The organism is Chryseobacterium sp. KCF3-3 (assembly GCF_045865955.1).
Taxonomy (GTDB): domain Bacteria; phylum Bacteroidota; class Bacteroidia; order Flavobacteriales; family Weeksellaceae; genus Chryseobacterium.
In genome coordinates this window covers 1,497,479-1,555,149 of record NZ_AP035792.1, presented here as the reverse complement: position 1 = coordinate 1,555,149, position 57,671 = coordinate 1,497,479, and the positions used below count along the sequence as shown (strand labels likewise).

57 protein-coding genes and 2 tRNA genes (1 of these 59 cut by a window edge) are annotated in these 57,671 nt (G+C 34.0%); 24 read left to right on the top strand and 35 right to left on the bottom strand.

Annotated elements, in window-relative coordinates; translation table 11 throughout:
- Positions 1-3: 3 nt before the first annotated feature.
- Positions 4-2,031 (bottom strand): hypothetical protein, encoded by a 2,028-nt coding sequence (locus tag ACKTTZ_RS06975; protein WP_407848005.1) that lies wholly within the window; start codon positions 2,029-2,031, stop codon positions 4-6.
- 179 nt (positions 2,032-2,210) lie between these two features.
- On the opposite strand from ACKTTZ_RS06975, the gene ACKTTZ_RS06970 reads away from it, so the two are divergent.
- On the top strand, positions 2,211-2,591 hold the full coding sequence (locus ACKTTZ_RS06970) for a hypothetical protein (RefSeq protein WP_407848003.1): 381 nt from the start codon (positions 2,211-2,213) through the stop codon (positions 2,589-2,591).
- Position 2,592: 1 nt separating this feature from the next.
- Positions 2,593-3,591, top strand: a complete 999-nt coding sequence (locus ACKTTZ_RS06965) for a restriction endonuclease (protein ID WP_407848001.1) — start codon at positions 2,593-2,595, stop codon at positions 3,589-3,591.
- 693 nt (positions 3,592-4,284) lie between these two features.
- Here ACKTTZ_RS06965 and ACKTTZ_RS06960 read toward each other — a convergent pair.
- The 11 genes from ACKTTZ_RS06960 to ssb form a co-directional block, all read right to left on the bottom strand.
- Complete coding sequence (locus ACKTTZ_RS06960) at positions 4,285-6,966, bottom strand: DEAD/DEAH box helicase (protein ID WP_407847999.1); 2,682 nt, start codon at positions 6,964-6,966, stop codon at positions 4,285-4,287.
- 74 nt (positions 6,967-7,040) lie between these two features.
- Positions 7,041-8,678 carry a site-specific DNA-methyltransferase gene (locus tag ACKTTZ_RS06955; protein WP_407847997.1) on the bottom strand — a complete coding sequence of 546 codons (1,638 nt, stop codon included), beginning with the start codon at positions 8,676-8,678 and terminating at the stop codon, positions 7,041-7,043.
- A 344-nt stretch (positions 8,679-9,022) separates the two neighbouring features.
- Positions 9,023-9,829 carry a PRTRC system ThiF family protein gene (locus ACKTTZ_RS06950; protein WP_407847995.1) on the bottom strand — a complete coding sequence of 269 codons (807 nt, stop codon included), beginning with the start codon at positions 9,827-9,829 and terminating at the stop codon, positions 9,023-9,025.
- Complete coding sequence (locus ACKTTZ_RS06945) at positions 9,826-10,536, bottom strand: PRTRC system protein B (RefSeq protein WP_407847993.1); 711 nt, start codon at positions 10,534-10,536, stop codon at positions 9,826-9,828. Before ACKTTZ_RS06945 ends, ACKTTZ_RS06950 begins: the two co-directional genes overlap by 4 nt.
- Positions 10,537-10,540: 4 nt before the next feature.
- Positions 10,541-11,716 carry a hypothetical protein gene (locus tag ACKTTZ_RS06940; protein ID WP_407847991.1) on the bottom strand — a complete coding sequence of 392 codons (1,176 nt, stop codon included), beginning with the start codon at positions 11,714-11,716 and terminating at the stop codon, positions 10,541-10,543.
- Between the two features lie 76 nt (positions 11,717-11,792).
- A complete protein-coding gene (locus ACKTTZ_RS06935) occupies positions 11,793-12,011 on the bottom strand; it encodes a PRTRC system protein C (RefSeq protein WP_024568776.1) in 219 nt (72 codons plus the stop codon).
- 201 nt (positions 12,012-12,212) lie between these two features.
- Positions 12,213-12,767, bottom strand: a complete 555-nt coding sequence (locus ACKTTZ_RS06930) for a PRTRC system protein E (RefSeq protein ID WP_407847989.1) — start codon at positions 12,765-12,767, stop codon at positions 12,213-12,215.
- Positions 12,768-12,778: 11 nt separating this feature from the next.
- Entirely contained in the window at positions 12,779-13,243 is a 465-nt protein-coding gene (locus tag ACKTTZ_RS06925) for a hypothetical protein (protein ID WP_407847987.1), read from the bottom strand.
- Positions 13,244-13,260: 17 nt separating this feature from the next.
- Positions 13,261-13,467 (bottom strand): DNA-binding protein, encoded by a 207-nt coding sequence (locus ACKTTZ_RS06920; RefSeq protein WP_407847985.1) that lies wholly within the window; start codon positions 13,465-13,467, stop codon positions 13,261-13,263.
- Between the two features lie 2 nt (positions 13,468-13,469).
- On the bottom strand, positions 13,470-13,679 hold the full coding sequence (locus ACKTTZ_RS06915; protein ID WP_034870074.1) for a hypothetical protein: 210 nt from the start codon (positions 13,677-13,679) through the stop codon (positions 13,470-13,472).
- Between the two features lie 31 nt (positions 13,680-13,710).
- On the bottom strand, positions 13,711-14,109 hold the full coding sequence (gene ssb / locus ACKTTZ_RS06910; protein WP_407847983.1) for a single-stranded DNA-binding protein: 399 nt from the start codon (positions 14,107-14,109) through the stop codon (positions 13,711-13,713).
- 585 nt (positions 14,110-14,694) lie between these two features.
- Between ssb and ACKTTZ_RS06905 the strand changes: the two genes are divergently transcribed.
- Complete coding sequence (locus ACKTTZ_RS06905) at positions 14,695-15,498, top strand: Cthe_2314 family HEPN domain-containing protein (RefSeq protein ID WP_407847981.1); 804 nt, start codon at positions 14,695-14,697, stop codon at positions 15,496-15,498.
- A 48-nt stretch (positions 15,499-15,546) separates the two neighbouring features.
- On the top strand, positions 15,547-16,164 hold the full coding sequence (locus ACKTTZ_RS06900; RefSeq protein WP_407847979.1) for a hypothetical protein: 618 nt from the start codon (positions 15,547-15,549) through the stop codon (positions 16,162-16,164).
- Positions 16,165-16,172: 8 nt separating this feature from the next.
- On the opposite strand, the gene ACKTTZ_RS06895 is transcribed toward ACKTTZ_RS06900, so the two are convergent.
- The 4 genes from ACKTTZ_RS06895 to ACKTTZ_RS06880 form a co-directional block, all read right to left on the bottom strand.
- Positions 16,173-16,622 carry a hypothetical protein gene (locus ACKTTZ_RS06895; RefSeq protein WP_407847977.1) on the bottom strand — a complete coding sequence of 150 codons (450 nt, stop codon included), beginning with the start codon at positions 16,620-16,622 and terminating at the stop codon, positions 16,173-16,175.
- Positions 16,588-17,763: an SMODS domain-containing nucleotidyltransferase gene (locus ACKTTZ_RS06890; protein WP_407847975.1), complete on the bottom strand. Its 1,176-nt coding sequence runs from the start codon at positions 17,761-17,763 to the stop codon at positions 16,588-16,590. Before ACKTTZ_RS06890 ends, ACKTTZ_RS06895 begins: the two co-directional genes overlap by 35 nt.
- Position 17,764: 1 nt before the next feature.
- On the bottom strand, positions 17,765-18,529 hold the full coding sequence (locus tag ACKTTZ_RS06885; protein WP_407847973.1) for a hypothetical protein: 765 nt from the start codon (positions 18,527-18,529) through the stop codon (positions 17,765-17,767).
- 73 nt (positions 18,530-18,602) lie between these two features.
- Positions 18,603-18,779, bottom strand: a complete 177-nt coding sequence (locus ACKTTZ_RS06880; RefSeq protein WP_407847971.1) for a hypothetical protein — start codon at positions 18,777-18,779, stop codon at positions 18,603-18,605.
- Between the two features lie 143 nt (positions 18,780-18,922).
- Between ACKTTZ_RS06880 and ACKTTZ_RS06875 the strand changes: the two genes are divergently transcribed.
- The 4 genes from ACKTTZ_RS06875 to ACKTTZ_RS06860 all read left to right on the top strand — a co-directional run bounded on the left by ACKTTZ_RS06875 (position 18,923) and on the right by ACKTTZ_RS06860 (position 21,027).
- Positions 18,923-19,573 carry a sigma-70 family RNA polymerase sigma factor gene (locus ACKTTZ_RS06875; RefSeq protein WP_407847969.1) on the top strand — a complete coding sequence of 217 codons (651 nt, stop codon included), beginning with the start codon at positions 18,923-18,925 and terminating at the stop codon, positions 19,571-19,573.
- Entirely contained in the window at positions 19,563-19,868 is a 306-nt protein-coding gene (locus tag ACKTTZ_RS06870) for a hypothetical protein (RefSeq protein ID WP_407847967.1), read from the top strand. Before ACKTTZ_RS06875 ends, ACKTTZ_RS06870 begins: the two co-directional genes overlap by 11 nt.
- On the top strand, positions 19,858-20,655 hold the full coding sequence (locus tag ACKTTZ_RS06865; RefSeq protein ID WP_407847965.1) for an ImmA/IrrE family metallo-endopeptidase: 798 nt from the start codon (positions 19,858-19,860) through the stop codon (positions 20,653-20,655). Before ACKTTZ_RS06870 ends, ACKTTZ_RS06865 begins: the two co-directional genes overlap by 11 nt.
- 195 nt (positions 20,656-20,850) lie before the next feature.
- Entirely contained in the window at positions 20,851-21,027 is a 177-nt protein-coding gene (locus ACKTTZ_RS06860; RefSeq protein WP_407847963.1) for a histone H1, read from the top strand.
- A 185-nt stretch (positions 21,028-21,212) separates the two neighbouring features.
- Here the strand turns inward: ACKTTZ_RS06860 and ACKTTZ_RS06855 are convergent, their stop codons facing one another.
- The 5 genes from ACKTTZ_RS06855 to ACKTTZ_RS06835 all read right to left on the bottom strand — a co-directional run bounded on the left by ACKTTZ_RS06855 (position 21,213) and on the right by ACKTTZ_RS06835 (position 25,862).
- On the bottom strand, positions 21,213-22,244 hold the full coding sequence (locus ACKTTZ_RS06855; RefSeq protein ID WP_407847961.1) for an IS110 family transposase: 1,032 nt from the start codon (positions 22,242-22,244) through the stop codon (positions 21,213-21,215).
- 309 nt (positions 22,245-22,553) lie between these two features.
- Positions 22,554-23,393: a toprim domain-containing protein gene (locus tag ACKTTZ_RS06850; RefSeq protein WP_407847959.1), complete on the bottom strand. Its 840-nt coding sequence runs from the start codon at positions 23,391-23,393 to the stop codon at positions 22,554-22,556.
- Positions 23,394-23,802: 409 nt separating this feature from the next.
- A complete protein-coding gene (locus ACKTTZ_RS06845; protein ID WP_407847957.1) occupies positions 23,803-24,894 on the bottom strand; it encodes a hypothetical protein in 1,092 nt (363 codons plus the stop codon).
- A gap of 78 nt (positions 24,895-24,972) precedes the next feature.
- Positions 24,973-25,266, bottom strand: coding sequence for a helix-turn-helix domain-containing protein (locus ACKTTZ_RS06840; RefSeq protein WP_407847955.1), 294 nt, complete (start codon positions 25,264-25,266; stop codon positions 24,973-24,975).
- A gap of 80 nt (positions 25,267-25,346) precedes the next feature.
- On the bottom strand, positions 25,347-25,862 hold the full coding sequence (locus tag ACKTTZ_RS06835; protein ID WP_407847953.1) for a hypothetical protein: 516 nt from the start codon (positions 25,860-25,862) through the stop codon (positions 25,347-25,349).
- Positions 25,863-26,397: 535 nt separating this feature from the next.
- Between ACKTTZ_RS06835 and ACKTTZ_RS06830 the strand changes: the two genes are divergently transcribed.
- On the top strand, positions 26,398-26,784 hold the full coding sequence (locus tag ACKTTZ_RS06830; protein ID WP_407847951.1) for a hypothetical protein: 387 nt from the start codon (positions 26,398-26,400) through the stop codon (positions 26,782-26,784).
- A 176-nt stretch (positions 26,785-26,960) separates the two neighbouring features.
- Here the strand turns inward: ACKTTZ_RS06830 and ACKTTZ_RS06825 are convergent, their stop codons facing one another.
- The 7 genes from ACKTTZ_RS06825 to ACKTTZ_RS06795 form a co-directional block, all read right to left on the bottom strand.
- Positions 26,961-27,521 carry a DUF6705 family protein gene (locus ACKTTZ_RS06825; RefSeq protein WP_034692755.1) on the bottom strand — a complete coding sequence of 187 codons (561 nt, stop codon included), beginning with the start codon at positions 27,519-27,521 and terminating at the stop codon, positions 26,961-26,963.
- Positions 27,522-27,532: 11 nt separating this feature from the next.
- Entirely contained in the window at positions 27,533-29,038 is a 1,506-nt protein-coding gene (locus tag ACKTTZ_RS06820; protein ID WP_407847949.1) for a hypothetical protein, read from the bottom strand.
- A gap of 584 nt (positions 29,039-29,622) precedes the next feature.
- Positions 29,623-29,699: transfer RNA gene (locus ACKTTZ_RS06815), tRNA-Asn, on the bottom strand.
- Positions 29,700-29,993: 294 nt separating this feature from the next.
- A complete protein-coding gene (locus ACKTTZ_RS06810; RefSeq protein WP_407847947.1) occupies positions 29,994-33,185 on the bottom strand; it encodes a S41 family peptidase in 3,192 nt (1,063 codons plus the stop codon).
- 287 nt (positions 33,186-33,472) lie between these two features.
- Positions 33,473-33,546: transfer RNA gene (locus ACKTTZ_RS06805), tRNA-Asn, on the bottom strand.
- 80 nt (positions 33,547-33,626) lie between these two features.
- Positions 33,627-35,117 carry an RIP metalloprotease RseP gene (gene rseP / locus ACKTTZ_RS06800; protein WP_034692751.1) on the bottom strand — a complete coding sequence of 497 codons (1,491 nt, stop codon included), beginning with the start codon at positions 35,115-35,117 and terminating at the stop codon, positions 33,627-33,629.
- A gap of 114 nt (positions 35,118-35,231) precedes the next feature.
- The gene (locus ACKTTZ_RS06795; RefSeq protein WP_034692749.1) at positions 35,232-35,672 is read right to left on the bottom strand and encodes a DUF6646 family protein; all 441 of its coding nucleotides are present in this window, start codon (positions 35,670-35,672) and stop codon (positions 35,232-35,234) included.
- A 221-nt stretch (positions 35,673-35,893) separates the two neighbouring features.
- Between ACKTTZ_RS06795 and ACKTTZ_RS06790 the strand changes: the two genes are divergently transcribed.
- Positions 35,894-36,646, top strand: a complete 753-nt coding sequence (locus ACKTTZ_RS06790; protein WP_034692747.1) for a nitrilase family protein — start codon at positions 35,894-35,896, stop codon at positions 36,644-36,646.
- Between the two features lie 135 nt (positions 36,647-36,781).
- Here the strand turns inward: ACKTTZ_RS06790 and ACKTTZ_RS06785 are convergent, their stop codons facing one another.
- The 3 genes from ACKTTZ_RS06785 to ACKTTZ_RS06775 are packed head-to-tail and all read right to left on the bottom strand — an operon-like array spanning position 36,782 to position 38,885.
- The gene (locus ACKTTZ_RS06785) at positions 36,782-37,081 is read right to left on the bottom strand and encodes a thioredoxin family protein (protein WP_407847944.1); all 300 of its coding nucleotides are present in this window, start codon (positions 37,079-37,081) and stop codon (positions 36,782-36,784) included.
- A gap of 13 nt (positions 37,082-37,094) precedes the next feature.
- On the bottom strand, positions 37,095-37,472 hold the full coding sequence (locus ACKTTZ_RS06780) for a rhodanese-like domain-containing protein (RefSeq protein ID WP_051934222.1): 378 nt from the start codon (positions 37,470-37,472) through the stop codon (positions 37,095-37,097).
- Between the two features lie 3 nt (positions 37,473-37,475).
- On the bottom strand, positions 37,476-38,885 hold the full coding sequence (locus tag ACKTTZ_RS06775) for a rhodanese-like domain-containing protein (RefSeq protein ID WP_034692745.1): 1,410 nt from the start codon (positions 38,883-38,885) through the stop codon (positions 37,476-37,478).
- A 342-nt stretch (positions 38,886-39,227) separates the two neighbouring features.
- On the opposite strand from ACKTTZ_RS06775, the gene ACKTTZ_RS06770 reads away from it, so the two are divergent.
- The 13 genes from ACKTTZ_RS06770 (at position 39,228) to ACKTTZ_RS06710 (ending at position 54,666) form a co-directional block, all read left to right on the top strand.
- A complete protein-coding gene (locus ACKTTZ_RS06770; protein WP_407847941.1) occupies positions 39,228-40,754 on the top strand; it encodes a helicase HerA-like domain-containing protein in 1,527 nt (508 codons plus the stop codon).
- Between the two features lie 152 nt (positions 40,755-40,906).
- On the top strand, positions 40,907-42,130 hold the full coding sequence (locus ACKTTZ_RS06765; protein WP_407847939.1) for a PolC-type DNA polymerase III: 1,224 nt from the start codon (positions 40,907-40,909) through the stop codon (positions 42,128-42,130).
- A gap of 259 nt (positions 42,131-42,389) precedes the next feature.
- On the top strand, positions 42,390-43,592 hold the full coding sequence (gene lysA / locus ACKTTZ_RS06760; RefSeq protein ID WP_174774481.1) for a diaminopimelate decarboxylase: 1,203 nt from the start codon (positions 42,390-42,392) through the stop codon (positions 43,590-43,592).
- Positions 43,593-43,846: 254 nt separating this feature from the next.
- A complete protein-coding gene (locus ACKTTZ_RS06755) occupies positions 43,847-45,580 on the top strand; it encodes a thiamine pyrophosphate-dependent enzyme (RefSeq protein ID WP_034692737.1) in 1,734 nt (577 codons plus the stop codon).
- A gap of 136 nt (positions 45,581-45,716) precedes the next feature.
- Complete coding sequence (locus tag ACKTTZ_RS06750) at positions 45,717-46,199, top strand: hypothetical protein (RefSeq protein ID WP_253316614.1); 483 nt, start codon at positions 45,717-45,719, stop codon at positions 46,197-46,199.
- Positions 46,200-46,369: 170 nt separating this feature from the next.
- Positions 46,370-47,149, top strand: coding sequence for a hypothetical protein (locus ACKTTZ_RS06745; protein ID WP_407847936.1), 780 nt, complete (start codon positions 46,370-46,372; stop codon positions 47,147-47,149).
- Positions 47,150-47,234: 85 nt separating this feature from the next.
- The gene (miaB, locus tag ACKTTZ_RS06740; protein ID WP_034692733.1) at positions 47,235-48,677 is read left to right on the top strand and encodes a tRNA (N6-isopentenyl adenosine(37)-C2)-methylthiotransferase MiaB; all 1,443 of its coding nucleotides are present in this window, start codon (positions 47,235-47,237) and stop codon (positions 48,675-48,677) included.
- Positions 48,678-48,680: 3 nt separating this feature from the next.
- Positions 48,681-49,199 carry a hypothetical protein gene (locus ACKTTZ_RS06735; RefSeq protein ID WP_156106377.1) on the top strand — a complete coding sequence of 173 codons (519 nt, stop codon included), beginning with the start codon at positions 48,681-48,683 and terminating at the stop codon, positions 49,197-49,199.
- Positions 49,171-49,968 (top strand): tetratricopeptide repeat protein, encoded by a 798-nt coding sequence (locus ACKTTZ_RS06730; protein WP_034692731.1) that lies wholly within the window; start codon positions 49,171-49,173, stop codon positions 49,966-49,968. Before ACKTTZ_RS06735 ends, ACKTTZ_RS06730 begins: the two co-directional genes overlap by 29 nt.
- Before the next feature lie 36 nt (positions 49,969-50,004).
- On the top strand, positions 50,005-51,291 hold the full coding sequence (locus ACKTTZ_RS06725; RefSeq protein WP_407847933.1) for a sigma-54 interaction domain-containing protein: 1,287 nt from the start codon (positions 50,005-50,007) through the stop codon (positions 51,289-51,291).
- 13 nt (positions 51,292-51,304) lie between these two features.
- Positions 51,305-52,009: a hypothetical protein gene (locus tag ACKTTZ_RS06720; RefSeq protein WP_407847931.1), complete on the top strand. Its 705-nt coding sequence runs from the start codon at positions 51,305-51,307 to the stop codon at positions 52,007-52,009.
- The gene (locus tag ACKTTZ_RS06715) at positions 51,999-52,550 is read left to right on the top strand and encodes an LptE family protein (RefSeq protein WP_051934227.1); all 552 of its coding nucleotides are present in this window, start codon (positions 51,999-52,001) and stop codon (positions 52,548-52,550) included. The genes ACKTTZ_RS06720 and ACKTTZ_RS06715 overlap by 11 nt, the downstream gene beginning before the upstream one ends.
- Before the next feature lies 1 nt (position 52,551).
- Complete coding sequence (locus ACKTTZ_RS06710) at positions 52,552-54,666, top strand: hypothetical protein (protein ID WP_407847929.1); 2,115 nt, start codon at positions 52,552-52,554, stop codon at positions 54,664-54,666.
- 40 nt (positions 54,667-54,706) lie between these two features.
- Here the strand turns inward: ACKTTZ_RS06710 and ACKTTZ_RS06705 are convergent, their stop codons facing one another.
- The 4 genes from ACKTTZ_RS06705 to ACKTTZ_RS06690 form a co-directional block, all read right to left on the bottom strand.
- Positions 54,707-55,315, bottom strand: coding sequence for a DUF4126 domain-containing protein (locus tag ACKTTZ_RS06705; protein ID WP_253316612.1), 609 nt, complete (start codon positions 55,313-55,315; stop codon positions 54,707-54,709).
- Between the two features lie 240 nt (positions 55,316-55,555).
- Positions 55,556-55,927: a ribonuclease P protein component gene (gene rnpA / locus ACKTTZ_RS06700; protein WP_034692725.1), complete on the bottom strand. Its 372-nt coding sequence runs from the start codon at positions 55,925-55,927 to the stop codon at positions 55,556-55,558.
- Positions 55,928-56,028: 101 nt separating this feature from the next.
- Positions 56,029-56,754: a ThiF family adenylyltransferase gene (locus ACKTTZ_RS06695; protein WP_034692724.1), complete on the bottom strand. Its 726-nt coding sequence runs from the start codon at positions 56,752-56,754 to the stop codon at positions 56,029-56,031.
- Positions 56,747-57,373 (bottom strand): TatD family hydrolase, encoded by a 627-nt coding sequence (locus ACKTTZ_RS06690; protein WP_407847926.1) that lies wholly within the window; start codon positions 57,371-57,373, stop codon positions 56,747-56,749. Before ACKTTZ_RS06690 ends, ACKTTZ_RS06695 begins: the two co-directional genes overlap by 8 nt.
- A 96-nt stretch (positions 57,374-57,469) precedes the next feature.
- Here ACKTTZ_RS06690 and ACKTTZ_RS06685 point away from each other — a divergent pair, with 96 nt between their 5' ends.
- On the top strand, positions 57,470-57,671 hold the start of the coding sequence (locus tag ACKTTZ_RS06685) for a TetR/AcrR family transcriptional regulator (RefSeq protein ID WP_034692722.1). It continues 428 nt past the right edge of the window; 202 of the gene's 630 nt are visible here — the first part of the coding sequence; its start codon is at positions 57,470-57,472; the stop codon falls past the right edge of the window.

Here is a 57,671-nt window from a genome sequence, read left to right as displayed (position 1 = left end):
TTTTTACTTTGAGAATAATCTGTCAAAAAAGGGATTGTGTCTATTTTTAGAAGAATCAAGAAGCTGTCTGAATGTCATAACCTCTAAATGTAGATTAAGATTTGCTTCGATTTTAAAAAAAGTGCCAAATGGTGTGAGATTCCAGCCTTTGTTCCTATTATATCTAGCCAGCATATCAGGGATCATATCTAGCACAATATAACCAAATTTTGGAGTGGTTTCTTTTATTAGTACTTGATTTCCTTTGTAGTTTTTCTTGATTGGATTGTACAGAAATTCATCAAAATAGGGTTCAACTAATTCTGAAAATTCCCATCTGTAATTAGTTTTGCTTTTTTGATGTGCAACATCTCCAGGTCTTTTAAATTCGAATATAACCATTGAATTTACTTCGCCGCTATTTTTATCTCCAAAGCTAATAGGATTATTAAACATTGTAGGATTATCGACCATAACCAGGTCTAATTCCTTCCGACTGTTGACTTGTGAATACGAAGTAATGGATTTATCTGATGCGATAAATTTATAGGTAACAAAGCGCTCATCTAGAAGCCAAAGATTATGGTTTTCATATGGCAAATCATTATTTGTAAATCCTAATGGAAATATTAAATTATGAATATCTTCTTCCAATTTATAGCGACCACTTTCGTCAGCATCCAGGAATTTATCAAACAATCTAATAATTGCTTTTCTTCTCATCATGTAATCTGCTAGATTATCTACATCATAAGCAGTTTTTGCTTTAATGTCGTCTATGATCTGCGTGATTGCTTCCTCACTGATATCTTTTGATTGTATAAATTTATCAATGTTCTGCTCAACATTTTTTCTAGCATTATAAGAAACTTTATACAAATATTCTTCTAATTTATCTTCCGATAAATTGGGTGGAATTGAATTTAATACACTTTCACTCTTTAAAAAACTGTTGAATCTTGGTGCTTTTTCTTTTATATATTTCTGAGTATTCTCAATACTTTTTTGCTTCGCATTTTTTACAAACTCTTCATATTCTTTTTCAATAATAATTGAAATCTGTTCTTCAATATCTTGAAATGAAATAGTATGTTGGTCGTTAAATAGTTGATTTTCCTTTTCTTTTGGAATGTTAAATCCATTACGAGTTCTAAATACTTTCTTATTTAAAAATTCCGAAACTAAATAAATATCAAAAAAGAAGTATGAATTTTCAAGCAATATCGGATATGAAAATAATGAATTTACATTCTTAAGATTACGTGCGTTGCTTACAGCTCTATTGTTCGCACAGTAGTATAAATAATTATTTTTTCTATTACCTTCTTTTGGTGTTTTAGTAATATAAAATTTAAAATCTTCGCCCTTCAAAGTGAAGTCTCTCTCCTTCTCTTTCGAAACTTTCTCAAAGAGTTCGTTAATTACTTCGACTTCATTTGTTTCAAAATCTACTACTTCTATTCTAGGTAAGGCATTGTTTAAATAGAAAATAAAGCAATGCTCCATTATTTTTTCGGCTATAGTTTTTAGACTTAAAGCCGAATTTTCAAGTATTGTATCATTATAACAATTACTTATTGTTACAATTGTTTTCCTGAAGTTTTCAGATGATTCACCTTCTTCAATCGGTTGAATTTCATTTTCTGTCGAAAAATTAAAGACTCTTTTAAACCATTTCCCATTTTCAAAATAATTACTATACACATTATAATCCTGAAATGCGGCTAAAACAGTAAACCTGCCGATTCCTTTACAGCCATAATCCTTATTAACTTGTGAAAACGGCGTATTAAAGGATTTATAGTTGTCAATGTTAAAACCTATTCCATTATCTATAACTTTATAGCCCGCAATAGTTCTAACATTGTCGAAGTTTAAAGTTTTGGGTTGTTCACCACGAATGATCTGAACCTGAATTTTCTTTTCTTCCTTTTGATCGTCCAGTTTTTGTAAACTTATTACCGAATTTACGATAGACTCCAACATCGGAAGTAAGATATCATCAATGGTCAGATCTACGGTATCAACAAGATATTTTACAGGAACTTCCATTATTTTGATTAGTTTTTTTATTATAGGAACCATGTAAATATCTTAAATAATATTAATTTAAACAATTTTTATTTTACACAATTTGGTTTAGTAATGCTCAAATAATTTGTAATTCTATTTAAAGGAAAAAAAATACTTCCATATACATTGGAAATTATTTATATTTAAATAAAAAACTTATGCATAACTTAGAAAAAGGTCAAATTTTTTGGGCTAAGGATCATAAAAATCACAAACATCCGATTGTTTTTTTAAAAGCAGAAGATGATGAGAAATTTTTAGCTTGTATATTGAGTACAAAAAATATCAACGGGAATATTCCAATGTCTTCGGATCATTTTTTTGATAAAAAAGACGACGGAAGTAATTATTCTATTAAGTTTAAGACCTCCCATCTTATACCTTCCAGAGTTTTTATAAAAGAATATGCTTGGCTTAAAAGTCTCGATCCTAATGGAAGGCTTACTGAATCAGGTGTTAATTTTATTGAGGATAATATAGGAGATGCAGTACCGGAATTTCTTTCTATTAATATAAAAGCAGAATTAGAATCAAAATAGGATGGGTGCTATTATTTGGTCACTTCAAAATTGTATTAATTCAATTTTGGATGTTGTGATAATAAAAACTGGTTTGGTGATAACAGAAGAATATCTAATTGAATTACTGAAAGAAGAATTTCCGAATTCACATTTTGATCGATACGAAGAATCTGCTGATGTGGGAATACGTGTCAGATCGGAAGATTTTGATATGTACTGCCGGGAAATCAGGAAGAAATTAGGGGAGTTGGAAAACACCATCCCTTTATTTGTTCAAGATGTGGAAAAATGTGTTGAATGGATGGAACAAGAGATTGATTATATGGGATGTGTTCGACAAATTATGAGCTTAGCTGCTGAAAAGTATAATCCTGATGATCCACAACTCATTGATACTACATTCATATTTGAAAAATTGATTGAGGATGGTAAATATCCTCTTGAAGTTATCGAACAAGCATTTAAAGATATAATACATCAGCAGCAAATGTCAAATAATATTACTCCTACTGAGGAAATTCTGTGGGATGGTGGTGTAAGTTTGGAAGATCTTTTTAAAAAAGAGCATATCCCAATTAATGAAAATGAATTTATAGATCAAAAATTCATCAACTTCTTGCAGGCTAATCCAAAGGAATTGGAAGCGATGCATTGGAGAAACTTTGAAAGGCTGACCGCAGAATTTTTTAATCGACAAGGTTACGAAATTGAGTTAGGACCGGGAACCAATGATGGAGGTGTTGATGTCAGAGTTTTTAATAAAGAGGATAAAACAAAACCTTATATTATTATACAATGTAAAAGACATAAAGAAAGTAACGAAGTTAAAATTGAAACTGTAAAGTCTTTTTATACTGATGTTGCTTTTGAAGAAGCAGGAAGGGGACTTATTGCAACAACCTCAAAAATAGCTGCGGGTGGTAAAAAAGTGGTGTCCATTAGAAAATATCCTCTACAATTTGCTGAAAATAAGGAAATAATAGATTGGGTAGACAGGATGTGCAAGAGAATTGTCTAATTGAGAGTGAGATTTTTAAGTTTTATCGATGAGTACAGCATTTAAAATTAATTGGGATATTTTTAAAACAAAGAACGAAAACCCAACAAAATCTTTTGAAGATTTATGCTATTATTTATTCTGTAGACGTCATCATTTTATGAAAGTATTCGCGCAGATTTTAATCAAGCTGGACTAGGATTTCAGGCTAAGTTCTTTGAAAATGACAGGAATTATTATCCACAGATAAAAAGTTAAGTTACTAAGGCAATAAAAATTTCTTGTAAGAATACCAAAGACATTGTGGCTATTGCTGTCAAAAGTGGGGTGAAAGTTAATTGGTTTACTATATATCAATTCAAATGTTACTATGACAGCAATTGACTTAACTGTTAATTTGATAGCTTTAGAAAATGAGTTGTAAATTTTACTCCTCTTTTCCGAAGTTCTTCTGCTATCACTTCCGCTCGCATCCTTTTTTCAAAAACATACCCTGCTAAAATGCGGCAATGTTTTAGAAATGGGGTGCACCGCTTTCTGCAAAAATGCGTTTCCGACCAACAGGAGAAAATGCATTTTTGCTGTTCGAACTTTCTCAGGTGGCAGAAATTATGCAAGTGTCTTATCGGTTGAGAATGAAACTTTTTAGATTAAATGAAATGAAGCCCCTCTATTCTTGTTTAATCCATCATACATTCATGGGAAATTGTATTCTCATAGTCCTTTTAAAACATCAATTACACTACTTGCTGTATAGGTATTTTGAACTTTTTTGGTTTGAAATACCATGAAGTATTTATAATTACTGCCAGCCAATTTTTCCCAAGTTTTTCCTAAAGTATTTTTATCTCTGCTGTCATCATTGTCTCTGTCATCTCCTTTCGTTTCCAAGAGAATTTTATTCCCTTTATGAGTATAAATTATAAAATCAGGATAATGGTTGGAACTAAAACCATTTAAAGCAAATCCTTTTCCTCTCTCCAAGTTTCTGTGCCAGAATTTTACATTTTCTAAAGAAGCAATTTCCAGTATCATGCTTTGTTCAAAATTGTTCATAGATGCTTCTTTTTCATATAGAGATTTTGAAATAGGGGTACTAGTATTTAATGGAGTAATGGTATCAGAAAATAAGAAATTCCCTTGTACTATTATGTTGTTGCTATCTATCAGTTTAAAGAATTTCTCTTTAGCATATTCATTAGATAACTCATTGATTTTGTCTTTTATTCTTTTGACATAAATAAAATCATTGTCTATAATATCTCTAATCTGATCAGAAGTCAGATTTTCAAAAACTCTACTTACATATTTTTGCAATTCTTGTTCAGAAATTGGAGTCATATCTCCTAATTTTTTGACAACAATTCCTGTAATTTGTCTGATTTGAGAGCCTTTGGGTTTAGAAAGAATAGAATCAACCAAGAGAGCTTTAGCTTTTGAATTAAGCTTCTTGATGCTGGCCGTACCTTTACTTTCATCAAAATCCACAGCAATAATATCTTTGGAAATTTCTTCGAAAGTAATTTGTGTACTGTAATTGGATAAGATAAAACCATCCAGCAAACTGTTTTTATGCAGAAACTCCCATTTTTCATTCAGTTCTGGAAATAAAGCACTTGTTAAATCATCTTTTTTCTCTATGAAAAATTGTGGAAGTTCAATTTCTTTTGCGAAGTCTTTAAATTCTTTGGCTATTGGAAATTGTTTAGGTTGAGTTTTCATAACTTCTGTAAATAAGGAAGTACTATCATCTATCTCTAATTCATTAACTTTTTGCTCAAATTCAGCTCCTTGTTGTTCAGCTCTTTGGGTAAGTTGAGTAAGAATAGGATTACTTGTTTTTATTTGTTCTAATGTAGTTTCTTCATTGGGATTGAATTCTATTTGGGAAATATCAAACTCCTCATCAGATTTTGGTGTTTCATTTTTAATTTTGTCGTCATCAAATAAACTTCCATTTAATATCTCATTAGGTGTCAATATTACTTCCTCCACAGTTTCCTGTTCAGCATAATAATCATCTTTACTAAATCCTGAGTCTTGTAAGCCTTTTACTATGCTGTCTAAAGTTTCATTGAATTTAGCAGAAGCAGTCAAAACAAAAGACATATTAAGTAATGCCTGATTGTGTTTGATGGTATAAGGTTGCCTTAAAATCCTACCTAAAATTTGTTCAACATCAACCGCAGAAGATTTATCTGCTAAAGAAGCCAATATATATGCATTGGGACAATCCCAACCTTCTTTCAAGGCATTGACGGTAATGATATATCTTACCTGACAGTCTTTAGCCATTAAATCAATTCCTTTCAGTTCATCTATATTACTGGTTTTTATTTTTATCTGCTCTTCTGGGATTTGAAGTTTTATCAATTGTTCCTTAATCTTCCCAAAAGTGGTATTATCTTTTCCTTTTATATTGGACTGTGCCTGAAACAGAATAATCGGTCTAATATATTTTCCAGTTTCTTTTTCTTCTTCTTTTGCCAACAATTCCAACTGCCTTTGTAGATGCAGGGCACTGGTAATTACTTCTTCTTTTTTGTGATGATTATACACAATCACAGGAAGCTTTACCATATGCTCCTTCTTTAAAGATAGAGCATTGACAAAAGAAATAATATTACTATTTTCTTTTGGTGTAGCGGTTAAATCCAATATCAATGAAGGATTTAAGTTTTGCAACATTTCTACACTTAAGGCACTTTCAGCATTGTGACTTTCATCAACTATTACAACTGGGTTTAAACTTCTAATAATATTGATTAAAGCCGTATCATCTGTATCTGGTATTATCAAATCTTTTTCTACAATGGTATCTCTAAAAGGCTCTAAGGCACCATTTTCCTGATAAACCTTTCTATCTTCTTTTTTCTTTTTATCAATCCTTAAACTACTGAAATTAAATACAAATATATTTAACTGTTCCGTAACAGAAGAAGGGTTAAAATTGACTCCTTGTAGCAACTGATCCTTTTCATAAACTTCCACTCTGTTCCCAAAAAGAGTACTAAGTTTTTCTCTATATGGGTGGTTAGGCTTGGACAAATTATTAACCGTTTGCTGTAATAGATTAGACCAAGGAACTAACCAAACAACAGCCTTCGGATTTCCTTGATTAAAATATTTGTTAAGTGTATCCAATGCATTTATAGCTATAAAAGTCTTTCCGCCGGCAGTAGGCACTTTTATTGCAATATGGATAGCACCAGGAACAGTATCTTTATAGGGTTTCATACCTTTATAAGAACCATCTAATTGTGGAGAATAGGGAAATCCTAACTTATCTTCCCAATATTTATTAAATGCTTTGGCTGAATTGTTCTCTGTTTGTAGATAGGTTAGAAATTTCTCCAAATCCTTAATTACTGTATGTTGGTATGGTTTTAATTCCATAAGTCTTACTTTGTCTTTAGTTTTTTATTTTCAAATTTGACAGTTACTTCATTTTTAAATAGTTTAACTATTTTTTAAAATCTTGAAATATCCCTTGGTATTTTTTTGAAAATAATATGATACTTATCCATCAACTTTTGGTCAAGCAGACACAAATCTGCATAAATGATATACTGACTGGCTTTTGTTTTCAAGGTTCTCAAATAACTTTCATCTAAAATGGTTAATCTGTCTTTTTCATAGTAAAAATAATATGCAGTGTCATTTCTCTTGCCTAACAAATATTTCTCGTCTTGGCTTCGATAATGTTCTTTGGTTTCTGTGTACCAAACATATTCTTCTATTTTTTCTGTTTCCACTTCTTCATTAAGCAAATCATTTTCTAAGAAAATAGGTTTTCCTAACGTGTAGTAACTAAAATCTCCTCCAGTTCCTTCTACTTCATTATTGTCTTTGCCATAACCATTGATAACTCTTTTTACTCTTTCAGCAGTAATTGTTTCCGCATAATTTTCCATTTCTATCAAAATGAATTTTCTGTTTCCACCATCTTGTTTGTTTAGATTCAATACTGCATGTGCTGTAGTACCAGAACCAGCAAAGGAATCCAAAATAATAGACTTTTTATCAGTGGCTTGCTGCAAACAATATTCAATCAAATCAATCGATTTAGGGGTAGGAAAGGATTTGTCTTCAAATATTTTTTTCAATTGTAATGTTCCTGCCTCACTTGAAAATTCAGAGCCATGCCAAAATGATTTAGGCTTAATCCTTTTTAAAGATTCTCCGTCACCCAAGAAATCTTTCTGAAAAACATCAAACTCATTACGTGTTTTAACTTTCTTAATTTCTAATTCATCGATTCTATTTAATAAGGTTTCTTTACCCCATCTCCAAGTTCCATTTTCTCCATCGGACAATTTAGGATATATTTCAATATAGCCTTGCTTATATATAATATCTATATTATTTGTTTTAGGATTAAAATAAATTGGATAATATAGATTTGGTCTATCAACTTGTCTTGCATTGCTTCCTCTTTTTCTAAGCCCTAATAATCTATATCTTTTTCCTTTCGCATCTATTTCTTTATATTCTTTAGAATAATCTTCTGGCAATTCAACCCCATTAGTTATAAATTTACCTTTATGATAAATTAAAAGGCTTTCATGTGCTGATGCGATGTATTTATCATCACTTCTTCCTTTAAAATTGTTAACAACTGCTACATTTGAAATAAAGTTTCCACTCCCAAAAATTTCATCACAAATAAGTTTGAGATTAGCCTGTTCATTATCATCAATAGAAATAAAAATAGCACCATCATCTGCCAAAAGCTTATGTAAAAGTTTTAGCCGTGGATACATCATGCAAAGCCATTTATCATGTCGTGTGAGGTCCTCACTTTCTTTGCCAACTACTTCTCCCAACCATTTTTTTATTTTAGGATCATTGACATTGTCATTATAAACCCATCCTTCATTTCCTGTATTATATGGTGGATCTATATATATACAATTAATTTTTCCTTCATATTCGGGTAAAAGGCTTTTCAAAGCTTCTAGGTTATCTCCATGAATGATTTTGTTTTCAGAAGTAGCTGAGTTTTCAGTTCTACTACTAATGGTATATTGGTTCTCCAATATCCTGTAAGGAACTTCTTGGTGATGATTAATGACTTTTTCTTTTCCTATCCAGTGTAATGATGGCATTTTAGAGATAACTTTTTAAGATTAGCACATTATAAAACAATCGTAGTAATTAGGAATTGCTTTAATGATTGTCAAATTTAACAATTAATATATTAATCTTGTAGAAAAGTATAGCTGCCTTTTTCTATATTTTTTGACATCATTTGTTCTTTAAGGATTTCACCGACACAAAATATTCTAATAAACCAATAAAATAATATAAAATCCGCACCCTCTTTTAAAAACACAAGGCAACAGCACTGCATTGTTTTTCAATGGGGTTGCACCGCTTTCCGCAAAAATGCGTTTCCGACCAAAGGGAGGAAATGCATTTTTGCCGCCCGATTTTCTCAGGCGGCAAAAAATTATGTGATTTTTATGGGTTGGGAATGGAAATTTTTCAGGTTAAGGAAAAATCCCTTGTTTTCGGTTAATCCGTTACGGAACAGATTCCAAAGCAGAGAGCTTCCCATTTGTGCTAGTGTTGAGTTGATAAACAAATCCTGCTTTTCTAGTGCTTCTGCCAATGAACAGCTTGGTGTATCGTCGGACTCTTCGGATTGTTTTAACAAATCTCCAAATTCATCGGTGATAAAAGGTAAATGATCCACTGTTTCATATTTCTCGGAATTGGGTTGTTTGATCGTTCCTATGGTAGCTAACATTGCCTGTGCTGTATGTTGATTATTGCCATAATCTAACCAATACAAAGGACGGTCAGCATAATACCTGCCGTTATTCAGTCTTTTCAATATATCAGCAATTTCAAATCTTGCACTCACACTGTCAACACAGGATATATAAATATTTGAAAGAATATTTTCAGAAAATTTTTCTGATTCACTCTTTTTAAATTTTTGTGTTTCTGCTTTCCAGTTTGTTCCCATCCAACGGTTAGCACGGTTGATTAGGGCAACGGACTTGTATAACCCTACTTCCGATTCTGCAAAACGCTGTCTCCCTAAATTCGCTTCGGTAATGAGATCATCATCCCAAAGTCGCACTTGTAACCCTGCATGTCCCAATTGAATCAGGCTGTGATTCATTTCCATTAATGCTGTCAATACTTTTGAGCCTGTTCCCCCTGCACCGATCAGGTTAATGGTTACAGGGTTGGTCGGATTAATCAGGTAATTGTCCGTAAAATGGACTTTTGTTTTTTCGCTTGTCATGGCAGTATATTTTTAAGGGTTTTATTGGTCTTTTTTAATATTTCTTTCGGGAAGGTTTTATCTGTATCAATAAGATCTTTCCAAATGCTTACACAGTTGCCATTGATAGGATTATGGTTTAAATGGCTGAACTTACTGTTAAAAAAATAGTGTTCCCAAGCGCGAATAAATTCTTCAACCGATGCTGAATTTTTAATATCAACATTGACTGTTCCCATGCAGACACTTCCGCTGTTATACACATTAAAAAAGGGAGCATGGTATAAAATTGTTTTTTCGGTTGGTCTTTTGTCAGATGTGAGGGCAAATACGGTAAGATTTTGCTTTGATGCCTCCCACAACATAGCAGGAACATTTGCTGTACCATTGGGAATTCCAAGTGATTCTGTGAAAAAGAGTGTTGTTTTTCTGGCTTTGGTGTACCATATTACCGAGCCTTTTTCAGTTGGATTAATATATAGGACATTGGTGGGCAGGATACTTTCAGGTTTCAGAAATGCTTTGCTTTTTTCTTTTTCTGTGTTAAGGGACTTTGCCAATATTTTAGCTTCCCTCTCGCTCAAAGGATGAGCATTAATGGGATTTCCGTTTTTATCCATATCAAAATGTTCTACATAAGTATCTTTATCATCGTCTTTGGTCTGATAAATGACCAGAGCTGAAACCGGATGATAGAGTGTTCCGAAGTGATCGGTTATATCTTTCATAATGTTATATTTTAATGCTGTTTAATAGGTCTATTAATCTTTCAATCAGGGGAAAAATGCTGTTTTCAAAATCAAGGTTATCTTTGCTGATATTTGTTCCGTCAAATCTTTTTTCGATGGATGGTTCTTCTATTTCTGTACTTTCCTGAAATTCAGCATTAACGGAATCAAATAAATTTTGAAACAATACCCCTTTATCATCTGCACAGAATGAAACATATTTATCCATTGTGATGGTTCTTTCATGATAGTCCTCATTATAATCGTCATGAGATGTATTTCTTTTGTCCTGTTGAATATTTCGATAAATAGAAGCATCAGGAAACATTTCATAGAGGGCAAGGGTATCACAGGCTAATAAAAGACAATCGGTTTCAAAGGAATCTCTGTTCTCAAAACGATTGATTCTCTCTTTAAATCGGGTTAAATTATTCGGGTTGTATATTTTTTGTTCCATACGATCACCAATCCACTCGCTTTGCTTTATTTCACGTAAGTAGTCAGGGGTATCTTCGGTTTCATCATAAATAAGCCACTCCGAAACCATTTCATACATCCAGCACAGGTAACTGTCCTGCTGTCTGTAATAGGGGACATCTGCGATGTGATACAGATAGGAACAAACGGACTGCAAAAGTTGTGTAGCCTTTTTATAATTAGGATTTTTAGATAATCGGTACAGTGGAATTATTGGAATATAATATAAAGTAGCCCCTGTATTATATCTTTCTTCACTCAGAAAATTCGTTTTCTTTTTATCCTGTACCAGACGGATTTTCTCCCAATTCTTTATTTTAATTTTTAACTGCTTTTTGATATCCTCTAAAGCAAAAGCAATATTGTAAGGAAAACCTAAATGTTTTGACGGTGCAGGTGTGATTCCGTAATGTTCAGCCAATTGGGAAAGGGACTGGTAAAAATCCCTTTCCATTTTGTCTGTTTTCTTCCCATCCTGTATGGGTGGTGTGTCTTTCAGCTTAGGTAAAAACGAGCATTTTAGAAAAGCATGGGTAGCATGGCTATTGGCACTGCTTTCATTTTGTCTTTCTGTATTTCGCCTGCATCCTTTGGGCGTTGCATCCAATGGGCGAACTCGCCCAACTGTTTGTGCAGTTGCTTTTGTTTTTGATGTTCGGGAAGCTGTATTTTTCCCGATATAATTTTTCGTTGCATTCATCATAATTTAGTGATTGATATTGGGTAAATAGTGGTTAGGTTTACAACTGATTTGCTGAAAACCTAACCACAATAATGTATCAGCCTTTAGTTCCCATTACACTTTCAAAACGGTATTCTACCGTGTCATTCCTGATTTGTGGTGCAGATACTTTTGCTGTAGTTAAAATCGGATAGGTATTGGCGTAAAAATTCATCACGGCTTCTACACTCCATTTCGGTTCAGGGTCTGTTAATCTGATTTCCTGTCCGTTATCTCTCAGGATAAAAACTCTTTCTAATTGGGTTGCAAGTAACATAATTGTTGATTTTCTGATTTGACGTATTTTATTTTACTATTTTTCTGCGCTTCATCTGTAGTCCGATGATTGCTGACAGTGGGCAATTTTCTATTGCCATTATCTGTCGTACAGCTCCCTGTTTTCCACTCATAGAATTTATTTGGAATCTTATTCTACCCTTATCATGTTGTAAGATTGCTATATAGGTTTCTATGGTTATCACGGCTGTTGATTAATGGTTGTGGTAGAAGTTTCTTCCTGACTGAAAAGATTGTGGGCAAAGTGTCTTTCATATTCATCCTGCTTTTTGTGGATAGTTTCTGCATAGTCGGGATATTCCGAAGCCTTTGGAAGTGCTGACCATGCTCCTTTGTAATTGCCTTCTTTTTCGAGTTCTTCGGCTTTCTCAAAAGCATCTTTGTACTTTTTCTCTTTGGCTTCTTTCTCTTTTTTCTCTTTGTCGGATTTTTCCTTTTCCATTGCCGACTGTTTTTTGGCTTCCTCTAATTGCTTCATAAAGCTTTCCATACCGACCATCAGTCCCGAAGCGGTTTTTAATGGTGCTTTAATGTGTTCAAAAAATTCGGCATCAAGTTCGTCTGCCGTTCCTTTGAGGTTAAGAGGTGGAATGATATTTTTCGCTTTATCTCCACATCCATCATTTTGTACTAATATGGAAGCCACTATTTGGCTTTCGTTTGCTTTGGCAATGGTTAGTATCAACTTACTATTAATATCCATTTTGGCTATCTGATTGAAAAAATTGGTTTGCATAATTTGTTGGGTTATGGATTAATTACTAAATGAGTATTGAAGTCTATTAGTTCCCATAATGAAAACTCCACTGTCCTAAATTCTTCTTCCGTATGCTTTCCATAGGCTTTATAAATAGCATTTCCATCCTTAGATACCTGCATTTGGTAATGACACAAACTATTTTCGGGTTGTATCAGTTGTTTTAAATCTTCTTTTTCCAAGTCAATGAAAATTCTGTTTCTCACGGAAAGGCACTCTTCAATCAAAGGATCATATTCTTCCGAAAATCTAAAGAATTCCACATGGGTATCGAAATAGTTCAGCGATTTTATATCTTCATCATTTTCAATGACTTTTAAGACCTCTAAGCGTTTCTTTTGGGCTTGTCGCCACTCTTTTGTAATGTTGATAATGGCAAAATCACAACTGTCCCATTCACTGTTCGTACTCGATTTTATGAGTAAATATGAAGTTGGTTTATCTGATTGTTTCATTTTTTAATTTTTTTATGTTATGAATTATTCTTTTCGGAGGTAAAAACTCCTTTGATATAGTAGCCTTCAAGCTTTTCCCAAAGCCGTATTAAACCATTGGTATCTACATAATATTTTTCTGTTCGACTACAATAAATAACATATACAGGTACATCTGTGTAATCTTTATTATAGCTGTAAGCTTTTGCTAGTTTTTTGGCTTCAGATTTTGATTTTGTTGTCATAGTCAGGGATTTTCATAGATGTATGTTCCACTTGTTTTCATGGGGTCTGCACCCTGTGTCAATCGGATTTCCTTGTTAAATTTCAATGACAAGCTTCTTGCATAGTGTATCGCTGTTGTCCTGTCACAATGGATTTTGAAGTATATTGCTACCTGCTCCCATTCTGTTCGATCATTTCGGGACTTCATCTGAAAATTATATTGTGATTCCATACGTTTTTTTTAGATAATCTTGGGTTAATTATTAAAATGGTAAGTCATCATCCGTATCCCCTGCAAAAGGGTTACCTGTTTCCTCCTTTGTGTTTTGTTTCGATTTGCTTTCAGAATTTTTTCCACTACTACCGTGTAGCTTAATGCTTGACGTATGAAAGTTCAGTCCTGAACGGATTTCTCCGTCTTTCCCAATCCACGCATTTGAACTCACTCTGCCTGATAATTCTACCAAAGCACCTTTGGTAAGGATTTTGGCTACATTTGGACTTAGCCAGTAAGAACAATTGAAATAGGTGGTCTGGTCTTTACGCTCTCCCTGCTTGGTCTTATAGCTGTTGTTAATAGCTACTGAAAAATTCACAACTTTTCTGTCGTTTTTTAGTACGCTGATTTCAGCATTTCTTGTAATTCTTCCAACGATGTTCATAATGTTAATTTTTAATTATTATACTTTTCTGTGTTTGTTAAATTTTCGAGGTCAATTGATTTGGTATCGAGGACACTCGGCTTTTTTAAATACTTTATTCTAAATAGAAAAGGCAGTATTAATCCTTGTTTTCCTTTGTTTTCCGTTGATGTCAAAGAACGTCTGTGATTTAATTGATTCGTCTAACTGAGGTTCCGGCTTTTTTCTTTGCCAATGAGCATAGTTCAGGATCAGGCACTTAAAACCCAATCCCGGCATTTGAAAAAATGATTAATGTTATGGGCTTCGAAATCTTTTTGTCCGGAGGATTCAGGAGTGTCTGGAAAAATTGTTGGAGAGAAGTGGAGAGAATTTTTGTAGAAACCCAAAAAGATTTTTTTGAGTGAATGACCTGTACTACATTTGCAATCGTAAAAAGCAAAATCTCAGGAGGAACTTAATTTAAATTTGATGGTGTGATGCTATCTGGTGTAAACTAGAATAATAATTTACAAGTCTAGATTTCTGTTATAAAACCAATTTTATCATTATGTTGTTACTTTTGTTTTTTTATAAGAATTTAGTATTTTCACAAAAACAATAAATATGGATGAAGCAAGAGAATTATTAGAAGCTTATAATAGAAAGATAGTTTCTGTGTATATTGAACATGAATTGTCTCCTTTAAGTGGACATGATGGGAGCTATTTGTTATCAAATGGGAAAGCATTATTTAGCTGGGAATCGGAAATTACAAGACATAGGAATTGTCATTATGATGGGAATCCTTCAATAAGCCGTTTTAATTATATGCATCTATTAGATGATATTTTATTGTGTTCTGATGAAATTCTGTATTTTACAGCTCAACTGTTTCTATACAGACCATATATTAATAATCCTTTAAGAAATTCAATAAATACCAATACTGGCACTGCTTTTTTTCCTGTAATAGTTAATACAGCTACCAGAAGATATCAAATGTTTACAAATGTCTGCTATGAGAAAGTATATAATTTTTGGGATAGAATAGGAGACCTAATAGCATCATACTTTCCATCTATTTTTACAGGTCATATCTATTTTGGCAACGTAATAGATCGGTTGGAACGTCAATATAGTGGAAATGCAGATTTTGCATGGCTTTTAGATTTTAAAAAAAACCACTATGTCAAATATAATGAAGAGAGAATTAAGTCAGTACATAATATTTCACTTGCCACCGAGCAAAAATGGAAACAATTAGGACACGTTACTGATGAAGAAAAAACCCGAGAGTTGGTTGAATTGATTCAAGGATACCCTGAACAATTTAGAGATATGCATAATTTATCTAAAGAAGGAGTGGTAAAAGCTTTATCTTTTCTTGAGTTTTTAAATGGAGAACTTGGGTATGCATGTCCAGAATAATTAATAGTAATGGCTTTAATTTTATGATGAATATATATTAATAGAAAAATGCATTATAAACTTATTGAAGAGATTATTGAATTAAGCGTAGCTAAAGATTGGGATTTTGCAAAGCTCGAATGGAATTTTGATGTTGCTTATTATGCTGATGAATTACAAAGATGTCTTTGTGGACATTATCCTATTAGAAATATTTGTGTTATAAAAAACACAAAAAATGCTTCAGTAACAGAAGTTGGAAATTGCTGTATAAATAAGTTTTTGGGAATTGAGGATGGCAATAAAATTTTTTCTTCTATCAAAAAAGTAAAAGAAGATATTAAAAGTAGTATAAGTTCTGAAGTTATTGAATATTTATATAGAAAGAAAGGGATTACAGAATTTGACTATAAATTTTATAAATCAATTTATCGCAAAAGAGTAATGTCACGTAAGCAATGGGATTTTAAAGAGAAAGTAAACCGTAAGTTCTTAAATTTTACAAGCTATGAAACAAACTCCCATTTTAACAAGATTAATCTCGTATTAAAATGGGCTGAGGATAACCCATTTTTTGACACCGGTTTTGTCTACTCTTTAAAAAAATCTTGTCAGAAAACGGGATTTCTTACAGAAAACCAAATTAATGGTTTGAATAACATTATAGAAAAATTCAAAATAGAATAAAAAATATTTTATAGTGATTGATGCTTAATTTCTCTTCCTAACCAAACCCCATATTTTTTCCATTGTTCATAATAAACAACCCATTCAGTAATCCAAGGGATTATTTTGTAAAGAGGCAATTTTTGCAAAATAGGTCGATCTATTATTGGATGATAAAGGCATAATGATAAGTCTGTATAAATATGGATACTATCATTGTATGCAATATATTTATTATTAATAAATATTTTATCATATCTAAATTTATAAAAAGGCGAATAAAAAATTTTAAATGAATAGTATTTGTTTCCTAAACTGATTGAGCCTGTACCAATTAAAGCTCTTTTTTTTGTATCGATGTGAAGGTCTATCCAATTGAAATATTTTTCTACAATTAACTTTTGAACCAATAGAAAGGAAAACCAATTCTTTTGGTTTTCCTTTCTAAGCTTTTCCTCCAAAATTGTGATGAAATCCATTCTTAATACCATTATTTGAATTAATTAATCCCTGCGAATTTGTGAATGCACTACCGCTCGTAATTAAAGAACTTGCTTTTATAAGTTCATCTTTTGTAGATTTTGAGAACATACTGATTTGCTCATTTAATGCTTTTTTATAGATGCCTTCCCCAAATAATTGAATATAATCTTCCTTACTGGTTTCAAAGGAATTTTTTAAATTTTGCCATTTGGTATGAAAGTCTATTATGAAATTATAAAAGCTATCATAATGTTTATCGGTCCACGAATCTGTAAAATCTTCTTCAAGATTTACGGGATTTAGTATTCTAAATCTATATTTACCTTGAATAGCTTCTATATATTTTCTTTTTATTTTTCCAACTACATTGTCAATCGTTTCAAATATTGAATTTTCAGACTCATACATTTGAGCTAATAATGTTGTGATGACAATACTAGAAACTCTATATTCCTTCCCTTGATAATAAATATCTCGGTATCTTTTTAATAATTGTACTGCTCTTTGTAAAGGAGTCTTTAGATAAAGTTCTGAGGGTAGTTTTTCTGTTTCTACTTGAGCTTTTATAAGTGCGTCAGAATTTTTCAATAAAATAGGTTCTTTTACCGAATTAGCAATTCTTAGAAACCAGTTGGAGAAGCCTTTAGGATTTCCTGTTGACCATGATTGTAATGCCTTTTCAGGAATTTTAATTATTTCTTTTTCAAAAGCATTTGGCATACAGGCCGGTAAAATATCCATATGGAAATCACTTTTATAATTAAGTCGAACACACCTTTTCTTCTTTTCCATTATTGATTTATAATAGCTATCTTTCTGCAAGGCCTTTACTAGTGCATTATAAATTCCTTCCGGATTATGATTGTGGTAAGGGTCATAAATGTGTAAAACAGTATCTAGGTCAAAATCCTCTTCATTGATAGGTTTTACAGTTGTACCAATTCGCTTAGAACCTTGGGCATAAATTTCAATGACTAAGTCTTCAAAAAAATCATTGTCTTTTTTAAGTAATTCAGCTACTGTATTATAAGCAGTTTCCATTCTTCCTAGTCGTGTTTTATCCAGTTGAAGTTCTTGAGCAATTCTCGCTAAAAGTTCTTCTCTTTGTAGAATGTAATCTTTAAAAATATCAATCATATTAAAAATCTTTATTAATTAATAACTTTGTATGCTGGCCGATTCGAGCGATTTGCTTAGGCCCATTCATTAATCTTAATTGCTCAATGTCATCACAGGTTACTATTGCGAACCCTCTCGAAAGATCATTTTCTTGTTTTGATAATTCGATTAGAGCTAACTTTTGTGCTTCATTAGGTAATAATTCAAAAATATCATAGATTAAAATTTCATAGCAACTGAAGAAATCACTCCACGATAAATTTTTTGAATACCTGCGGATATGTTTATAGTTTTGACACCCAAAAATTTCAGAATCTAAAATTTTTGTATCTAAAACTTCTTCCTTGAATTCTCTGTGAGGGCTTGCTTCTCTTTCATTTCCTTTTTCAAACCAGTTAAGAACTTCTATACAATGTTTTCCAGGAACCATAAACCTTAAGTCTAATTCACTCTTATTATCGACATCAAGACCATTTTTAGCATTGTCAGCTTTATAATTCCATTGATTAAAAAGACTTTCATCTCCATGTCGTTTATAGACACCTCCAATAGGTTGAAGCTGGTTTTCAATTCTTCGATTAAATACCAAGAGATATTTATTGCTATTGGGAATTTTGATTTTAATTAACCCTGCCATGGAAAACCGGATATACTGATTTTTATATTTACCAAATTTGGTCTGCATAAAAAGCTTAATATAATTCCTATTTTCCCAAGCTATAGTGACTCCCTTAGACAAGGAGGGCTTTGTTAATGCTGCTAAAGTTGTAAAAATTTCTGCCATATTAATAGTTATGTTAATTGATGATTTTATTAACTACAGGTGTCACTGATTAGACACCTGTAATTAACAGGGATTACTTTTCTTTTCTTATCCCTTTGAATGGAGTACTGCTGGACGTTTTTACATCCATAAATTGACCTGTTTTTGTGTCGCGTTTTACCCAAGATTCTGTTTTGGGATTATAGGTTTGCGAACGTCCTTTAACAGCACCATTTCTGTGGCCATCGCCAGTTGGAGGATTTGTTGCCATAATGTATGTGTTTTTATTCCTTTAACTTATTGGTCTAAAGGATTGACCATGCTAGAATGTTCATCTATAAGTATAAAGTAAAAAGCGTGACATTAACTTTAATTTTGTAATTTGTCACAGAAATTAATTATATATAAAAGCAAATGACAGTAGAAGAAATAGAAGATATATTATTGGTCATTTCTGAAAAATCAGATGATGAAACTTCTGCTTTGGCTGCTTTCTCAAAGTTGTATAAAAGTTATAGTAAATTTTTAAGTGCAGTTATTTCTGGAGCTTTGAAAAATAGTGGAATCTATGATGAACAAGTTTTGAACACCGTAATGAATAATACATTTTTCAAAATTTATGAAAACCCTCTGATTTTTTCTTTTCCAGAAAATGCGATTGAAAACAATTTTAAAGCTTGGCTTTCAACAGTGGCAAGAAATGAGCTAAAGAGATTATTAATTGAATATTATAGAAATAAAGAAGAAAGTCTTTCCAATGGAAATAATGATGTCGCAATAATAGAAAGTGAGGTTTTACCAGAAGGAATTTTTGAAAGTGTAAATCTAAAAGTATTAAATGACGCACTAAATTTATTATCTGAACGAGATAGACATATACTTTTAACATTATATATGTATTACGAAGAAGGAATGAAAACACCGTCGGATGTATTAGATTTATTATGCGAAATGTATGGAACTACGAAACCTAACATAAGAAAAATAAAGGAGAGAAGTGAGAAAAAGATTATTGAGCACTTTTCAAAATATACAGAACTAAAACCTTTAAAACATGACAAATAAAAAGAAAGTAATTGATTTATTTCAATCTAAAGGTTTGCTCTTTCCTCAAACAGATCAGGAAATAAAAGATTTTGAATTACTCAATCCGATAGATAGTGAAATTCCAGCAGATTGGAATTCTCCAGAAGAAATTATTAAAAGAGGTATGCAAAAAATTCAAAATATTAAATCTATTAGTGAAGAGACATTAAATATCGAAATTAATAGTTTGAAAATGGTTGCAAGAAAAGGAAGTAATCTTCCTCAGCATATTATTGATAAGATGAAAGAAAATCATAAAAAAAATGATAAATAATACTCCTTTAGTCCATATCAAAGAACTTGCAGAGTATATTGCACAGGATTTTAAGGAAAGAATCATTCCAGTTGATAAAATTGCAATTAATGAGGGATTAGAATTAATATATTATCCCTACGAAAAAGGAACATTCGATGGAATGACAGTATATTCAAATAAAAAATTTTATATTCATTTAAATACTGATAGTGGAAATGAAAGAGATTCTAAAAGAGGAAGGTTTACCCTTGCCCATGAGCTCGGACATTACTTTATAGATACCCATCGTATTGGACTAAAATCGGGATTGTTGGCTCCACATCCTTCCACCACGAATATAAAGCAATTTAATTCCATAGAAAGAGAAGCAGATTACTTTGCTTCATGTTTATTAATGCCTGAAGTAAAATTTAAGGAAGATATATTTAGAAAAAAATTTAGTTTTGATTTAATTCAAAATTTAGCTTTTAATTATAATGTTAGTATCACGGCTTGTGCTTTTAGGTTTGCTCAAATTGGTAATCATCCCATAATGATAATTTATTCTGAAAATGGTTTTATCAAATGGAAGACAGAGAGTGATGATTTTCCTTATAAATGGTTGCTGAATGATAAAAAAGTACCTGAAAATACTGTAATGGGGGAATATTTCACAAAAACTAATGTACGAGATATCTTTAAAACGGAGCAAGTTTGGGCTATGGATTGGTTTTACTATGTAAAAGAAGAAGATGTGAATAGACGATTTTATGAGCACTGTATTCCCTACAAAGGAAAGGCTTTGAGTATCATTTGGGAGGACTAAGATGTACTTCTTATTATCAGAATAAAAAAAACATGAATATTTAAAAGAGATAATTCTTTTAAAAGTTTTACAGCAAGTTAACTATAGGAATGGACTTACAGAGGAATTAATGGTTCACTAATAGTTCTAAAAGAATTTTTGTATATAAAACCTATTCTTTTATATTTGCAGCTTTAAAACATAAAACGATCTTTAATGAAAGAACTATTAGAAAAAATTAGCGCAGAATTCGAGACTTTTAAAACGGATTCAGATCTTCAGCTAGAAAAAGGAAACAAAGCCGCAGGAACAAGAGCAAGAAAAGCTGCTTTGGAACTAAGCAAGCTTCTAAAAGATTTTAGAAAAGTTTCTGTAGAAGAAAGCAAGAAATAATCGAATGAGGCTGTCTCAAAAGGTAAATTAACGCTCTGATAATCTCCTAAATGACAAAAGGAGTCCGAGAGAGGGGGTACTTTTGAGATTCTGTGTTAATATCCAAGAAAAAAAATATTTTTTATAAATTTGTACTTTAAGGCTGTTTTATACAAGCCTGCTTAGGGTAATCTTCAGGGGTTACCCTAACTTTCTTTTATTGGAGTAAGATTTAGATGGTATTTGGGATTGTATTGTTGTTGAGTTTTGTAGAGTATAAATGCCAGTTCCAATAATTTTCTTTGTACAGCTACCGCAGCTTTCATTCTGATTCCATGTTTATTGACCAACCTAACGAAAATATTTTTATAATGCTGCTCATGTCTTATTGCTGCGAGTGCAGGTAAATGTATGGCTTTACGCAGATACCTGTTGCCTCGTTTGGAGATTACCGGTTTACCATTGATTGATATACCTGATTGTTTTTCTTTGATGTCTAATCCTGCATAACTTACTAATTGTTTTTTGTTTCTAATTGTTTCAAAACCATTGGTTTCAGCTAATATTATTGCTGCAGTAAGTAAACCTATTCCAGGAATAGATTTTATTGTATTTACGGCATCAATAAGCTTAGAATTAGATTTTATAACTTCCCTTATTTCTTTTTGTATTTCTACTTCCTGATCATTCAATATGGTAATACGATATTGCATTCTTTTGATAGAGTGACTATTGGGAGTTGATTCAGTTTGCTCGGCATGAAGTTGACTTTTGATCATTGTACGCTCTTGTACTAACTGGTCTCTTTCTCTGGTAAGTTGCTTTAGCGTTTTATAAACCGGATCAGGGCTCTTCCATAGTTCTGTATTACGCTCTAAACCAAATAAAGTGATAGCCTCTGAGGATGTTCTGTCAGTGATGGTTTTTACCTCCAGACTTCTAAAGTAGTTGCTGATTTTATTGGGAAGGATAATGCTGATGTTACAATATTTTCCTTCTAAAAAATAAGCCAATTTTTCGTGATAAACGCCCGTAGCTTCCATAATATAATGAACGCTCACATCAGTATCCTTGTGTTTTTCAACCCATTGATATAATTTTGCTAATCCTTGGGAGGTATTACGAAAATTGCCATAAAGATAAAGTTGTTTTTCAAGATTACTAAAGAGTTTCCCAAAACATACTACGAGTTCTTTACTACCTACATCAATACCTACTACTTGTTTAAGTGTTTGCATACTAACTGTATTTATTAAAATTTAAGTATATAGTATAGCTTCCCGTAGACTTGTCTCCTAATGGATATTGAAGCTGGTTAAATCACCGCCTTACATTCTGTTCTGTCTTAGGAAGCGAAAGAACAGAAGGCTATTTCTCAAAATCAGTATACTATACTTTAAGTTACTAAGACAGCCTTTAGCTCTTCTGATCTTCACTATTATTCTAGCAAATGTATAAATTAAAAACTCCTACATCTGACTTTGCAAACATAGGAGACAGCCTCTTTATTTTGGGGGTAGATAGTATGTCATTTACAATTCAGTAGCTTATAATTTCCTGCTGCAAAACCACTCATTAAGATCTTTAAAATTATGATAGATCAGCGAACAATCCTCCACATTTTCATATTTTATTATCAGTTTTTCAGTGATCATTTTTCCATTGGAATCATTGTCCAGGAAAAGTGAAATTTTATTGTATCTGTTTAGTTTCTTTTCAGCTTTATAAAGCATTGCTGTAGAATTTAATATGAGATAATCTGAGTTAGAGTCCTTTTCATTTTCTATATTCATATAGGACAGGAAGTCAAAGAAGCCTTCAAAAACAGCAATCTCATCTGCCCCATTTTCAATCAGGGTTACATCTTTATCTCCTAAACAGATTTTAAAATATTGATTTCTGATTTCCATACCTCCGGAATCATTGAGAAAACCTATTCCGAAATAATTTTTCCACCTTAAACGAAAATGGATTTCCTTTATAAAATGACTCTGCTCGTAAACTTTTCTTTCTTTCAGATACCTGACTAACGCGGGATGGATAATTTCATGTATTTTTGAAACTTCATAAGTCCGTGTCTGCCAACCTTCTTTATTGTTTTTTTCAATTTTATCCTGTGAAAAGTCAAGCTTTTCAAGGTGTTTTAGGGCATCGGAAACCGAACATTTATTGATAGTTTGGACAATTGAGATCACATCATAACTCTTTCCTGTTCCGAAGTCGAATGCCTTATTTTTTATAAAATCCACCGAAAGGCTGGGGGTTTTTTCTTCCCGGTCCAATGCAAAATAGAAAGCAGTCCGTAAATTTTCTTTCACAGGAAACAGATTAAAAGATTCTAAGACTGTTCTGATTCCAATATTCTTTTTAATTTCTTCACAATTCATTTTTTTTCTTTTTTTAATGCAATTCTTTACTCAGTTTTCCTTTTAAATAAAAAAAGACTTTTAATTACTTTTTAATATACTTTTACTAATTCCTGCAAACACTTTATATCAAAGGCTTTGGGCCAGTTTTGACATGAGCGCTTTTCCGAATCAGACATGAGCGCAATTCCGAAAGGTGAATGAGTGCTTTTCCGAAAAAAGGATTGTATTGGAATGAGTGCTTTTCCGAAAACTCACCTGTTCCACCGAAAACTTATCCACAATTCTTTAATTTCGACTCTGCGAATGAGTGCTTTTCCGAAATCAAGGCAACATAATCTTTGATTTTAAGAATTTATTAACTCCAGAGAGCGCTTTTCCGAATTTGACATGAGTGCCTTTCCGAAATGACATGAGTGCTTTTCCGAATTCATAAGATTACTGGATATCCATTAGGAAGCAGCTTTCCCATTTTTGTGTCTTTGTACAGCTCAATAATTATTTTTTGGATTTCCTCTAAAAATAACTTTCCCCGAAAGTAGGATGATTTTAGTTTCTTTTGCCTGTTACCTCTGACAAAACAGTGGTAAGCTTTTTCAATAAGTTCTCTTGTCTGCGGAATGTTCCGGTATTGATAAGAGAATCTTAGCATTTCCTGTTCATTCAGTTTATATTTCTTTTTAAAATACCCTAAACGATAAGTAATTTTAAAATGTATATCGGCATTAGGTGATGTGTTTTCTCCTGCAATATTTTTTGTCAGGTAGGGGTGAATAAATATATTGTCTGAGATATATCTGTAATTAAAGGATATATTACTGTATCTATCAAGATTACTTCTTACAGGTTTTAGAAATTTGAAGCAAAAATCATTGGCAGTTTTATAGTTTAACCCAAACTTTTCATTGAGTGTAACCAGTTTTAAAACTGTCCCATTTTCAGGCAGTTTTGAGAGCCAGATCGCAAAAATAATATGCTTATTATTCTTGATATTATAGACGAGGTTATATAGTACATAATTATATTGTGGAATAACAATGAGTTTCTTTAGCCAATAACTGCTGATAAGAAAGGAAGTGTATCCTCTTTGATCATAGCTCGGCGTAGAGATCAGGCCTCCGAAAGTTCTAATCTCCTTTCCTTTGGAATTAACAGATTTATACCAGCCCATTTTGAACTTGGCTAAAAATTCATAAGCCTCAATGACCTGTCTGGTCGATCCGCTTGGTGAGATTTTATTGTTCTTAATTCTCATTGAAGCAAAAGTATTATTTTGGGTCTCAAATTCCTGATCAAATAAGGACAATTGTTTCGGGCGGTCTTCAGGGCGGAACTGTTCGCTGCTGAGAATGGAAATAATGTTAAAAATTACCCGTAATGCATTTATAGGAATTTCCGCCGCCTGGTGATCGTCAAAAATAAAATCATCTACGAAATGGTTCCCAAGCCTTATCTGCTGCTGAAGCTTTGTATTCTCAAATGCTTTGCGGATAATTTTTAGTTCTGTTTCATGAAATGGCATTGCTCTATTATTCTAGTATAACATTTAGTACAACATTCCTGAATTAAAAGATAAAGTTTCATAGGAAAAGAGTTTTAGTTATCTATTATTCCTTTTATGGTTCCTTATCATGCGTTCGGCATCCTCAACGGTGTAGATACGATGCTGTTTAATCCACTCATGAATTTCTTCCTTAAAAAATAGCAGCACTCCATTGGTTGGTTTACAATGAGGTATAAGCTTACGGGAGGTCAGCTTATAGAGTAAACTTTCAGAAATTTTCAAATACGAAATAAGTTCCGTACTATTAAAAACTTCCTTATTGTTAATGTAGTTTTGATGGACGAGTTTCTTAATCTCATTAAGTTCTTGCTGTAGCTGAATCGGTGTCATATTTCAAAAATTTGACACGAAAATAAATGAGTGTAGACAGATGAAAAGGCTAAAAGTTATGTAGCAGAACTTTATTTTTCTTAAACATAACTTTTCGATAGGAGTTCCTGGATTCTAGGCTTGACTTTATTCAATTCCCTTCTTTTAGAAGTGGAATTAATTGAGCCATAGTTTACTTTCCGGAATTCATTGTTTTTATAATAATAAAAATAATTGCACAACTGTTTTGTTTCAATTTTCAAAAGCGGCCTGAATATTTCGTGAATAATATATCCTGCTACTTTTTGGTCACAGGTCATATAAATACAGGCATCTGTATGTTTGTAAATCTTCAGGTTATTTACAGAATCCACAATATAATTTTTAGAGAATAGGTCGGGAAAATTTTGGAGACAGTTAGATTTATCTGAAACAAGGGTAGTATCCAGAATACGGCATTCATCATGCAGAATGTAGTAAAGATATTCTGTCAACTCTTCATCAAATGAATTTACTATTGATTCTTCATTTGTAAATTTGATCTTTTCTTTTTGAAAATATTTTTTCTTGAGAGCAAAGAAATCCAATCCTATAATTTTATAGATTATAGGAGGCATTAGCAAACCAAGTATAAAAATGGTCAATGAAAGATAGATCGAAAAAAAATAAAGGCTTTCCCTAAAAAAGAATAAATTATATTGTAATAAGAAAGTAGGAATAATAAGTAAAGCTATAAACCAAAAAAGTCTAGATTCCAGAAAACGATTATAATTTTCTTTAATTGATTTATGGAAGTCAGCTATTGCTTTGTGAAATTCAAAAATATATTTTTCCATAGTTAGAGATTTAAACTAAAAATATAACAAATATCTGAAAATCAATTAAAATATTCCTATATTTGAGACTGTTAGTTGTTGTACTAATGTTATACTTAGAAAGATATAAATCAAAAAAAACACTCACAAATTAATGTAAGTGTTTGATTTTCAGTAGCTCCTCCTGCTGGGCTCGAACCAGCGACCCTCTGATTAACAGTTAGAGGTGATTGAGTTTTAAGATAAAAACGGGTTTGTACTAAAGAAATTTAAATCAGGAAATTACACTTTTAAAATCTATGATAAAGGCAGACAAAATAAACTTGATTATGAACTTTTGAGAATAGAATTAAAATACAACTCAAAGGAATTAGAAAAGTTTGGAATATTGAATTTCTGTGATTTATACGAACCATACAAAAATGTTACACTATTCAATGATTTTCTAATGTTTGATTCTTTGATGATTGTGGATGATAGATTTACTGAAGGTCTTACTGATACAGAAATTGCTAATCTGGGAAACAAATTAGAGTATACTTTTTGGAAACAGGATTTTGGTTCTGATGCTACGAAAGGAAGAAGTAAAACCAGATTAAAAAATTATATTAAGGTTAAGAAATTAGATAAAACCTTTATATACCTTAAAAATATGATTATTAAAAAGTTTGATGAGTTGTTTAAAGATTGTGATGAGAATTATCCAATTGTTGTTGGGAATTAAAGAAAGTGATTGGTTTTACTATAGTGTAGTTGTAGTAAAACCAATCATTTCTTCTTATCAAATATCTAATATGTTATTTCAAATTTGATATAGTGATGTGGCTTAAAATCAAAATGATTGGCTATGCCTGTCTGTGGTAGAACCAATCATTTTTTAATGCTTTAAAAATCTTTAGTCTATTGTTTTACTAAAGATATTGATTTTTTATAAGGTATAGTGGGTTGATAACTAGGTGGACATTCTCCCCAAGTAATATCGGCATCTTGCAACATAAGTATACTCATTTTATTTGGTGTTTCTGGCTTAATTCTTAAATAAACAATACCTTGTTCACCACAAGCAAATTCACTATTGCCAATAAAGTACATCATGTATGCTTTTAAATCTTTTTGAAATCCTAGGCCATTAAATTTAATCGTTGTATCATTAGTTTCGTTAAAAGAATTATAAATTATATTTCCGTTAGCATCAGTTACTTTCATTCTACCAATTAATTTATCTCTTCTTATACCTATCTCCTCATAAATGCCTTTTTTGAGCTGAATCTCATAGGTTTTTCCATTATAAGTCCCTTTCCATGTACTGATATATTTATTTAAAGAATTATTAATATCTTTTTCATAATTATAGTTTGGACAATTAGGATTTGTTAGACATTGAGCTGCTTCTTCTAAAGAAATTACTTGTGCGTTACAAGAAATAGTAAAAAAGATTAAAGTAAAAAATAAGTATTTCATAAAATTTTTTTTTAGTTTGGACAATTTGTTTCTGTTGTATCTGTTTTATCAGCATTAAGGTTAATTTCTGTGGTTGTTCCATCTGTATTCATTCTATACAAACTTACTCCTTTTAAATTCATTCTGTCATTTATGAATTGAAGAAAGCCTAACTCTAGTTGTTTCTGTTTACCTATTCTACTTCTCATAAATTCAAAATAAGATTTTTTTAAAGCTATAGCATCAGCATCGGTGAAAGTTTTAATCTGATATTCGTTACCAGTAAAACGAATTTGATAATTTACCGAACTTGAAACCATTACAGCATAAACTTCTCCTAAATCATTGAAGTTATCTTTTGCATTTTTTATCATATCCATAAAATAACTTACATCAGCAGGAGAAAATATTTTTATACCATATCTTGTAGCATCTGCCCCTTCTGTAGTATCATAATATGTAAAATCATCTACATGCGTATGCATATACCCTTTAATATTTTTATTTTCTGGTAAACTAGCATTAGGAAGTCCTAATGAATTACTAGTCTCATTAGCAGTGGCATTGTCTTTATATTCGTAATTACCATCGTTTCTTTGTATAAATCCAGTTTCCATTTTTAAACCCGTATTAGATTCTAACACATTCATTTTACCATAAAAGTCAACATTTCTTCTTTGAACCTTTATTTTTCCACAAGGAGTGTTTCTTGGAAGCGGTAGCGTTGGTATTGTAGGAGTTCCTTCGTTTGGTCCACTTCCTAAACCTCCTCCGTCACCAGAACCTGTTCCACCTCCTGGTGCGCCGTCATCTCCCAACGCCGTACTTGCTGTACAAACTAATGCAACTGTAGTAATGTGTAGAGGGGGATAACCTCCATCAGCATTCTGCCAATTACATCCACCCCAAGAGCTTTCGTTACCCGAATGATGCTCACCTGTATAGCAGGAAAAAACCATATCTACCGTTTGGTAAGAGCAGGATTCGGAACCTCCCATACTTCTGTTAGAAATCACCCCTCCATAAGTTCCTTTTGTCAGTTCAATAGCTGTGGTTTTGCCAGCTGTTTTCACAAATTTTCCAGCAAGTAAATCTTTTTTTTCCTCTGATGTAAAATTGTAAGTTACTAAAAGTTCTTTATAAGTTCCGTCAGGTAGCGAAGATAATACCAAATTTTCTAATGGTGCATTTTCAGAAGCATTTTCTCTAACTAGATTAAATGTGTAGGTATGGAAAGTGGGTCCAACCTCAATGTAAGTTACATTATCTGTGTCAATGGAAACACCATTTGCATAATCAACTGATTTACCTGATGAGTTGGTTTTGATTTCTTGTAAATTGCCTTGTGCTTTTTGTAATTCAGTTTTAAGAATTAATTTGTGTTTGCTTTGTTCTAAACTAATTGTTTTAGATGTTGGTTTGAATTGACTACTGTTGTTGTAGGTTTCTTGTTCTGATGTTAGTTCATTCCTACAGGAATATAACAAGACCATAATAGTTACCAAAGAGAGTAACCTCACAATAAATTTGTTTTTCATTTATGTGTAAAAATTTAAAAGTTATTTAGTTTTCTTGGCGGCAAAGATATAAATTCAATAATTAAGTCCTAATAAAGTGGAAATATCTTTTTATTTGTTCTTTACTACTTTGATGCAAATGTATACCTATAAAGCGACAAAACGTGTCGTATTATATTTTAAGTTGTGTATTTTTTCATTTTGGTTGGATTTATTTTTACTCAATTAGTGGGTTTAAATTGGTTTGTGTTTATAGAATATATAGAGATTACTATACAGCTTTTTTAGATAGTTTTTTTTTGTTTTGTGCGGTCTTGGAATGTGTTTTTGTTTTTATCAGTGGTTATTTGTGGGTTTTAGTTCTATTTCTACCTGTGTTTGATATAAGTGAGAGTTTTGACAGTGTTAGATAGTATTTTCAGGCTGTTTATTAAAACTTGTTGGTGTTTTATAGCTTGGAAGTTTTAAATTGAAATTTTGGACTTTGTGCAAGGGTTATGCAAATCGGGTGTGGAAAAAGATATTAAAAATGCTGAATTTTTATGCAAATTTTGTGCAAATAAAAAAGAGTTACAATAATTAAATATCGTAACTCCTTGATAATGTGGCTCCTCCTGCTGGGCTCGAACCAGCGACCCTCTGATTAACAGTCAGATGCTCTAACCAACTGAGCTAAGGAGGAATTTCCTTTGTTTTAAGTGGTGCAAATATAATAGGAATATCCGTACCAAGCAAGTTTTATCCTTTATTCTTGATGATTTTTGACTAAATGTGTTGAAATTCAATAAGAAATATTTTGTCTTTTTAAATTGATTCCAGAAATATTCTTAGAAATATAGAAGCCAAAATGGTTTAATTAGAATAATAACTTACATCTTCAGGGTTTTTAGCTTTAATCTGGTTCTGAAATAACGGTGAAAATAACCGTTATTTCAGCATCAGATATATATTTGTCTGCAGTTTTACAGGACTCTATTTATTTCTTTAAATCTTTAAGAATTTCCTGAACAGCTCTTTCCAGTTGTGGATCATTGTTCTGAAGACGGTCCATAAAGGTATTTTTAACATAAATATCAGGTTTTACACCTGTTTTTTCAAGATTCTGCCCGTCTAATGTGTAAGTTCCCCATGAAGGAAGTCTATAAGAAGATCCGTCTACCAACCCTTTTGCTGAAGTGAAAATAATCCATCGATAAGTATCCTGACCGATAATTTTACCCAGCTTTAGAGCTTTGAACCCGGCTGCTGTCATTTCAGCATCACTTAATGAAGTTTCGTTGATCAGAAGAACAATAGGTTTTCCGGAAGGAGCGAAGTTCGGTTGTGTGGTTATTTTTCCTTCACGGTATTTCCATTGCAGATAAGGTCTCTGAGAAAGGAAATTCAATACTTTATCATGAACATTTCCACCTGTGTTGTAGCGTAAATCGAGAATAACAGCGTCCTTTCTGTTCTCCTGTTCTACCATATCCAGAAGGAATCGGTCCAGTTCATCAGTAGACATGTTTTTCATGCAAGAGTAGGCAATACGGTTGTTGCTAAGCTTGTCTACACGCTGGTGATTGTTGTAGATCCAATCATCATAAAGTAATCCTTTTAATTCCCCATTAGAAATCGGATGTACTTTGGTTGTTACAGTTTTACCATCACGGTTGAAGGTAAGAACAAGTTCATCCTGTTTTTTAGGGCTTGTGAAATAGGTTTCGATATTTTCGTTTTGATCGATCTTTTTTCCGTTTACAGAAGTCAGTTGATCTCCGGGTTTGATGTCAACTCCTGAACGGTAAGCGGGAGATTTTCTTACAATGCTTTCTACCGTGTAAGGCTGGTCTTTTTTGAAGATAATTCCGGTTTCGTTGGTGAAATAGTTCAGGAATACAGTTTCCTCTTTTCCAGTAGATGAAAATCCGGTATGTGAAGAATTAAGCTCACCCAGAAGATCATTCAATAAAATTCGCAGATCATTTCTGTTATTTACATACGGAAGATACTTTGCATACTGCTCCTTTTTGGCTTTCCAGTCGATACCATGGAATTTTTCGTCGTAGAAGTTTTCTTCTACACCTGTCCATGCTTCAGCATACATCTGAGTAAATTCTGATGCCAGATCTTTATCAAAGCTATATTGGATATTGATTTTCTCAGGCTTTAATGCAGCAACAGTTGTTTTGTAGATATTACCTTCTATCAGAGCGAATAGGTTTTTCTCATTTTTAGTTAAATAATAAGCTGCTTTATCAAATACTTTTTCAGATTTGGCAGGCTCAAAATCGGTGAAAACCTTTTTGTATAGTTGTCTTTTTCCATTATCCTGATTAGAATTAAATAATAGAATCTCTTTTTTATCATCGGCAAAAACGGTCGGATCATCCTGATATCCATATCGGTCGGTTACCAGTTCAATTCTGTCCAGGGTATCTTCAGGATTTACTTTCAGCTCTTTGATTACCGGTTCTTTTTCTTCTTTTTTCTCTTTGTCCTCTTTATCCTTGTCTTCCCCTTTTTTGTCCTTCTTATCTTTATCCTTATCTTTATCCGAAGATTTTGTTTCCTTCTTTTCTTCAGTGAAAAGACTGTCGAATTTTTCAGATTTAAAAGGTTCATCAAACCAATCCAGAGCCATGCGGTAAATGTTAGATTTCTGCATGCCTAGAGGGTAAGACGGATTGGTTCTGTCACTCGCGAAATAAATATACTTGCCGTTTGGAGACCACACAGGATCTTCCTCTGAAACTCCAGTGTTGGTAAGGTTTAAAGTCTGTGCTTTTTTGATATTATAGATGAAAATATCGAGTTCGAAGTTTCTTTTTGCAGAAAATAATACATATTCATTGTTTGGCGAGAAAGAAGGTCTTGAGTTTTGGAATGCCCAGATTTCATCTTTTACAATGGTAGTGGATTTTAAACTTTTTAAATCCAATAATCTTACTTCATCTCTTCCGCTTAAGTAAACGGCTTTTGAAAGGTCGTTGTTCAGGGTGATGCTGCGGTTATTTCTTAAATCTTCCGTTAATTGCTTTGGCTGTCCTTTTCCGTCTGCCTGAATCGTAAACCAGTTTTGATATCCGTTATAAGTCTGATTGTAAAGTAAAGTACGGTTGTCTTTCAGCCATTTTACTTCCATAGCACGTTCTTTACCGTCAGAAACCTGCTGGGCAAACTTTCCTTCAATGTCAGAAACGAATATGATACCACGGCTTATGAATGCCATTTTTTTACCGTCCGGAGATACATCATAATAGGAAATATTATTTTCCACATTGAAATTCTGAGCTTTTTCCAGGGTTTTATTGGTATTCAGACTGATGTTGAGTAGAGTTGTTTTTTTTGAGGCTACATCATAAGTATAAAGCTGATAATCCTTTTCAAAAATAACTTTGGATCCGTCGGCTGAAACAAAAGGTTTTTTAATAGAAGTGTCAAATTGCGTTAAAGCAGTTTTTTTACCATTTTCAATTTTATAAAGATTGTATTCTCCATTGTTCTCATCAGAAATAAAATAGATAATACCATTTTTATCTACACTTGGATTGAAATCTTTTCCTTCATAGTTGGTGTACTGTTTGAAAGAATTGCTTTTTGGATTGTATCCGAGAATATCAGGATTATTTTCTCCCTTATAACGTTTTCTCTGTACCTGATGGGCGCTTTCAGATGAGCTTGTGAAAAGATATTCTCCTGCAGGAGTTTCCACAAGTCCATTGGTATAGTTAAAGTAATTATTGAAAAGTTTTTCTGGAGTTTTTCCTTCAATTGTGGTTTTAAAACTTCCGAAATTATTATTTCTGGTGGAAGTAAAATAAATCGTTTTACTGTCCCATGCCCAACTTTCCATTTCGTCTCTTCCGGTATGGAAAGTCAGCTGCTTGATGGTTCCGCCTCCTGCGGGCATTAGATAAACATCATAATTTCCGTATTGGTTAGAACTGAATGCAAGCCATTTCCCATCCGGAGAAAGTCGGGGATTGATTTCTTCTCCATCCAGTGCGGTAATTCTTGAAGCATTTCCTCCATTGGAATCTGCTTTCCAGATGTCACCGTCATAAGAGAAGTAAGCTGTTTTTCCATCAGGACTCAATGAAGGACTTGATAAAAAATAAGACTTTTCCTGCGCCGAAATTCCTATAATAGAAAATGCTGTGAATAACGAAATAATAGTTTTCTTCATGGTACAATTAATACTATATGTTGTTTTTATTATTCTTTTTCATTGTAGAGAAGTTTTCATTTGCTGAAAATTTTCTCAATCTGTAGTACTCTGAAAAAGAATAGTCGGATTATTAACGAAATAGTTACATGAAAAATGCTTGAAAGGGCAGATGATATTCAATACAACAGGTCAATATTTCATAAAAACTTAAGATAAGTTGCAAATATCAGTCTTTTTATAGTTATTACAGTGTATTGTTCAGATGAAAGCACAAAAAAAGACTTACATTTCTGTAAGTCTTCTTGCTCCTCCTGCTGGGCTCGAACCAGCGACCCTCTGATTAACAGTCAGATGCTCTAACCAACTGAGCTAAGGAGGAATGTCCTTTGTTTTAAGTGGTGCAAATATAGGACGAATATTTATACCCTACAAATATTTTTAAGAGAAATTTTAAAAAATTTATAATTTACCCATAAATACTTTGAAGATGTCGCTTCCAAAGATCAGTAACATCAATCCTAACAGGAAGATAACTCCAATCATCTGTGCGTTTTCCAAAACTTTCTGCGGAACAGGTTTCCCTACAATAATTTCATATAAAGTAAATAAAACGTGTCCACCATCAAGTCCCGGAATAGGAATAAGGTTCAGGAATGCTAACCATACGGAGAACATTGCTGTAAAGCTCCAGAAAGCAACCCAGTTGATCTTAACGCTTCCATCCGCATCTTTATCCACAGGCATATTCTTTACAATAGCAATAGGACCTCCAACGTTCTTATAACCCTGAACTTTAGAGTTGAACATAATTTTGAACTGCTTAACCTGAGTTGTTAATGCTTCAATAGTTCTTGTAAATCCTCTTGGAATAGCCTCACCGAAAGAATATTTTTTATTCGTTACAATATTTTTAGCGATGCTTTTTGTGTCAATTGCGATACCTAATTTTCCGTTTTTATCTACAGAAACTGCCGGTAATGTTTGTAGAGCTCCGTTTCTTTCAACGTCTACAGAAATTGTTTTTCCTTTATTTTCACTTAAAAGAGCGCTTACTTCATCAAAGAATGCTGCTTTCTTACCATTGATTCCTACAATTTTATCACCTTTTGCTAGACCAGATGCCTGAGAAGAAGGAGTCGCTAATGAATCAACAACCATAGAAACTCTTGGGGTGATATATAGTCTTGCTTCTTTCTGTTTAAGAACATCTGCTACACCATCTGCATTCACCGGGAAAGTAACTTCCTGCCCGTTTCTGTTTACGGTAACATGATCTCCTAATAGAATATTGATTGAAGTATTTTCAAGTCTTTCCGCAGGTTTTCCGTCTACGCTGATGATTTTGTCACCATTCTGGAATCCCATTTTCTTTCCAGCAGAAGTCGCTTCAATACCGTTGTTGAATTTTGTGATATCCGTATACGTTTCTCCGTTAAAGAAAGAAAGACAGCTGTAGATTAACCATGCAAGGAAAAAGTTAACTGTAACTCCTCCCAACATAATGATCAGCCTCTGCCAAGCCGGTTTTGATCTGAATTCCCATGGTTCTGCCGGTTTTTTCATTTGGGCAGTATCCATACTTTCATCCACCATTCCGGCAATTTTTACATACCCTCCAAAAGGAAGCCATCCGATACCGTATTTCGTTTGCTCTGGGTGTTTTCTCCAGTCGTTATCCGGAAGTTTTGATATATCGATAGGAACTTCTTCCTTCTTTCCGTTCACTTCTATTACTTCAGAATCCGGTAAGTTTTTTGATAAAAATTTATACTGCCATTTTCCGTTGATTTTCTTCATGGAGAATATGGAGAAATAAGGATCAAAAAACAGGAAAAACTTCTCTGCTCTGGTCTTAAACCATATTGCCGGTAAGAAATGCCCAAGCTCATGAAGAAGCACAAGTATAGAGATGCTCAGAATGAACTGAAAAAGTTTAATTGCTATTTCCATTAATAAATTTTAGATTTTAATTTGCAAAGGTAACAATTATCAAAACTATGCCAAATAAAAAAGCTCCCCGAAACAAGAAGCTTTGTCATATTTAAAGACGATTTGATGATAAGATTATAAATTGAAAGAAACACCAAGGCTGCCATTATTACCAACCTCTGCAAAGACTCCAATTTTCTCTGTGAAGAAATAACGGGCTCCGATGTGAGCTCCCACTCCAAAGTCTTTCCCAAGAACTCCAAGGTCTACTCCAGGGTAGATATCCCATTTGGAGGGCAAGTTTAAAGCTTCCTGTAAGTGAAAGTTCAATCTTCCGAAAACAAAAACACGATTATCTTTATCGTTGTTTTTATAATTGTCGAAGTAGCCATTAATCCCGGCTCCTACAGAAATAAGTTTGTTGAGTCCATAGTCGTAAGTTCCCGTGATTCCGGTTCCATATCCCCATGCGCTCAGTCCCAGTTGTATTTTCTGATCTCCCTTTCCTGTCCAGGCCTGAGCATTAGCCATAGCGCCAAAAAAGAAGATCGCCACCATAAAAAACAATTTCTTCATAAATTTTTAATTTTAAGGGTAATAATAAAAAATATCTCTATCAAAAATGAAACCGAAAGAATGGGAGTCGTATAAAAATGATTGACTTTAATAAATTATTAAGAAATAGTACCCTGTTTTTGCGTGAAAAACCATCTTTTCAACCATTTAATTCTCCTTTTGTAAAGATAAAAGCTGTATTTTTATACTTCACATTTGGAATAATTTAAAAAGAATAAAAGATGAAAGTTGTAGGGCTTAATTTAGATATCATCTGGAAAAATAAAACTGAGAATTTTGCACATATAGAAAGTGAACTACTGAATGTAGAGGCAGATCTGTTTCTTCTTCCTGAAATGTTTTCAACAGGTTTCTGTATGGATGCTTCTGAAGTTTCGGACAGAAATAATGAATCACTGGAGTTTTTGAAAAAGATCTCGAAAGAGAAAAATGCAGCGTTTTGCGGAAGTGCTCCGGTAGAACAAAACGGAAAATTTTATAACAGAATGTTTTTTATAAAGCCGGATGGTGAAACATCTTTTTATGATAAAAGACACCTGTTCTCTTTTTCCGGAGAAGATAAAGTGTACACACCAGGAAAAGAAAGAGTAATTGTTGAATATAAAGGAATACGTTTCCTGCTTCAGGTATGTTATGATCTTCGTTTTCCTGTCTTTGCAAGGAATAATGATGATTATGATGCCCTTTTATATGTTGCCAACTGGCCTGAGAAAAGAGTAGGAGCATGGGAACACTTGCTAAAAGCCAGAGCTATTGAAAACTTATCTTTTGTATTTGGTTTAAATAGAATCGGGACCGATGGAAATGATTTGTTTTATCAGGAAAGTTCTCACTGCTTCTTTGGGGATGGAAAAGAAATTTCTCAGAAACAGGGAAGTCTTGTATCTGCAGAACTGTATATAGAGGAATTGAAAGATTTTAGAAAGCATTTCCAGTTTTTGAATGATAGAGATTCCTTTTCTATTGAATTTTAAGATTTTCCCACAGATTTCGCAGATCTTCACAGATTTTTAATTTCTATATAAAGAAAAATAAGCATAATTATCTGTGGAAATCTGTGCGATCTGCGGGAATTATAAAAAGCAAAAAAACTGTGAAAAATCACAGTTTTAAACATATTCTTGTAAAAGTTGTGTGAGGGTATTCACATCATGAACACCACTTTCCTTCCATAGCATTTCTCCTTTTTTAAAAATGGCCAGTGTAGGGACTCCACGAACACCATACTGAGCTGCCAGTGCAGGATATTGATCTACATCTACCTTTATAATTCTGGCTCCTTCGCCAATATTTTCCTTTACTGTATTTAATACCGAAGACTGTACTTTACAAGGCTGACACCATGTTGCGAAAAAATCGATAAGTACTGGTCTTTCGGAATCTATGATTTCCTGAAATTTTTGTGACATAGTTTTGGTTTTATTAGTTTGCTTTTTTGTTTGTTTCATCCTGGATCGCTTTTACATTCTTCCAGGTTGTTCCATCATAAGCTTCCACACCATTTTTCTTCAGAATTTCCATGGCCTGATCTGCCTGGATTCCTTTATTGCAAAACACAACAACTTTTTTTCCTTTTAGAGTTTCTATATTGTTTTGAATCTCTGCTAATGGAATATTGATAGCATTTTTTGCTGTTCCTGCAGCATATTGCTCCGGAATTCTGACATCTACTAATGTTACATCAGGGCTGTTAACCACTTCTTTGATGTTGGCTGTAGGAACTGTAGCTGTAGGGTTTGTCTTACAGGCACTTAATGTAAATGCTAATGCTAAAAATAATCCGAAAAACTGAATTTTCATGTCTTACAAGGTCTTAGATTGACATACAAAATCTGTAGTTGGAAGTTTTTCCGTTTTTTTGATTCCGTTAAAACCACCTTCTATTTCAGTAAAATTTCTGATTCCGTGTGAGTTAAGGATGCTTGCAGCAATCATGCTTCTGTATCCGCCGGCGCAGTGCAGGAAGAAGTGTTCAGAATCATCAATGGTACGTGCCCAGTCGCTGATGGTATCCAATGGTTTGTTGTAAGCGTTGTCAATGTGTTCTGCAGAGTATTCAGTCAGTTTTCTTACATCAATTACAGTAGCGTCTGCTGTAAACTGCTCTGCAAATTCAGACGGAGTAATTCTTTTAACTTCGTCAATTTCCTTACCAGCTTTTTTCCATGCTTCAAAACTTCCTTTCAGGTAACCAATCACATTGTCAAAGCCTACTCGGCTCAGTCTTGTAATCACTTCCTCTTCAGTTCCTTCATCAGTAACTAATAATAAAGGATGCTTTACATCTACAATAAGGGTTCCTACCCATGGGGCAAAATCTCCTTTCAGTCCTATATTGATAGAGTTGGGAACAAATCCTTTATGGAAGTCCGCAGCTCCTCTTGTATCTAAAATTAATGCTCCTGTTTCCTCTGCCAGTGCTTCAAAATCTTCAGGTGCAACAGGCTGTAAGCCTTTGTTCATCACAACGTCCAGGCTTTCATAGCCACCTTTATTTAAAGCAACATTCATCCCGAAATATTTTGGAGGAGCGGTTAAGCCATCAAGAACTTCTCTGATAAAAGAAGCTTTATCCGGTTGATTAAGAGCGTAGTTTGTTCTTTTTTGGTTCCCTAAAATGTCTACCGTTTCCTTCTGCATATTCTTCCCACACGCAGATCCTGCTCCATGAGCTGGATAAACTGTGATGCTGTCATCCAACGGCATAATTTTGTTCTGAAGACTGTCGTAAAGAATTCCTGCAAGGTCTTCCTGAGTAAGGTTAGTCGCCTTCTGTGCAAGATCCGGTCTTCCTACATCTCCTAAAAACAGGGTATCACCTGTGAAAATTGCAGTTTCAACACCATTTTCATCGATTAAAAGGTAAGTACTGCTTTCCATCGTATGTCCAGGAGTATGCATAACCTTTATTTTCACTTTTCCGATCTCAAAAACCTGATTGTCTTCAGCAATGATGGCATCAAATTCAGGAGCAGCAGTAGGTCCGTATACAATAGGAGCACCTGTTTTTTTGCTTAAATCCAAATGTCCTGATACAAAATCTGCATGGAAGTGAGTTTCAAAAATATATTTTAAAGTGACATTGTCTTTTTCCAGACGATCCAGATAAGGTTTTACTTCTCTTAGAGGATCAATAATGACAGCTTCATTCTCTGATACAATATAATAGGCACCCTGAGCCAGACAGCCCGTATATATTTGTTCAATTTTCATTGGGGTCTTTTTTTAATGAGTTAAAGATACAAAGTATTAGATAAATTCTAAATGAAATGTTAAATCCCATTGATAGTTTCTTTCAATACTTTGTTAAACGTGTGTTTAGTATGTTGTTTTTAAGCAAAAAGAATGCCTTACATAATGTCAATTGGCGAATGCTGTTTTATATCATGTTTAGTTCTTATACGCTTCCTGATATGAAAAAAAATAATCGTGGTTTAAGATTTGATTATCAAAGGGCAAATTTATTTTCGAAAGGAATAGAGAGAAGTTCTTCTGAAAATATCTTTACATATTTTACAAAAAATTTTATATTTATAAGTTTAAAAAAGCAATCAAATGGCAGACAAAACACAATTTATTGAAGAACTTAACACGAGATACACTCCAAAAGGAGAGCATATAATATTAGGAAAAGGAATGTTGGACGGAGAAGTAGTCACAGAAGTGAACGTAACTATACCTCTGAAAACCATAAACCGTCACGGTCTTATTGCCGGAGCTACCGGAACCGGTAAAACAAAAACATTACAGGTGTTTGCAGAACAGCTTTCTCATGCAGGAATTCCCTCTTTGGTTCTGGATATTAAAGGAGACTTTTCCGGGATTGCAGAAGCGGGACAGATGAATCCTATCATTGAAGAAAGGTATGGCAAAACACAGCTTCCTTATAATCCACAAGGCTTTCCGGTAGAACTCATGAGCATTTCCGGAGGAAAAGGTGTAAAATTGAGAGCTACGGTTACAGAATTCGGGCCTGTTTTATTAAGCAAAATCCTTGAATTGAATGATACACAGCAAAGTATCATGTCCATTGTCTTCAAATACTGTGATGATAAAGGACTTCCATTGATTGATCTTAACGATTTAAAAAAAGTACTTCAGTATGTGACGGATAATGCACAAGGAAAAGCCGAGCTTGCAGCCAATTACGGATCTATTGCCCCAGCGTCTCTCGGAGCTATTTTAAGATCTATTGTGGCCCTGGAGCAACAGGGAGCAGCAGGATTTTTCGGTGAATTAAGCTTTGATGTTCATGACTTACTGGAAACAAGAGACGGAAAAGGAGTCGTTAATATTTTAAGAGTAGCAGATATCCAGAACAAACCTCAGCTTTTCTCCACGTTTATGCTTTCTCTTTTTGCAGAAATTTATATGACATTTCCGGAAGAAGGAGATAGCGGAAAGCCGAAATTGGTGTTATTCATTGATGAAGCCCACCTGATTTTTGATGAAGCTTCCAAAGCGCTTCTTTCACAAATTGAAACAATGGTAAAACTGATCCGTTCCAAAGGAGTTGGGATCTATTTTATTACACAGATTCCTGGTGATGTCCCTGAAAATGTCCTTTCCCAATTAGGATTGAAAATACAGCATGCATTAAGAGGATTTACCGCGAAAGATAAAAAAGAAATTACCAAAGCTGTTGAAAATTATCCTACCACAGAATACTATAATGCTTCCAGTCTGATCCAGAATTTAGGAATTGGAGAAGCATTTGTTACAGCTCTTGATGAAAAAGGAATTCCAACCCCATTGGTACATACTTATCTGATCTCTCCGGAATCAAGAATGGATGTTCTGAATGATGCTGAAATTTCCGATCTCACTTCAAGATCAGCTCTTGTTGCAAAATATGAGCAGGCGGTTGACAGAGAATCTGCTTATGAAATGCTGACCAGCAGAATGGAACAGGCAGCACAAAACCCTGCTCCAACCCAAAAATCAAGACCAGTGAAAGAAGAACCCGGAATGTTTGAACAGGTATTACAAAGTAAAGCCGGACGTACTTTTACTTCTACATTAATGAGAGAAGGAGCAAAAGCTATTCTCGGAATGTTCGGTCTGGGAGGCAGAAGAAGATAATTTTGAAAGACAACCTGCTGTATTTTGATATATTTTTTGTTATTTTAGCAGGTTATCTTTACTTAACAAAGAAAAATAAGACCGTATTTTATTGGGGAATAAGAGATCGGTTTTAAATATTAAACTAGAAAAACAGCAGTTAACACACATTCATGTATTCAATTATAGATATAGAAAGTAATGGTGCAGGTTATAGAAATGAATGCATTATAGATATCGCCATTTACAGATATGACGGTCAGAAAATTATAGACCAGTTTATATCTCTGGTAAACCCTGAAGGTGATATTACCCCTTTTGTACAAAAACTGACCAGTATTACCCCGAAAATGGTCAAAACTGCTCCAAAATTTCATGAAATTGCCAAAAGAGTGATAGAAATTACTCAAAATACAACTTTGGTAGGTCATAATATTGATTTTGATTACAGGATGCTTCGCCAGTCATTCAAAAGGCTTGGTTATGATTTTAAAATCAACACTTTAGATACAATTCCGTTAGCGAAAAAACTGATTCCTGATGAGGTAAGTTATTCGTTGGGAAAACTGGTGAAATCATTGGGTATTCCTTTGACGAATCATCACAGGGCGGAAGGCGATGCAAGAGCTACCTTAGAACTTTTCAAACTTCTGATTTCAAAGGATACAGAAAATGAAATCATTCAGAAGCAGCACGATGAGTCTAATGCCAAAACGTATATCAATAAGATCAAAGAACTGACCCAGGATCTTCCTAATGATAAAGGATTTGTATACTTTCAGGATGAAGCTGGTCGTATCATGTTCTCTGATTATGTTCAGGATATCAACAAATTTTCCAAAAAGGTTTTCAATTCCAAATCAAAAAAATGGGAACAGATTCAGAAAGATGTTGAGCAGATTAATTTTGAGCTTACCGGAACAGATATTATTGCCAAATTGATCCTGAATTCCAAGAATATTAAAAAGAAAGAAGTTTTACCTTTCGGATTATATTTCAGGAATAATAAATATGTGGTTGAGAAAAATAAACTCAATAAAACTGAGAAACCGGTCTTGAAATTCAGATCATTTACTCAGGGGACAAAAGCTGTTCAGTTCATTGGTTCTCAGGAAGAATTTAAAGATTTTTCTGTCCTGAAACAGAAAATTGAATTCAGAAAAAGGAATGAACTTTGGTTGGGGTCTGGAAGAAAATTAGGAGAAAAGTTATTTTTAATCATAGAAAACGGGAAGGTGGTTTCCTTTGGATTCTATGAGCTGTTTACGCAGATTCAGACACTGAGTAAGCTGGCTAAGTTGAAAATTGATCTTCCGCTATCTTCCACAGATCTGAATAACGAATTGCAGCTGGCACTGCTTCGTGGGGATTTTGAGACATTACCGTTACCGAAGTAAAAGAGTGTCTATATGTTACAAGTTATCTTCTGAACACAATACTTGTAAAATCAATTTTTAAAAAGTAAAAAATAAATAGTATTTTTGCAAAAAATAAATACAAGCAATGCAAAATTTTAAACAAAATAAAACTGGAAAAAAGGGAGCTGTAAAGTTCTCTAAGGTTTGGAATATTTAAAAGAGTTGTCTTGCATAAAAAATAATCAATGTGGCAGGCTCTTTTCTGAAGAATCTGCTTTTTTTATGTTAAAATGAAATTATGAATTCAAAAGAATTATTAAAGATTGCCAATGAGTTTGGCACACCAGTGTATGTTTATGATGCGGAGTCCATCAAAGTTCAATACGAAAAACTTACCTCTTCATTTTTAAAACATACGAAGTTCTTCTACGCTGCAAAGGCTTTGACAAATATCAATATTCTTAAGTATGTCAAGAACCTGGGGGCATCTTTGGATTGTGTATCTATTAACGAAGTTAAACTAGGATTGAAGGCAGGATTTTCGAAAGAAAAGATATTGTTTACTCCCAATTGTGTTGATCTGGCTGAAATAGAAGAAGCAATGACTTTTGGAGTTCATATTAACATTGATAACATTTCTATTCTTGAGCAATTCGGGAATAAATACGGAAACACCTATCCTATTTTAGTAAGAATCAATCCGCATATTTTTGCCGGCGGTAACTATAAGATTTCAACAGGGCATATCGACAGTAAATTCGGTATTTCCATTCACCAGGTTCGTCACATCGAAAGAGTGATGAAAAGTACCAACCTGAATGTTGAAGGACTTCACATGCATACAGGAAGCGAAATTAAAGATCCTGATGTATTCCTTCAGGCCTTGGAGATCATGCTGGAACTTTCTGAGCATTTCCCGAACCTGAAATATCTGGATATGGGAAGTGGTTTCAAAATCCCTTATCAGGACAGTGAAGAAGAAACTGATGTGAGAACATTAGGTAAAAAAGTAGAAAAAGTAATTTCTGAATTTTCAAAATCTACAGGAAAAAAATTCGAGTTATGGTTTGAACCCGGGAAATTCTTAGTTGGGAAAAGCGGATATTTATTGGTGAAAGCTAATGTAATCAAGCAGACAACTGCTACCGTTTTTGTAGGAGTGAATTCAGGGTTTAACCACCTGATCCGTCCGATGTTCTACGATTCTTATCACATGATTGAGAACCTATCTAATCCGAAAGGAGCAGAAAGAATTTATACGGTAGTAGGAAACATCTGTGAAACCGATACATTCGCATGGGACAGAAAACTGAATGAAGTAAGAGAAGGAGATATCCTTGCTTTCCACAATGCAGGAGCGTATGGTTTTGAAATGAGTTCAAACTTCAACTCAAGATTAAAGCCTGCTGAAGTTCTGTTCTTAGATGGAAAAGCTCATTTGATCCGTAAAAGAGATGAGTTTGAAGATTTGTTGAGAAATCAGATAGAAGTAGTGATGTAAAATCCGAAACATATCATATAAACAGCCACCTTTTTTGGGTGGCTGTTTTGTTTTGCTGGAGACCTAAACCTCACAGGTATTCAAAACCTGTGAGGTTTAAATAGAAAAAGAATTCAAAATTAAATTACAAGTTTTTAACATTGAATGAGAGATGGAGTCTCAACTTTATTAGCTAAATTTGATAGAAATAGGAAGATTATTATCCTTTTCAAGTACTATTTTTACCCAAAAACAACCACCAAAACAGAGTAATTATGGCAAAAAACATCGCAGAGCAGATTGTTGAAATGCTCGAAAATGCCAATGTGAAAAGAATTTATGCAGTAACCGGCGATAGTCTCAACCATTTGAATATTGCGGTCAAAAAAAGCAGTATTCAGTGGATTCATGTAAGGCATGAAGAAGTAGGAGCTTATGCTGCTGCTGCAGAAGCTGAGCTTGATGGTTTGGCAGTGTGTGCCGGAAGCTGTGGCCCTGGGCATGTCCATCTGATTAACGGAGTTTATGAAGCGCATCGTTCTCATGTCCCCATGTTGGTGATTGCTTCCACGATTCCAAGCGACGAAATGGGAATGGACTACTTTCAGGAAACCAATACGATAAAACTGTTTGACGACTGTAGTTACTATAATCAAATGATTACCCGGCCAGAGCAGGTACAAAGAACGGTACAGACTGCTATTCAACATGCAATTTCCAAAAAAGGAGTTGCGGTGATAGGACTTCCGGGAGACGTTTCTGAACTGGATGCTGAAGAAGGCTCTACCTCCACTCAAATCTTTAAAACCAATCCTGTGATAAGACCATCTGATAATGAACTAAAAAGTTTATCGGGACTTATAAATAAAAGCAAAAAGGTAACACTGTATTGTGGAATAGGAGCAGCTGAAGCCCGTGATGAGGTGATTGCTTTGTCTAATCTGTTAAAAGCGCCCGTAGGATATTCATTTAGGGGAAAAATGGCTATCCAACCCAATAATCCTAATGAAGTAGGACTTACAGGATTGTTAGGATTTCCTTCGGCGTATCACGCCATGCACGAAGCTGATCTCGTCATTCTTCTGGGGACGGATTTTCCCTATCAGAAATTCATGCCTGTAAAAAATAAAATTGTCCAGATTGATGAAAGTCCTGAAAGATTAGGAAGAAGAGCAAAATTAGAGTTAGGACTTGCTGGAGATGTCAAAGAAACCATTAAAGCATTACTGCCCTTACTGGAAGAAAAAACGGATGTTCATTTCCTGAACGAGCAGCTGGCATTTTATGATAAAGTGAAAGAAAACCAGTTGGAGTATGTTAAAGATTCTGGAAAAGAGAATGCTATTCAGCCGGAATATGTGGCGCACACGTTGGATAAACTTGCTAAGCATGACGCGATTTTTACGGTTGATACCGGAATGTGCTGTGTTTGGGGAGCAAGATTTATTACAGGAACAGGCGAAAGGAAAATGCTGGGTTCATTCAATCATGGATCAATGGCGAACGCCATGCCAATGGCTATCGGAGCAGCTTTAGCTCATCCTGGGAAACAGGTGATTGCCATGTGTGGAGACGGAGGATTATCTATGCTGTTAGGAGATATGGCTACTATTTTTCAGTATAAGCTTCCAATAAAACTGATTGTTTTCAACAACAGAACGTTGGGAATGGTAAAACTGGAAATGGAAGTTGGCGGAATGCCCGACAATGAAACAGATATGATTAACCCGGATTTTGCAATGGTTGCACACGCTATGGGCTATCCGGGAAAAAACGTTCATCTTCCGGAAGATGTAGAAAGTGCTATCAAAGAATGTCTGGATCACAACGGACCTTATCTTCTGAATATTTTCACCAATCCTAATGCGCTGGCTCTTCCTCCTAAGATTGAATTTGACCAGATTATGGGAATGACCAAGTCTATGGCTCAGCTGATGCTTGGTGGTAAAATGGATGAGGTTTTTGAAACTGTAAAAAGTAATTATAAACACATTAAGGGTCTGCTATAAGATTAAGAAGCAATGAATTCAAAACTTGCTTTGAATTCATAATATTTAAATTCTAAAACTTCATGCTTTGCGTGAAGTTTTGTTTTTTATAAATAAGCTAAATATTTACCTTTGTTTATTATTTGTAAACAAAATTATGAGAACAATACTTTTATTTTTGGCTTTATGTGCAGTTAATTTTTCGTTTGCACAGGATCAGGAAGAGCGGGATGATTCTTTTATCAGGGAGAGTAATAAAAATGTTCTGAAAATAGACATCAAAGAACCTTTTATGCAGGTGGCTGTAAAATGTAATGATTTTAAACCTGCAGCCTATGAAGGAGGTGTTGCGGCTTATAAAGAAATCCTAAACAAATATATGTATGCATACCTGAATTCTGATTTCTATGCTCTTACAGGTGATTTTACATTTACCTTAGTGCTTGATGCTAAAGGAAAAGTAGTAGATGTGAAAGGAATGCCCAAAGTACAGAACAGTGAAGTTTTTTTTGATGATATGCAATATGTAGTAAGAAGAATAAAGAAAAACTGGACTCCGGCCTCTTGTGGCGGACAGCCTGTAGCTTCACAGATTAAAGTTAAAATGAACTTCTCTTCAATGTCTGTGGATATCGATTAGATATAAAGGTTTTCTTTTCAAAATTTAAATAAAGGGAGATATTTATTAAAGGGATAAAATAAGCTCTGGAAAAAATAAAAATCAAATGGAAACCATTGTAAAAAAAAAGGAGTTTCAGTTGATTCTACAACAATAAATAAAAATCAGTTCTGTTAACAATACCTATAATCATGATTAAGAAATTTTTGTTGCTCATCACTTTCTTTACAACAAAATTAATTTTTGCTCAAAATGAAGTTTTGGATAAATATCCTTATGACCAAGACTTTTATGCTGGTGGGTTGAATCAATTAAATAAGGAAATGGTAAAGGTTGTTAAAGAACAAAAGCTGCTGCCTTGTGAAAAAAGTGAAGAACGGTATAGTGTACAGATTCTTGTGTTTGAAAATTCAACCATCAATTATGTTAAAGATTTTGACACTGTAAATATTCAAAAAAATAAATGTGCATTTGATTTCAGCCGTAAAATTATTCCCCATCTCAAAAAATGGATGCCGGCAAAAGTGAACGGGAAATTTATGGGAGCAATTGCCAAAATTGAAATAAATCCTTTTTATTTAGTTAATTCCAAAGATGATCCAAGTAAAAACGAAAAGAAAGGCCCAACTTTTAAAAAAGGAATAAAAGCTTTTGGATTTGAGGTTAAGACTATTTTTGAAAGATTCGTAAAGAAAAACGAGGACAAAAGAGCCTTGTTGACATTTGTTGTCAATGAGAATGGCGAAATGGAGGATTTCAATATTGAAGGTGATTTTTTTGACTATGAAAAGAAAGATATCATCAATAGTCTATCTAGAATAAAAGGAAAATGGAATCCTGCTACATTTAATAATATTCCAATGAGAGCTAAAATTAGCCAACCGATTTTTCAACAATTTGATCTTCAGAAAGATTTGGAAGATCAGGATAAAATAATGGATCAAAATTTCCATGATAACAGATACAGATAATCTCCTGACATTCTGTCACAATATTTTGTATCTTTGCAAACTTATTTGTTCGTAATTTAAAATTGCGGGCCTTAAATCGATTATCGTGCAGGAAAAATATATAGACGAAACAAAACAGGGCGAAGCTTTTGCTATTGCAGAAAGACCGGAGAACTCTAAAAAACTGTTTTTAGAAAGCTATGGTTGTCAGATGAATTTCTCTGACTCTGAAATTGTTGCATCCATTCTTAATGAACAAGGCTATAATACAACGATGAAAGTTGAAGAAGCCGATTTGATTCTTTTAAATACATGTTCCATCCGAGAAAAAGCTGAACAGACGGTAAGAATGCGTCTTTCTCAGTTCAAAAATCTGAAAAAAGAAAGACCGAATATGACGGTAGGAGTTCTGGGATGTATGGCGGAAAGGCTGAAAACCAAGTTTTTAGAAGAAGAGCAATTGGTTGACCTTGTTGTAGGTCCGGATGCCTACAGAGACTTACCAAATCTTTTAAAAGAAACCGATGATGGAAGAGATGCGATTAACGTAATTCTTTCCAAAGAAGAAACCTATGCAGATATCAATCCTGTTCGTTTAGGAGGAAACGGTGTTACCGCATTTGTTACCATTACCAGAGGTTGCGATAATATGTGTACATTCTGTGTAGTTCCTTTTACAAGAGGAAGAGAAAGAAGCCGTGATCCACACTCTATTATTGAAGAGTGTAAAGACCTTGCCAATAACGGATATAAAGAAATTACCCTTTTAGGCCAAAACGTAGACTCTTACCTTTGGTATGGAGGAGGTCCTAAAAAAGACTTTGCCAAAGCTTCTGAAATGCAGAAAGCAACAGCCGTTAATTTTGCTCAGCTTCTTGATTTAGTGGCTAAAGCCGTTCCGGAACTGAGAATCAGATTCTCTACTTCAAATCCTCAGGATATGAGTCTGGATGTATTCAAAATGATGGCAAAGCATCACAACATCTGTAAATATGTTCACCTTCCTGTACAAAGCGGAAGCAATAATATGCTTGAAGCGATGAACAGACAGCATACCCGTGAAGAATACCTTGATCTGATCAGAAAAGCCAAGGAAATTGTTCCGGAAGTAGCATTCTCTCAGGATATGATCGTTGGATTCTGTAATGAATCTGAAGAAGATCACCAGGATACCTTAAGCTTGATGAGAGAAGTAGAATATGACTACGGTTATATGTTTGCCTACTCAGAAAGACCGGGAACACCGGCTCACAAGAAAATGGAAGACAATATTCCGGCTGATGTGAAACAGAGACGTCTTGCTGAGGTTATTGCTCTTCAGGGTGAGCTTTCAAACCAAAGAATGAAATCTTATGTAGGCAGAGTACATGAGGTGCTGATTGAAGGAATTTCCAAGAAGAACAAAAACCAATGGAAAGGAAGAAACTCTCAGAATGCTGTATGTGTTTTCGATAAACTGGAAGGACAGAAAATAGGTGACATTGTGAACGTTTTTGTACATGACAATACACAAGGCACACTTTTAGGGAGAACAGTAGAACAAAATTAAGCAGTGATCAAAGCAGTTTATCTTTTTGCAATGCTTTCGTTTGCTATGGTATTTAGCCAGACAGAAAAAAATGTAAAAAAATATCCTGCAACCGTAGGAGATATCAAATTCGATGCGAAATTGGATAATGCTGATTTTAAGAAGTGTGGCTCAGAAAAATGGGGACATTTCAGTTTTCAGTATTATCAGGGTTCAAAGGAATTTAGCTATAAGGGTGAAAAGATTGCGATCACTGAAAAACTTAAAAAAGAAAATATATATTCTGAAAAAAAGATCAACGGCTATATTACCGTGAGATTTTTAGTAAATTGTGAAGGAAAGACAGGTCTCTTCAGATTACAGCATATGAGCCCGGATCTGAAAGATTCTGTACTGGATGAAGAATTGGAAAATAAACTGCTGCAGTTTACAAAATCACTCAATGGCTGGATGCCGAAAGAGATAAAAGGTTTAAAAGTAGATTATTATCAGTATTTAACCTATAAAATTGAAAATGGAAAAGTTTCAGAGGTATTACCTTAGCTTTTTGTTACTTATCGTTTACACCAATACTATTGCACAGGTCAACTGTAATGCAGTAGAGGGTGAGAACTGTAAAAAAGCGTGTGAGTTATACAACTGGGCTTCAGATTTACAGGGGTTCGCAGAATCTCAGGAAGGCTTTGATAAAGCCATTGAATTGTGTCCCGATTTCTCCCATGCTTATATGGAAAAAGCAGTTCCATATCTTAAAAACGGAGATTTCGTAACCTGGAAAATTTTAATGGATAAAGCGGTTGCTTTAGACCCCAAAATGCACCTTGGTTACAGAGGCTGGACGAAGTTTCAGTTCTTAAGAGACTATAAAGGAGCAATTCAGGATTTAGAATGGTTAAAAAAATATGAGCCCGGAGACTTAGGAAGATCTCAAAACGGGGACTATAATCTGGACGTAGTAAGAGCTATGTCCTACAGTGCTTTAGGACAGAAAGAAAAAGCCGCAGGGATTATAGAAAGACTTCTGGCTACCAGAGGTTATGTGAAGGGAATGTTTGATCATTATCAGCTGGGAGTTACCTATTTCGAGCTGGGAAGATATGACAGAGCCCTGGAAAATTTTGAAAAACAAAGCAAAGAGTACGACTTTGCTGAGAATATATACTTTAAAAGTAAAGTTTCTAAGATCAGAAACAAAGATTATTTGGATTTAAAAATGTTAGCCTTACAAACGTATGATGAAGGAAAGACCATGAAAGATGTCTACACTCATCACTTTAACAAAGTCTACAGAAAAGAAATTGAAGAGCTGTAGAAGATTAACATTCAGTCAATAATCAAAAATTTACTTATGAGCAACGAGCTACAAAACATAAAAAACCGTTTCGGAATTATCGGAAACTTTCCTGCACTCAATCGTGCCCTCGAAAAATCTATCCAGGTTGCACCTACAGATATCTCTGTATTGGTGATTGGAGAAAGTGGAGTAGGGAAAGAATTTATTCCGAAAATCATTCATTCAGAATCCAGAAGAAAACATCAGCCTTATATCGTTGTAAACTGTGGAGCAATTCCGGAAGGAACTATAGACTCTGAATTATTCGGACACGAAAAAGGAGCTTTTACAGGGGCTACAGCTACAAGAAAAGGATATTTTGAAGTAGCAGACGGAGGAACCATCTTTTTGGATGAGGTAGGAGAACTTCCTCTACAAACTCAGGTTCGTCTTTTAAGAGTGCTGGAAAGTGGTGAATTTATGAAAGTAGGTTCTTCACAGGTACAGAAAACCAATGTGAGAATTGTGGCTGCTACCAACGTTAATATGATGAAAGCCATCCATGACGGAAGATTCCGTGAGGATTTGTATTACCGTTTGAATACCGTACAGATTGATATGCCGCCTTTGAGAGAAAGAAAAGGAGATATCCATTTGCTATTCAGAAAATTTGCAATAGACTTTGCAGAAAAATACAGAATGCCGGAACTGGAACTGGAGCAAAGCGCTGTTCATTACATAGAAAGTTATTCCTTCCCGGGTAACGTCCGCCAGCTAAGAAACTTAGTAGAGCAGATGACCGTTGTGGAAAGGAACAGAAATATCACAGCTGAGAAGCTTGCCGAGTATATTCCTATGGAAACACATCTTCCAATGGTTGTCAATACTCAAAGCACTCCAAAACAGAGCGATTTCGGAAGTGAAAGAGAAATCATGTATAAAATTCTATTCGATATGAGGAATGATATTAATGATTTAAAATCCTTAACTTCGGAACTGATCAAGAACAGAGGAACATCAGATCTGAGCAACCATGAGAAAAACCTGATCAACAGAATCTATACTCCTGAAAGTCAGCCACAGGTGAACTCCGGATCTTTGTTATATTTTGATAATAATGATACTCCGGCAGTGCAGACTCCTACGATTATTTCGACACCTGAGGACAGCTATGAAGATATTGAGGATATTGAAATAGAAGAAAACAGGCCAGAATCACTCTCTCTTCAGAATAATGAAAAAGATTTGATTATCAAGGCTTTGGAGAAGCATAAAGGACGTAGAAACAGAGCTGCAGATGAGCTTGGAATTTCACAAAGAACTTTATACAGAAAAATAAAACAATATAACCTGGAAGATTAGCAAAACATAAATAATGAAAGTCAATTTAACACCTAAGCCGATCAATTTTAAGCTCGGAGAATACATTAACAAAGGTTTCGAACTTTTAAAGAAAGATTTCGGGAATATTTTTGTAGCATTTTTAGTATGCTTTGTGATGTCTATTATTCCGTTCTGCGGACTGCTTGCAATGGGTAATTTATACAAATACCTTCAAAGGTTGAACAGAAATCAGCCGGCAAGTCCTGGAGATATTTTTGATTTCAAAGACTTCATGCCTTATTTTATGTTGCAGTTAATTGTTTTTGGTGGTGTTTTATTGCTTTACATTCCTTTATTTGCTGTGCTGGGTATATCAGGTGCATTATCTGAGGGTAATGAACCCAATCCAATGGTAGCATTTTTTGGGTTTCCCTATATGTTTTTATTGATTGGCGCGATATATTACTTTGTATTAAAAGGCTTTTATATCATACCATTAATCAGTCTTAAAGGAATCAGGGAAGTAAAAGAAGCCTGGAATATTTCAAAAATAATGAGCAAAGGAAATCTATTGTCAATTTTTCTTTTCTCATTGGTAGTGAGTATTTTGTCCCAGATTGGTATTATTGCTTGTGGGATAGGAATTTTTCTTACCTTACCATTCTTATACACAGCAAATTATTTTGCTTATGAAGATGCTATTCAACAAATTGAATATGATGAAATTATTGAAATCGGATCTAAAAATGAACTTTAAAATTAACAATATCAGCTTGAAACAATCACTGTTAACGGGAATGCTTTTTGCATTGCTGGGAGTTTTAAATTCATGCTACAGCTTTACGGGATCGTCCCTTACAGACGAGAAAACAGTTCAGATTAATGAATTTCCCAATAATGCACCTCTTGTAAACCCTGCATTATCCCAACAGTTTTCTACAGCAATACAAAACAGATTCCTTCAGAGAACCACTTTGAAAGGAACAAAAGAAAATCCGGATATCCTGATAGAAGGAGAAATTACTGACTATTCCATTACCCCTACCACCATCAGTTCCAATACCCAGACCAACCCTTCTGGAGGAGTGATTCAGCAGGCACAGAATAAACTTACGATTACAGTAAAGGTACATTATGAAAATAAAATTCATCCGGATGCAAGTTTTGACAGAACATACTCTGATGAAGCTGCTTTCAACAGTGATGTATCCCTAAGTCAGATCGAAGACCAGCAGGTAAAACTGGTAACAGATAGAATTATTAATAAGATATTTAACGACATTGTAGCGAATTGGTAAGATGAATCCGAGAGTTTTAGAATTAATAAAAAATCCGAAAAATATTCAGTTAGAAGACCTTGGTCTTTTGAAAGAAGAGATTCACACTTTTCCTTATATTCAGAATATCAGGGCGCTTCATCTGTATGGAGTGCATCTGTACGAAAAAGAAAACTATCAGAAGGAGCTTTCTATAACGGCTGCATATACTACTGATAAAAAGATTTTATATCAGCTGATCAACGGAAAGATCAGACAGGAGGTGAAACCTGAAATTGTGGAAGAGAAGAAACCTTCTAAAACAATTGAAAAACCTGCCCAATTTACTCCAAAGATCCAATCCTTTCCCATCAGGAGAGAAGAGGAAGTTTCTTTGGAAAAACCTTTGGAAGAGGAGAAAAGTACTTGTGTTTTACCAACCGCACAGGAAGTTAAACACATTTATATAAACGGTGAACGAAACAGAATTTTATTTGAAGGAGAAGAAAACTTCCTGGATGAAGAAAATTCTGAGACAATAGATATTGAATCTACCCTTGAATCTGGAACTCTGGTAATCCAGAAGACTGAGACTATAGTTGAAGAACCGGTTCAGGAGAAAGTGGAATCTGTACAAGTTGAAGCGGAGGAAAATGGTGGAGAGAATTTTACACCGGAAACTGTTATTCCCGAAGAGCAGATTTCTTCAGCAAAAGAGGAAGAAAAAATTGAAGAAGAAGATAATACCAGCTTTCATGAAGTTGCACCTTTAGTATCGGAAGTAAATAGTGAGGCAGCAGTAGCAGAAGAGCCTGTAAAGGAGGAATCCGCTCATGAAACTGAATTGGTTTCTGAGGAAGAAGTACAAGCTGAAACAGAAGCCGGAGAAAACTTTACACCAGAAACCATCATTGACGAAGATCAGATTTCTGTTGAAAAAGAAGAAGCAAATGGGCATGAAGAATTGCCTTCAGTGGAATTATCTGATGCGGAAGTAAGTTTCCATGGAACAGATTCATTTATGCCGGACGTTAAAATCCAGGCCAACAACGAAGAAATAGCGGAAACCGCAGAAATTTCCCAACCGAATGTCAATAAACACGAGGAGGAAATGAGACGCCTGATTGAAGAGGTGGAGAAAAAAATGAAGGAAACTAAACTTGTTCCGCAAGAAGAAGAAATAGAGCCTGAAACAGTTGAAGATCATGAAATTAGCTTCGCAGATACTCAAAACTTCCATTTCTGGTCAACAAGTGAAGAAAAACCTGAAGAAATAAAAGAAGAACCTGTACAGGAAGAAGTTGTTGAGAATCAGATATCTCTAGTTGAGGAAACTAAACCTGAAGTTACTGAAGAAAAGATAGAAGAAGCTCCTGAAGTACAATCTGCATGGAAACCAATGAGTGTGGAATCCAATATGCCGGATTCCTTAATCAGTAAACCTGAACAGGTATCAGCTCCAGAAATAAAAACCCCAACAGAGAAAATAACGCCAGCTGTAGAATCTGAAGTAATTATTGAAGAGGAACAAACGTCCGAAACTGTTGCAGGAACCACTCAGGAAGAAGTTATTTCAGTACTAGAAACATCACAAATTGAAGAGGATCATTCTGAATCCACTGAATCAGTTGATGAAGAAAAATCTAATACTGAGACTTTAAAAGAAAATGTACCTGTAATGAATGTTTCCTTCTTTGGAACTGATATTTCTACCCTTAAAGTTGAAGAAAAGCAGGAGGAAAAGAAAGAAGAACCTGTAGAAAAAGTACAGGAGGTTACTATGAAAAATACGACTCAATCATCCATAGACAGCAACGTTCCAGGTTTTATCAACACATGGCAGAGCTGGCTTAAGATTGACAGAACAGAAGAGATTGAAAAGGAAAAATCAGAAATCAAAGAAAAGGCTATTGAGAACTTTATTGAGAACAATCCTAGAATCAGTCAGTTAAAAGAAGAAAGTACCTATGTTGTAAAAGAAAAGAATGACGATATCTCACATTTGATGACAGAGACATTGGCTAATCTTTATTTTGAACAGAAACTATATACAAAGGCCATAAAAGCGTTTGAAATACTTATCAAAAAGAGTCCCGGGAAAAAAGAATATTTTGAATCCAAGATTAAAGATATTAAGGACTTCAGAAGTAAAAATTAAAAAGAAAAAGGTACTGATTAAAACAGTACCTTTTTTTATTTTATAACTCCTGAGAATTGCTTTTAGTGCTTCTTAATTTTTTCCAGGCCTTCCGCCCAAATACAATAACAACAATTAAGGTAATGATGGCAAATATGGCTGCTATTACCGGAGCTGCCATTGCAAGAATAGACATGATCCCCGCACCGGCTGTCTCTGTTGTTCCTACCACCGAGTTTCCTAAACCTCCGGTCGTCGCAGTAGAAGCAGCCCTTATTCCTGCAAATCCAGAGCTGATGGTAGCTGCTGTACCTCCACCGGCAATTAATGCCAAAGCCCATTGTGGGAAAGTTCCAAGATCAGCAAACTGACTTGCAAATAATATGGAACCAGCCACTGTTGCCATAGGAATAGAAACAGTATCCAGTAAATGGTCAACAAAAGGGATGTAATAAGCCAATATCTCAATAATAGTGGCTATTCCTGTCGTAATAAGTGTAGGAAGACCAGCAAGCCATTCAAAATGCTCATTCATTGGAATCCAGTTGAAATAAGAGGCAAGGCTTACAATAAACATAGGAAGAAATACCCGGAAACCTGTAGCGGCTGCCAATCCAATCCCAATAAATGCACTGATTATATAAGAAAAATAGGGAAGGTTGTCTAACATATTAATTTTCAGATTTATTGTTTTCCCTAAATTACAAAAACTATATGATATTTGGAGCGTTGTTGATTTTAGAGTTCCAGATACGGGATGCAGGGTACGAGGTTTTGAGCTTTACTATTTGTGATTTGCCAGAAAGTAAAAAGAAGATTTTATCTGTGTAAGTCTGTGCGATCTGTGGGAAATAAAAAAATCTGCAAGAAAATGTCTCACAGATTTTTATTATTTTATCAGAAAAGATGATTACTTTTTCTGAGCTTCACAAAGCTTGATAAACTGAGCCTCCACATCCTGAAATTTAGGAGGCATCTCAGGAGAAACCCAAAATAGCATGGCCATAGTTTTTTCTCCAAAGGCTTGCCTGAAAAGATCTTTATTCAGACGATAGCATTCTCTCAGTAACCTTTTGATACGATTCCTGTGTACTGCTCTTTTAAAATATCTCTTAGAAACAGAAACTCCAAATCTTGCAGCTTCTACAGAAAGGTTGGGTTTATCCTTTAGAATAATAATTCTCAGGTTTCCGCTCGTTCTCCATTTACCTTTCTCAAAAAGCAAACTGATCTCTGTGTTTTTTTTGAGCTTTTCCGCTCTGGGATATTTGGAATTTGTCATTTACGAAGTGTAAATATATTTTTTTATTTTTCTCCCACAGATTTCAGAGATTAAGACATGAAAATCGTTTTAAAAATCTGTGAAATATGTGAGAGAATATCTTAATCCTGATTTAATAAATGATTAATCACTTCTGAAGCCGTATACAATCCGAAAATGGCAGGCATATAACTTATTGTTCCGTAAAAAGATCTTTTATAGTTGGTTCCGTCCGTCATTTTCAAACTTTCTTCATCCTGAATATCATTAGCAAAAACACAACGAACACCTTTGTCAATTTTTACTTTTTTCAGCCTTTTTCTTACCTGTCTTGCAAGGTGGCAATGTTCAGTTTTGCTGATGTCTCTTACCATTACCTTGCTTGGATCGGTTTTTCCACCGGCACCCATTGAACTTACGATTTTTATCCTTCTTCTTTTGGCCGCAATAATCAGACAAAGTTTTGGCGTTACACTGTCAATACAGTCTAAAACATAATCAAATTTTGCAGAATCCAGAACTTCATCCATTCTTTCAGGATTTAGAAACTCATTGATTTTGGTTAAATTAAGATCAGGGTTAATATCTAAAAGTCTTTCAGCTACAACTTCTACTTTATGTTTTCCTACAGTAGAACGTAAGGCAGGTAACTGTCTGTTGATATTAGTAATATCTACTGTATCACCATCCACAATCGTCATATTGCCAACTCCGGCTCTTGCAAGAAATTCAGCTGCAAAAGAACCTACGCCGCCTAAACCAACAACCAAAACAGTGGCTTTGTTCAATTTTTCCAAGCCTTCTTCTTTTACCAGAAGCTCCGTTCTTTCCAACCAGTACTTATCCATTTTTTATTGAGTGTAAATTTTCTAAAATTTGTTCATTGAGCTGCTCCAAAGAAATACCTTTTATTTCCGAAACTTTATCATACAATTCTTCGATGCTAAAATCTTCATTGTCAGTTTCTAAAAAGAATTTGTCTAATGGAGTGTTTTTTAAAATATCCTGCAAAGATAAATTATACAAAACAGCTTTTCCAAAACTCAGATAAAAATTATTGGCAAGAAGGTCTTCAGCAATTTGACGTTTTTTATTAAAACCATGAATGATCATGGGCTGTTCGGCTTTCTTTTTAAAAGAAATGACCTCATAAAATTTTCTGACACAATGAATAATCATAGGTTTTTTGACTTCATTGGCGATTCTGATCTGTCTTAAAAAAACATCTTCCTGAATTTTCTGATCTATAGAAACTAAAGAATCTAAACCACATTCACCAATGGCAAAACAATTTTGAAACATCATACTTTTCATCCATGAAAACTGTTGTTCGAGATTATTAACATCAATATCTTGGGGATGAATTCCAATAGAATAAGGGAAATCAGGCGGAATTTGCTCAATGTTCATATTGTAAATTCCGTTTCTGACATATTTCTTATGATGATGAAAATCAAAAAAATCCATGTTCAAAAGTAAGTATTTTCAGAATTAATTTAAAATTATTAAACGATCGTTTATAAATGTGTTAAAAATTTCTTAACTTTACTCAAAGTGCACTTCATGAAAAAAAAATTTACAGAAAAACAGATTCACATATTGGATATTGCAGAAGAGCTCATCGCCAAGAAAGGATATGAGGGAACTTCTGTAAGAGATATTTGTTCTAAAGCAAATATCAACGTCGCCATGATCTCTTACTACTTCGGTTCTAAAGAGAAAATGATGTCCTATCTCTATCAGTACAGAGTACTGAAAACCAGAG

Coding starts and splice junctions, on each gene's coding strand:
- ACKTTZ_RS06845 (WP_407847957.1), bottom strand. CDS start 24,894: ATGCCATTTCATGAAACAGAACTAAAAATTATCCGCAAAGCATTTGAG.
- ACKTTZ_RS06960 (WP_407847999.1), bottom strand. CDS start 6,966: ATGGAATTAAAACCATACCAACATACAGTAATTAAGGATTTGGAGAAA.
- ACKTTZ_RS06965 (WP_407848001.1), top strand. CDS start 2,593: ATGGGTGCTATTATTTGGTCACTTCAAAATTGTATTAATTCAATTTTG.
- ACKTTZ_RS06770 (WP_407847941.1), top strand. CDS start 39,228: ATGGCAGACAAAACACAATTTATTGAAGAACTTAACACGAGATACACT.
- ACKTTZ_RS06895 (WP_407847977.1), bottom strand. CDS start 16,622: ATGGATTTCATCACAATTTTGGAGGAAAAGCTTAGAAAGGAAAACCAA.
- ACKTTZ_RS06825 (WP_034692755.1), bottom strand. CDS start 27,521: ATGAAATACTTATTTTTTACTTTAATCTTTTTTACTATTTCTTGTAAC.
- ACKTTZ_RS06890 (WP_407847975.1), bottom strand. CDS start 17,763: ATGATTGATATTTTTAAAGATTACATTCTACAAAGAGAAGAACTTTTA.
- ACKTTZ_RS06750 (WP_253316614.1), top strand. CDS start 45,717: ATGAGAACAATACTTTTATTTTTGGCTTTATGTGCAGTTAATTTTTCG.
- ACKTTZ_RS06905 (WP_407847981.1), top strand. CDS start 14,695: ATGGATGAAGCAAGAGAATTATTAGAAGCTTATAATAGAAAGATAGTT.
- rnpA (WP_034692725.1), bottom strand. CDS start 55,927: ATGACAAATTCCAAATATCCCAGAGCGGAAAAGCTCAAAAAAAACACA.
- ACKTTZ_RS06725 (WP_407847933.1), top strand. CDS start 50,005: ATGAGCAACGAGCTACAAAACATAAAAAACCGTTTCGGAATTATCGGA.
- ACKTTZ_RS06780 (WP_051934222.1), bottom strand. CDS start 37,472: ATGAAAATTCAGTTTTTCGGATTATTTTTAGCATTAGCATTTACATTA.
- ACKTTZ_RS06745 (WP_407847936.1), top strand. CDS start 46,370: ATGATTAAGAAATTTTTGTTGCTCATCACTTTCTTTACAACAAAATTA.
- ACKTTZ_RS06940 (WP_407847991.1), bottom strand. CDS start 11,716: ATGATGAATGCAACGAAAAATTATATCGGGAAAAATACAGCTTCCCGA.
- ACKTTZ_RS06870 (WP_407847967.1), top strand. CDS start 19,563: ATGACAAATAAAAAGAAAGTAATTGATTTATTTCAATCTAAAGGTTTG.
- ACKTTZ_RS06775 (WP_034692745.1), bottom strand. CDS start 38,885: ATGAAAATTGAACAAATATATACGGGCTGTCTGGCTCAGGGTGCCTAT.
- ACKTTZ_RS06885 (WP_407847973.1), bottom strand. CDS start 18,529: ATGGCAGAAATTTTTACAACTTTAGCAGCATTAACAAAGCCCTCCTTG.
- ACKTTZ_RS06860 (WP_407847963.1), top strand. CDS start 20,851: ATGAAAGAACTATTAGAAAAAATTAGCGCAGAATTCGAGACTTTTAAA.
- ACKTTZ_RS06970 (WP_407848003.1), top strand. CDS start 2,211: ATGCATAACTTAGAAAAAGGTCAAATTTTTTGGGCTAAGGATCATAAA.
- ACKTTZ_RS06875 (WP_407847969.1), top strand. CDS start 18,923: ATGACAGTAGAAGAAATAGAAGATATATTATTGGTCATTTCTGAAAAA.
- ACKTTZ_RS06950 (WP_407847995.1), bottom strand. CDS start 9,829: ATGACAAGCGAAAAAACAAAAGTCCATTTTACGGACAATTACCTGATT.
- ssb (WP_407847983.1), bottom strand. CDS start 14,109: ATGAACATCGTTGGAAGAATTACAAGAAATGCTGAAATCAGCGTACTA.
- ACKTTZ_RS06930 (WP_407847989.1), bottom strand. CDS start 12,767: ATGCAAACCAATTTTTTCAATCAGATAGCCAAAATGGATATTAATAGT.
- ACKTTZ_RS06945 (WP_407847993.1), bottom strand. CDS start 10,536: ATGAAAGATATAACCGATCACTTCGGAACACTCTATCATCCGGTTTCA.
- rseP (WP_034692751.1), bottom strand. CDS start 35,117: ATGGAAATAGCAATTAAACTTTTTCAGTTCATTCTGAGCATCTCTATA.
- ACKTTZ_RS06720 (WP_407847931.1), top strand. CDS start 51,305: ATGAAAGTCAATTTAACACCTAAGCCGATCAATTTTAAGCTCGGAGAA.
- ACKTTZ_RS06755 (WP_034692737.1), top strand. CDS start 43,847: ATGGCAAAAAACATCGCAGAGCAGATTGTTGAAATGCTCGAAAATGCC.
- ACKTTZ_RS06795 (WP_034692749.1), bottom strand. CDS start 35,672: ATGAAGAAATTGTTTTTTATGGTGGCGATCTTCTTTTTTGGCGCTATG.
- ACKTTZ_RS06855 (WP_407847961.1), bottom strand. CDS start 22,244: ATGCAAACACTTAAACAAGTAGTAGGTATTGATGTAGGTAGTAAAGAA.
- ACKTTZ_RS06765 (WP_407847939.1), top strand. CDS start 40,907: ATGTATTCAATTATAGATATAGAAAGTAATGGTGCAGGTTATAGAAAT.
- ACKTTZ_RS06840 (WP_407847955.1), bottom strand. CDS start 25,266: ATGACACCGATTCAGCTACAGCAAGAACTTAATGAGATTAAGAAACTC.
- ACKTTZ_RS06975 (WP_407848005.1), bottom strand. CDS start 2,031: ATGGAAGTTCCTGTAAAATATCTTGTTGATACCGTAGATCTGACCATT.
- ACKTTZ_RS06715 (WP_051934227.1), top strand. CDS start 51,999: ATGAACTTTAAAATTAACAATATCAGCTTGAAACAATCACTGTTAACG.
- ACKTTZ_RS06925 (WP_407847987.1), bottom strand. CDS start 13,243: ATGAAACAATCAGATAAACCAACTTCATATTTACTCATAAAATCGAGT.
- ACKTTZ_RS06785 (WP_407847944.1), bottom strand. CDS start 37,081: ATGTCACAAAAATTTCAGGAAATCATAGATTCCGAAAGACCAGTACTT.
- ACKTTZ_RS06850 (WP_407847959.1), bottom strand. CDS start 23,393: ATGAATTGTGAAGAAATTAAAAAGAATATTGGAATCAGAACAGTCTTA.
- ACKTTZ_RS06710 (WP_407847929.1), top strand. CDS start 52,552: ATGAATCCGAGAGTTTTAGAATTAATAAAAAATCCGAAAAATATTCAG.
- ACKTTZ_RS06955 (WP_407847997.1), bottom strand. CDS start 8,678: ATGCCATCATTACACTGGATAGGAAAAGAAAAAGTCATTAATCATCAC.
- ACKTTZ_RS06690 (WP_407847926.1), bottom strand. CDS start 57,373: ATGGATTTTTTTGATTTTCATCATCATAAGAAATATGTCAGAAACGGA.
- ACKTTZ_RS06920 (WP_407847985.1), bottom strand. CDS start 13,467: ATGACAACAAAATCAAAATCTGAAGCCAAAAAACTAGCAAAAGCTTAC.
- lysA (WP_174774481.1), top strand. CDS start 42,390: ATGAATTCAAAAGAATTATTAAAGATTGCCAATGAGTTTGGCACACCA.
- ACKTTZ_RS06935 (WP_024568776.1), bottom strand. CDS start 12,011: ATGTTACTTGCAACCCAATTAGAAAGAGTTTTTATCCTGAGAGATAAC.
- ACKTTZ_RS06730 (WP_034692731.1), top strand. CDS start 49,171: ATGGAAAAGTTTCAGAGGTATTACCTTAGCTTTTTGTTACTTATCGTT.
- ACKTTZ_RS06695 (WP_034692724.1), bottom strand. CDS start 56,754: ATGGATAAGTACTGGTTGGAAAGAACGGAGCTTCTGGTAAAAGAAGAA.
- ACKTTZ_RS06820 (WP_407847949.1), bottom strand. CDS start 29,038: ATGAAAAACAAATTTATTGTGAGGTTACTCTCTTTGGTAACTATTATG.
- ACKTTZ_RS06810 (WP_407847947.1), bottom strand. CDS start 33,185: ATGAAGAAAACTATTATTTCGTTATTCACAGCATTTTCTATTATAGGA.
- ACKTTZ_RS06865 (WP_407847965.1), top strand. CDS start 19,858: ATGATAAATAATACTCCTTTAGTCCATATCAAAGAACTTGCAGAGTAT.
- ACKTTZ_RS06900 (WP_407847979.1), top strand. CDS start 15,547: ATGCATTATAAACTTATTGAAGAGATTATTGAATTAAGCGTAGCTAAA.
- ACKTTZ_RS06915 (WP_034870074.1), bottom strand. CDS start 13,679: ATGGAATCACAATATAATTTTCAGATGAAGTCCCGAAATGATCGAACA.
- ACKTTZ_RS06835 (WP_407847953.1), bottom strand. CDS start 25,862: ATGCCTCCTATAATCTATAAAATTATAGGATTGGATTTCTTTGCTCTC.
- ACKTTZ_RS06880 (WP_407847971.1), bottom strand. CDS start 18,779: ATGGCAACAAATCCTCCAACTGGCGATGGCCACAGAAATGGTGCTGTT.
- ACKTTZ_RS06705 (WP_253316612.1), bottom strand. CDS start 55,315: ATGTTAGACAACCTTCCCTATTTTTCTTATATAATCAGTGCATTTATT.
- ACKTTZ_RS06790 (WP_034692747.1), top strand. CDS start 35,894: ATGAAAGTTGTAGGGCTTAATTTAGATATCATCTGGAAAAATAAAACT.